Annotated in this window: 40 protein-coding genes and 2 pseudogenes (1 of these 42 cut by a window edge); 18 read left to right on the top strand and 24 right to left on the bottom strand. The window is 69.1% G+C overall.

What is annotated here, in order from left to right:
• Positions 1–124 precede the first annotated feature (124 nt).
• From OG963_RS06670 to OG963_RS06660, 3 genes are all read right to left on the bottom strand, one after another.
• Positions 125–994: a cytochrome D1 domain-containing protein gene (locus OG963_RS06670; protein ID WP_176902031.1), complete on the bottom strand. Its 870-nt coding sequence runs from the start codon at positions 992–994 to the stop codon at positions 125–127.
• Positions 995–1,254: 260 nt separating this feature from the next.
• Positions 1,255–2,556: a Dyp-type peroxidase gene (locus OG963_RS06665; RefSeq protein WP_037822643.1), complete on the bottom strand. Its 1,302-nt coding sequence runs from the start codon at positions 2,554–2,556 to the stop codon at positions 1,255–1,257.
• Between the two features lie 510 nt (positions 2,557–3,066).
• Positions 3,067–4,152: a helix-turn-helix domain-containing protein gene (locus OG963_RS06660; RefSeq protein WP_093770456.1), complete on the bottom strand. Its 1,086-nt coding sequence runs from the start codon at positions 4,150–4,152 to the stop codon at positions 3,067–3,069.
• Positions 4,153–4,251: 99 nt separating this feature from the next.
• Between OG963_RS06660 and OG963_RS06655 the strand changes: the two genes are divergently transcribed.
• The 3 genes from OG963_RS06655 to OG963_RS06645 all read left to right on the top strand — a co-directional run bounded on the left by OG963_RS06655 (position 4,252) and on the right by OG963_RS06645 (position 7,800).
• The gene (locus OG963_RS06655) at positions 4,252–5,493 is read left to right on the top strand and encodes an MFS transporter (protein WP_093772115.1); all 1,242 of its coding nucleotides are present in this window, start codon (positions 4,252–4,254) and stop codon (positions 5,491–5,493) included.
• Between the two features lie 447 nt (positions 5,494–5,940).
• Positions 5,941–6,708, top strand: a complete 768-nt coding sequence (locus OG963_RS06650; protein WP_319326149.1) for an SDR family oxidoreductase — start codon at positions 5,941–5,943, stop codon at positions 6,706–6,708.
• Between the two features lie 144 nt (positions 6,709–6,852).
• A complete protein-coding gene (locus OG963_RS06645) occupies positions 6,853–7,800 on the top strand; it encodes an NAD(P)-dependent oxidoreductase (protein ID WP_319326147.1) in 948 nt (315 codons plus the stop codon).
• 236 nt (positions 7,801–8,036) lie between these two features.
• Here OG963_RS06645 and OG963_RS06640 read toward each other — a convergent pair whose 3' ends face one another.
• Positions 8,037–10,331, bottom strand: coding sequence for an MFS transporter (locus tag OG963_RS06640; RefSeq protein ID WP_371798645.1), 2,295 nt, complete (start codon positions 10,329–10,331; stop codon positions 8,037–8,039).
• Between the two features lie 404 nt (positions 10,332–10,735).
• Here OG963_RS06640 and OG963_RS06635 point away from each other — a divergent pair, with 404 nt between their 5' ends.
• Entirely contained in the window at positions 10,736–11,845 is a 1,110-nt protein-coding gene (locus OG963_RS06635; RefSeq protein WP_371798644.1) for a PP2C family protein-serine/threonine phosphatase, read from the top strand.
• A 246-nt stretch (positions 11,846–12,091) separates the two neighbouring features.
• On the opposite strand, the gene OG963_RS06630 is transcribed toward OG963_RS06635, so the two are convergent.
• A complete protein-coding gene (locus OG963_RS06630) occupies positions 12,092–12,652 on the bottom strand; it encodes an isochorismatase family protein (RefSeq protein WP_362270981.1) in 561 nt (186 codons plus the stop codon).
• 366 nt (positions 12,653–13,018) lie between these two features.
• Between OG963_RS06630 and OG963_RS06625 the strand changes: the two genes are divergently transcribed.
• Positions 13,019–14,257 (top strand): DUF4032 domain-containing protein, encoded by a 1,239-nt coding sequence (locus tag OG963_RS06625; RefSeq protein WP_030924769.1) that lies wholly within the window; start codon positions 13,019–13,021, stop codon positions 14,255–14,257.
• Positions 14,258–14,353: 96 nt separating this feature from the next.
• Positions 14,354–14,971, top strand: coding sequence for a hypothetical protein (locus OG963_RS06620; RefSeq protein ID WP_093770466.1), 618 nt, complete (start codon positions 14,354–14,356; stop codon positions 14,969–14,971).
• Positions 14,972–15,214: 243 nt separating this feature from the next.
• On the opposite strand, the gene OG963_RS06615 is transcribed toward OG963_RS06620, so the two are convergent.
• Together OG963_RS06615 and OG963_RS06610 are read right to left on the bottom strand one after the other, a co-directional pair.
• Positions 15,215–15,655 carry a subtilase-type protease inhibitor gene (locus tag OG963_RS06615; protein ID WP_093770468.1) on the bottom strand — a complete coding sequence of 147 codons (441 nt, stop codon included), beginning with the start codon at positions 15,653–15,655 and terminating at the stop codon, positions 15,215–15,217.
• 351 nt (positions 15,656–16,006) lie between these two features.
• Positions 16,007–16,639 carry a class I SAM-dependent methyltransferase gene (locus tag OG963_RS06610; RefSeq protein ID WP_093770470.1) on the bottom strand — a complete coding sequence of 211 codons (633 nt, stop codon included), beginning with the start codon at positions 16,637–16,639 and terminating at the stop codon, positions 16,007–16,009.
• A gap of 483 nt (positions 16,640–17,122) precedes the next feature.
• Here OG963_RS06610 and OG963_RS06605 point away from each other — a divergent pair, with 483 nt between their 5' ends.
• Positions 17,123–17,419, top strand: coding sequence for a hypothetical protein (locus OG963_RS06605; protein WP_078878953.1), 297 nt, complete (start codon positions 17,123–17,125; stop codon positions 17,417–17,419).
• A 177-nt stretch (positions 17,420–17,596) separates the two neighbouring features.
• On the opposite strand, the gene OG963_RS06600 is transcribed toward OG963_RS06605, so the two are convergent.
• The gene (locus tag OG963_RS06600; protein WP_371126231.1) at positions 17,597–19,126 is read right to left on the bottom strand and encodes a SulP family inorganic anion transporter; all 1,530 of its coding nucleotides are present in this window, start codon (positions 19,124–19,126) and stop codon (positions 17,597–17,599) included.
• A 1,334-nt stretch (positions 19,127–20,460) separates the two neighbouring features.
• The gene (locus tag OG963_RS06595; RefSeq protein WP_093770472.1) at positions 20,461–20,799 is read right to left on the bottom strand and encodes a hypothetical protein; all 339 of its coding nucleotides are present in this window, start codon (positions 20,797–20,799) and stop codon (positions 20,461–20,463) included.
• 464 nt (positions 20,800–21,263) lie between these two features.
• Between OG963_RS06595 and OG963_RS06590 the strand changes: the two genes are divergently transcribed.
• The 3 genes from OG963_RS06590 (at position 21,264) to OG963_RS06580 (ending at position 27,189) form a co-directional block, all read left to right on the top strand.
• Positions 21,264–21,851 (top strand): hypothetical protein, encoded by a 588-nt coding sequence (locus OG963_RS06590; protein ID WP_319326135.1) that lies wholly within the window; start codon positions 21,264–21,266, stop codon positions 21,849–21,851.
• Positions 21,852–21,949: 98 nt separating this feature from the next.
• Complete coding sequence (locus OG963_RS06585; protein ID WP_371798643.1) at positions 21,950–26,539, top strand: HAD-IC family P-type ATPase; 4,590 nt, start codon at positions 21,950–21,952, stop codon at positions 26,537–26,539.
• A gap of 137 nt (positions 26,540–26,676) precedes the next feature.
• The gene (locus OG963_RS06580; RefSeq protein ID WP_362270976.1) at positions 26,677–27,189 is read left to right on the top strand and encodes a DinB family protein; all 513 of its coding nucleotides are present in this window, start codon (positions 26,677–26,679) and stop codon (positions 27,187–27,189) included.
• A gap of 134 nt (positions 27,190–27,323) precedes the next feature.
• Here the strand turns inward: OG963_RS06580 and OG963_RS06575 are convergent, their stop codons facing one another.
• The gene (locus tag OG963_RS06575) at positions 27,324–30,605 is read right to left on the bottom strand and encodes a GH92 family glycosyl hydrolase (RefSeq protein ID WP_371800273.1); all 3,282 of its coding nucleotides are present in this window, start codon (positions 30,603–30,605) and stop codon (positions 27,324–27,326) included.
• A gap of 620 nt (positions 30,606–31,225) precedes the next feature.
• Here OG963_RS06575 and OG963_RS06570 point away from each other — a divergent pair.
• The 3 genes from OG963_RS06570 to OG963_RS06560 all read left to right on the top strand — a co-directional run bounded on the left by OG963_RS06570 (position 31,226) and on the right by OG963_RS06560 (position 35,136).
• The gene (locus OG963_RS06570; protein WP_093770478.1) at positions 31,226–32,446 is read left to right on the top strand and encodes a carbohydrate-binding protein; all 1,221 of its coding nucleotides are present in this window, start codon (positions 31,226–31,228) and stop codon (positions 32,444–32,446) included.
• A gap of 321 nt (positions 32,447–32,767) precedes the next feature.
• Positions 32,768–33,256, top strand: a complete 489-nt coding sequence (locus OG963_RS06565; protein WP_256223284.1) for a hemerythrin domain-containing protein — start codon at positions 32,768–32,770, stop codon at positions 33,254–33,256.
• Positions 33,257–33,654: 398 nt separating this feature from the next.
• Positions 33,655–35,136: an MFS transporter gene (locus OG963_RS06560; RefSeq protein WP_176902039.1), complete on the top strand. Its 1,482-nt coding sequence runs from the start codon at positions 33,655–33,657 to the stop codon at positions 35,134–35,136.
• A 248-nt stretch (positions 35,137–35,384) separates the two neighbouring features.
• Here the strand turns inward: OG963_RS06560 and OG963_RS06555 are convergent, their stop codons facing one another.
• Entirely contained in the window at positions 35,385–35,516 is a 132-nt protein-coding gene (locus OG963_RS06555; RefSeq protein ID WP_256223283.1) for a hypothetical protein, read from the bottom strand.
• Between the two features lie 9 nt (positions 35,517–35,525).
• On the bottom strand, positions 35,526–35,750 hold the full coding sequence (locus OG963_RS06550; RefSeq protein ID WP_371798642.1) for a hypothetical protein: 225 nt from the start codon (positions 35,748–35,750) through the stop codon (positions 35,526–35,528).
• A 563-nt stretch (positions 35,751–36,313) separates the two neighbouring features.
• Between OG963_RS06550 and OG963_RS06545 the strand changes: the two genes are divergently transcribed.
• From OG963_RS06545 to OG963_RS06535, 3 genes are all read left to right on the top strand, one after another.
• Positions 36,314–37,300 (top strand): hypothetical protein, encoded by a 987-nt coding sequence (locus OG963_RS06545; protein ID WP_371798641.1) that lies wholly within the window; start codon positions 36,314–36,316, stop codon positions 37,298–37,300.
• A 63-nt stretch (positions 37,301–37,363) separates the two neighbouring features.
• Positions 37,364–39,211 carry an HSP90 family protein gene (locus tag OG963_RS06540; protein ID WP_093770484.1) on the top strand — a complete coding sequence of 616 codons (1,848 nt, stop codon included), beginning with the start codon at positions 37,364–37,366 and terminating at the stop codon, positions 39,209–39,211.
• Positions 39,212–39,213: 2 nt separating this feature from the next.
• Positions 39,214–42,147: a hypothetical protein gene (locus OG963_RS06535; RefSeq protein ID WP_371798640.1), complete on the top strand. Its 2,934-nt coding sequence runs from the start codon at positions 39,214–39,216 to the stop codon at positions 42,145–42,147.
• 245 nt (positions 42,148–42,392) lie between these two features.
• On the opposite strand, the pseudogene OG963_RS06530 reads toward OG963_RS06535, so the two are convergent.
• Positions 42,393–42,804: pseudogene (locus OG963_RS06530) on the bottom strand (DUF4395 domain-containing protein).
• Between the two features lie 814 nt (positions 42,805–43,618).
• Between OG963_RS06530 and OG963_RS06525 the strand changes: the two are divergent.
• Positions 43,619–44,968: a phosphatase PAP2 family protein gene (locus OG963_RS06525; RefSeq protein WP_371800272.1), complete on the top strand. Its 1,350-nt coding sequence runs from the start codon at positions 43,619–43,621 to the stop codon at positions 44,966–44,968.
• A gap of 81 nt (positions 44,969–45,049) precedes the next feature.
• Here the strand turns inward: OG963_RS06525 and OG963_RS06520 are convergent, their stop codons facing one another.
• From OG963_RS06520 to OG963_RS06485, 8 genes and pseudogenes are all read right to left on the bottom strand, one after another.
• Positions 45,050–45,319 carry a hypothetical protein gene (locus OG963_RS06520; protein ID WP_371798639.1) on the bottom strand — a complete coding sequence of 90 codons (270 nt, stop codon included), beginning with the start codon at positions 45,317–45,319 and terminating at the stop codon, positions 45,050–45,052.
• Between the two features lie 129 nt (positions 45,320–45,448).
• Positions 45,449–45,703: a hypothetical protein gene (locus OG963_RS06515; RefSeq protein ID WP_371798638.1), complete on the bottom strand. Its 255-nt coding sequence runs from the start codon at positions 45,701–45,703 to the stop codon at positions 45,449–45,451.
• A 694-nt stretch (positions 45,704–46,397) separates the two neighbouring features.
• Complete coding sequence (locus tag OG963_RS06510) at positions 46,398–47,282, bottom strand: fructosamine kinase family protein (protein ID WP_371798637.1); 885 nt, start codon at positions 47,280–47,282, stop codon at positions 46,398–46,400.
• A gap of 228 nt (positions 47,283–47,510) precedes the next feature.
• Positions 47,511–48,410, bottom strand: a complete 900-nt coding sequence (locus OG963_RS06505; RefSeq protein WP_093770500.1) for a carbohydrate ABC transporter permease — start codon at positions 48,408–48,410, stop codon at positions 47,511–47,513.
• On the bottom strand, positions 48,410–49,432 hold the full coding sequence (locus OG963_RS06500; RefSeq protein WP_093770502.1) for a carbohydrate ABC transporter permease: 1,023 nt from the start codon (positions 49,430–49,432) through the stop codon (positions 48,410–48,412). The genes OG963_RS06505 and OG963_RS06500 overlap by 1 nt, the downstream gene beginning before the upstream one ends.
• An 11-nt stretch (positions 49,433–49,443) precedes the next feature.
• Positions 49,444–50,745, bottom strand: coding sequence for an extracellular solute-binding protein (locus tag OG963_RS06495; RefSeq protein WP_093770504.1), 1,302 nt, complete (start codon positions 50,743–50,745; stop codon positions 49,444–49,446).
• A 735-nt stretch (positions 50,746–51,480) separates the two neighbouring features.
• Positions 51,481–51,849 carry a transposase family protein gene (locus OG963_RS06490; protein WP_319738358.1) on the bottom strand — a complete coding sequence of 123 codons (369 nt, stop codon included), beginning with the start codon at positions 51,847–51,849 and terminating at the stop codon, positions 51,481–51,483.
• A 166-nt stretch (positions 51,850–52,015) separates the two neighbouring features.
• Positions 52,016–52,196, bottom strand: a pseudogene (locus OG963_RS06485) (alpha-galactosidase); the annotation flags it as partial.
• A 735-nt stretch (positions 52,197–52,931) separates the two neighbouring features.
• On the opposite strand from OG963_RS06485, the gene OG963_RS06480 reads away from it, so the two are divergent.
• Positions 52,932–54,362 (top strand): non-reducing end alpha-L-arabinofuranosidase family hydrolase, encoded by a 1,431-nt coding sequence (locus OG963_RS06480; RefSeq protein ID WP_371798636.1) that lies wholly within the window; start codon positions 52,932–52,934, stop codon positions 54,360–54,362.
• A gap of 926 nt (positions 54,363–55,288) precedes the next feature.
• On the opposite strand, the gene yjfF is transcribed toward OG963_RS06480, so the two are convergent.
• The 3 genes in view from yjfF to OG963_RS06465 are tightly spaced (each overlapping or abutting the next) and all read right to left on the bottom strand, a layout consistent with a single transcriptional unit that may run on beyond the window.
• A complete protein-coding gene (gene yjfF / locus OG963_RS06475; RefSeq protein ID WP_362276432.1) occupies positions 55,289–56,314 on the bottom strand; it encodes a galactofuranose ABC transporter, permease protein YjfF in 1,026 nt (341 codons plus the stop codon).
• Complete coding sequence (locus tag OG963_RS06470; RefSeq protein WP_093929094.1) at positions 56,311–57,420, bottom strand: ABC transporter permease; 1,110 nt, start codon at positions 57,418–57,420, stop codon at positions 56,311–56,313. Before OG963_RS06470 ends, yjfF begins: the two co-directional genes overlap by 4 nt.
• Positions 57,417–57,671, bottom strand: the 3' end of a protein-coding gene (locus OG963_RS06465; RefSeq protein ID WP_319738367.1) for a sugar ABC transporter ATP-binding protein. It continues 1,284 nt past the right edge of the window; the window shows 255 of its 1,539 coding nt (coding positions 1,285–1,539); its start codon lies off the right edge, out of view; its stop codon occupies positions 57,417–57,419. The genes OG963_RS06470 and OG963_RS06465 overlap by 4 nt, the downstream gene beginning before the upstream one ends.

Raw genomic sequence — 57,671 nt, 5'->3', positions numbered from 1 at the left:
TGAGTGGCTGACAAGGAATTGCGTCCAACAAGCGGGGAGGCCCGGGACCGGACGGCCCCGCAGATGATCCGAATGGCTGCCTACTGTGCGGCGTGCCCGGTACCGAGATCGGTGTGCCGCGGGCTCAGCTCACCGCCACGCCGTAGGGACCGGCGCCGAGGGAGACGGTCGCGACGACCTTGTGGGCATGCGGGTCGATGACCGTGAGAGTGCCCGCTCCCTGGTTCGTGACGTAGATGGCGTCGTTGGTGACCTCCAGGTTGAACGGATCGGTGCCGGGTGGGCCCAGCGAAATGGTTCCCACGACGCTGTGGTTGCCGATGTCGATCACGGATACGTTGCCCGGGCCGAGAACGGCCGAGTAGGCGAAGCGGCCGGCGGGCCCGATGGCCGTGTCGAAAGGGCCCTCCCCGACGGGCACGGCGGTCGCCTTGCCGGAACGGGTTCCGACGACGAGGACGCGCGCCGCCAACTCGTCGGCGACGTACGCCGACTTGCCGTCCGGGGTGATGGCGACGCCCACCGGGGCGTGCCCAGCGGCAAGTTTCCGGGTGACCCGGCGCTTACCGGTGTCGATGACGGACAGGTTGCCGGACCCGGAATTCGCCACGTAGGCCGTACCGCCGTCAGGACTGAACGCCACGCTCACCGGAGACTTGCCGACCGGGATGGTCGCGGTCACCCGGTTGGTCCGGGTGTCGATCACCGAGACGGTGTTCGAACCGCCGTTGGTGACATACAGGGACTTGCCGTCGGGTCTGAGCCCGACACCGGTGGGGCTCTTCCCGACCTTCACGGTTTTGACGATCTTGTTGTTCGCGGTGTCCAGGACCGAGACCCGTGCCGAGCCGCTGTTGGCGATGTACACGCGTCTGCCGTCCTTGGTGACGGCCAGGCCTTCGGGCGCCACGCCGGCCGGCACGGTTGCGACGACCTTGTAGGTAGCGGCGTCGATCACCGAGAGCGTGTTGTCCTGTTGATTCGTGACGTACACGATGCCACTGGCACCGCCGCCGTGAGTGGGCGCTGCCAGCCGAGGGTAGGTCCTGTGCACGGGGGCGGTGGGCGTGCAGGAGATCAACAGGATCCCGAGGCCCGCCGCGAGTACCGGTCGGAGCATCCTGCCGGGTTGCCGGCGGACGCTGCCGACTCGGGTCCGCAGGGCAGAGAACATCTCGCCTCCTGTGCGCGTTGCGATGGTTCGGACCGGGGCCGGACGAGGCGGCTTCTCGCCGACTCCGCCCGGTGACAGGATCAGGCCAGGAGCCCACGGGCGTAGTAGTCCTTCTCGTCCCGGACACCGGGAAGCGCGAAGAAGTAACCCCCGCCCCTTGGGCTGATGAACGGCACCAGTGCTTCGCCTTCCAGCCGGGTCTGCATGGTGGTGTAGGTGTTCAGCTTTCGCTGGAAGCAGACGAATGCATGCCCCATGTCGAGTTCCGGCGGGTTGGGGCTCCGGTCGTAGTCGTAGCTCCGACGCAGAATCGTGCTGGTCGCCGCGGTCTGCGGAGTCTGGGGATTGGCGAGGCGGATGTGAGAGTTCAGCGGAGTGATCAGGCCCTGCGGGTCATTGGTGTAGATGGGGTCGAGGAGATCCGTGGCGTCCTCGTCCGCGGCGTACATGGGAGCGCCGCTCGCCTTTCGGCGGCCGAAGATCCGCTCCTGTTGGGCAACGGGCACCTTCTGCCACGCCTCGATGAAGAAGTGCACGATACGCACCACGTGGTACGTGCCGCCCGCGGCCCAGGCCGGTTCGGCGCTCTTCGGCTGGACCCAGACCACCTGATTCATCTGGGCCTCGTCGGAGAGCGTCGGGTTCGAGATTCCGTCCTTGAAACCGAACCAGTCGCGCCGCACACCGACGGGACGTTCCGGATTACGCTGGCCGTCGATGCGCCAGCGCAGCTTCATCGCTGACTTGGTGTGGGTCAGGATGTCGAGCAATGCGTGCACGGTCGTGTCACGGTGATCGGCGCAGATCTGGATCAGCAGGTCGCCCTGGCTCAGTGCGGGGTCCAGGCTGTCATGGCGGAAGGGCTTCATCGTAGTGAGCTGGACCGGCTTGCGTTTGCTCAATCCGTAGCGGCTGTCGAAGAGGGACGCGCCCACTCCGACCGTGAGGGTGAGACCGTCCGCCACGAACGTGGGTCCCATGATGCCGTTGTCCGAAGGTGCCGCGGTCCGCGCCACCTTCGGTGGCTTGCCGCCCGCCGTGAGGAAGCGGGCTCGCGAGGTCAGCGTGCGGAAAAGGTCGGTGAGCTTCGCACGGCTGGAGGCAGTCACGTCGAACGAGACGAAAATCGCGTCCTGTTGGGGCAGGGTGGCGATGCCTGCCTGGTGATAGCCATGAAAGGGAATCGTGCGGGATTTCGGTTCCGCCTTGATCTCGACCGTCGGGTCGGCGTTCGCCACACTGCTGCCCAGGACGGCCGCGCCCGCCGCTCCGGCCAGGCCCGCGGCGGCGCCGTGAAGAAACGACCGCCGGGCAAGCGCACTTGCCGGGCACCCTTCGCCGCTCCACCCTTCCTCCGGGGTCGCGGATGTCTCGTGAGCCATGGTTCCCCTCAGGCAAGGATCCAGGCGGCAAGTCGTACGGTGCCGCCGCGATCGGATTCCGTGAGCCGGCCCCGGCCCACAAGACGCGCGAGCGCGTGTGGCAGCCCAACCAGCGTCGGGATTACAGCCAGTCACATAAATGTTTCGTAAAAGGTAATTTATTGGACATGCGCGCTCGCGCCACTGGAGAGACGCCGTTCGGTCCACGCCTCCATCGCCGATGCGGAGCCGAGGTCGTGGCTCGTCGAGCGCGCGGCGGCGAGAGCAGTCCTGATGGTGCGTCGAGGGTGTCGGAGAGCAGCGTGGCCGTCCGCGCCGGTGGTGACGACGGTGTGCTCGGCCAGTGCGGTGAAGACTTCCTCGGCCAGGCCCTCGGACGCTGGGCGATCGGTGGGCTCGAGCTGTCGACGATGCCCTGGTGGGCGGGGCGACCGAGCGGGCGGCCGGGCGGTAGTGCGGTTCAGCGGCGTCCGCAGATCGCTCGTCCGCGTTTGGGCGGACCCACGCTGTTCAGCGCAGTACGGCCGCCAGCAGGTCGGCCCCCAGCGCCGTCAGATCGGGCAGGTTGAGGGTGTAACGGACGTAACGACCGTGCCGCCGGGCCGTGAGCAGGCCCGCGCGGCGCAGGACAGCGAGGTGGCGGGAAACCTCCGGGGGTGAAAGTGCCCAGGCGTGGGCCAGCTCACTGGTGGTGTGCGGTCCGCGGGCCAGGGTGCGCAGCAGCCGCAGCCGTACCGGATGGGCGAGTGCCTCCAGCCGCAGTGTGACCGTTTCCAGCGGTACCGGCTCCGAAGGACTCGGCTCGGCCACGGGGTACTGCACCACCGGCTGCCACCCGGGCGCGTGAACCGCCACCAGGTGCGGGCGGCCGAAGACACTGGGGATGAAGGTGACCCCGGTGCCATGGGCGGAGGTCGCCTTGTCCTGCAGCTTGTCCACGACGATGAAGTCGCCGTCCGGCGCCAGGGTGACCGCACCGGAGACCGATGCGAGTGCCGCCCCGATGCCGTCGCGCCTCAGCAAGTCGTTCTTCAGGCGCAGATCGGTGGCGAGCTGCACGGCGGCCCCCCTCCAGGCGGCATCGAAGAAGGCGTCGGCGCACTGTTCGAGCGTGTGGCGTACCTGTGCCCGCACAGCGGCCGGGTTGGCGAGCAGCCGTTCCGCGAAGGCCTCTTGGAGCGCGCCGCGGGCCTGAGCGAGGTCCAGGGCCCGCTCGCGCGCCGTCGCGTCGGCGAGCGGCGACGGCGCGGCGAAGTGGACCCGGTTGCTGCCGCACGTGGTGACGAGCGCGGCGGTCACATACGATTCGTCGTCGATCCGGTCCACATCGTCCAACTCCGCGGCGAGGGTCGGCCGAGGTCGGGCGGGGATCAGGAAGTCGGCTTGTGAGGAACGCCAGAGGAACTCCGCCTCCCTGAGCCGCTCGGCCAGCTCCGGGTGCAGCCCGGCCCAGACATCTTCGGCCCAGCCGGCGAGCTGCGGATGGTGTCCGGGTGCGGCCAGCACATGCAGCATCGCGGTCAGCTCGGCCAGCGGGGAGGCGGCGAACCGTAGTCGCTCGGACGGCAGTCCGCCGATGTCGATCCTCAACGTCACCCCCTCATCATCACTGCCCGGATGGCCGACGACCACGTCGATTGACGGTGTCGGTCAACCGACGTGCCCGGTCCGGCGGCCGAACGCACCGTTGCCGCCATGGCAACCACCACCAGGATTCAGCCGCGCGCCCTCGTCCGCGCATCCGGAGGCCCCCGCTATGCCGTCGCGTTGGCCGTGGACGCGCTCGGCACCGGCCTGCTGCGGCCCTTTCTGCTGCTCTACGGGGTGACGGTGCTGAGGCTGTCCGCGCCGACCACCGGCATCGCCATGACGGTCGGCGTCGTCGTGGGTCTCGTGTGCATGCCTGCGGTGGGCCGATGGCTGGACCGGGGCGCACGCAGCACGGTCGTGGCAGCGTCGATGCTGGTGCGAGTGCTGGGCGTGGTGGTGCTGCTGGCCACCCCGGCGGGGCACGTCTGGCCGTTCGCGACGGCGGCGCTCTTCCTCGGCATCGGCAACCAGGCATGGCCGGCCGCCCACGCAGCTCTCGTGGCCACGGTCGCCCACGGCCGGGAACGCGACGCCGCTCTCGCAGGGGGGCGCGCTCTGCGCAACGCCGGCCTGGGCGCGGGGGCGCTCCTCGCCACCGTATGCCTGGCGGGCGGCGCCACCGCATTACAGGCGCTGGCGGCCGTCACCGGGCTCGCCTACCTCACTGCGGCGGCCTTGGCGTGGTCGGTCCACGTGCACGCGCATCCGGCCGTTGCCGCGGCCAAGGACAGGGCCGACGGGCCCGCACCTCGGATGTACGCGCTGCTGGCGGCCAACGTGGTCTACGTCTTCTGCCTCAACGTCCCCGAAATCGCGCTCCCTCTGATCCTGCAGACGCAGATGCACGCACCCCCGGTATGGGCGGGGGCCATCTTCGTGACCAACACGGTGCTGGTGGTCACCCTGCAGGTGCCAGTCACCGTTCTGATGTCCCGCTTCTCCCGCCGGTCCGTGCTGGCACTCGCCGGCGTGGTACTAGCCGCGTCCTACCTCGGCTTCCTCGCGGCCACCTCACTGGGACACGGCTGGAGCGGCCCGGCCGTCGCCACGGTGTCCGTGGTCTGCACCATCGGCGAGATCATCTATGCCGGCAGCGCCACCGCCCTCGTCACCGCCCTCGCCCCCGCCCATGTCCTGGGACGCGCACTCGCCCGCTTCCAGCTCTCCACGGGCTTCGGCCTCGCCGTCTCCCCGGCGGTCATCACCACTCTCGCACCTCACGGCCCGGCCGCCCTCTGGGGCAGCCTCGCCGCTGCGACGCTCCTGTCCGCCTCCGCCGTTACCACCGAGAAGGATCAAGGAGCGCGGCACAGCGGTTGCCGCCGCCAGGCGCGAGCAGGCGCCTGACCTCGGCCGTCGCTTCCGGCGCCGACCTGAAGCAGGGACGGACGTTCAGCGGCTTCCCCGGATTCACCCGTCCGGACTGCCGTCGCACAGGTGAGGAGCGGAGGGCTCCCACGCGCGGTGGTCGGGGACCGAGCGTCTCGTCGGAGGGTCGCATCTCGCGTTGTCCGCGTGCGGATCGTCGGTGGTCGAAGGCATTGTGAACGGGTGCCGGACCGGCGGGTGCGACCCGGGGCCGGACTTTGCTCCGAGTGGCGCCGGTGCCCGGGCCGGGGCGATTGTGGTGCGGACAACCCCGTGAACGAGGACGCGCACCGTGACGAGGACGATCACCGCAGTCCTCGACCGCGCACGCGAGGTGAAGAAGCCTTCTGCTGCCGTGAGTTCCGGGACAGGCCGCGTAACCCGTATTCGGCATGACCGCCGGATCCCGTGGACGGGAGAAGACCGATGAGCGGAAGGCTGACAGGCAGGAAGGCCCTGGTCACCGGTGGCGCACGCGGGATCGGTGCGGCTGTGGCGCGCAGGCTCGCCGCTGACGGGGCGGACGTGGCGATCAACTACCGCAGCAGCGGCGATGCGGCCGAAGCGCTGGCCGCCGAGATCACCGCCGTCGGCCGTCGTGCGGTCGCGCTCAAGGCGGACGTCAGCGAACCGGACCAGATCCGGCGCCTGGTGGATGAGTCCGCCGAAGCGCTCGGCGGGCTCGACATCCTGGTCAGCAACGCCGGGATCGAGTACTTCGGCAAGCTGGACGACGTCACCCCCGCCGACTTCGACCGTGTTTTCGCCATCAACGCACGAGCCCAGTTCTTCGCCGTACAGAGCGCCGCACGGCATATGGGCGAAGGGGGGAGGATCGTACTGACATCATCGGAGAGCGCCCACAAGGCGGTCTTCTACCACGCCGTTTATGCGTCGAGTAAGGCCGCGGTCGAATGCATCGCGCTCAACCTCAGCCCCGAACTCGGTCGGCGCGGCATCACCATCAACGCCGTCGCGCCCGGGGGTACCGTCACCGACATGTCCGCTCACGCGGCCTCCCACTACGTCCATCCCGACGTCGACACCGATTTCCACACCCTTGTCCGCACCGCCAGCTCACTCGGTCGGATGGCCGACCCCGCCGAAATCGCCGCGGTCGTCTCGTTCCTGGTGTCGGACGATGCCTCGTTCATCACCGGACGGACCATCCAGGCCGACGGTGGCTGGTTCTGACCCAGGAAGGCAGGACCGTGCGATGCAGTGTCAGGCGGTCGGGGACCTCACCATGTCCTGCCGGGGGAGTTCGGGCGTCACAGCGTCAGGCAGGGCGGCGGTGCCCATGCAGCGGATGCCGACTCCCAGGATTGAGGTGGAGGAATGACGTATGTCGCCCAGGAGCGCCCTCGGATCGGCTGGGTCGGTGCCGGCCGCATGGGCTTCCAACTCGCCGCCCGGCTGCTGGACGCGGGGCACGACGTAGCCGTCTACAACAGAACCCGGTCCAAGGCCGAACCTCTTGCGGAGCGGGGAGGGACGCTCGTCGACCGGCCGGCCGACCTGTCCGACCGGGACGTCGTCTTCACCATGGTCTCCGCCTCACCCGACCTGGAGGCGGTCACCACGGGTCCCGGCGGGGTGCTGACCTCGCCGGATGCTGCTCCGGGGGTGCTGATCGACAGCTCGACGGTGTCCACCCGGATGTCCGCGCTGATCCGTAGCGCATGCGCCACACGTGGGACGGACTTCCTGGCCGCCCCGGTGAGTGGGAACCCGAAGGTGATCGCTGGAGGCAAGCTGACGGTCGCGGTCTCCGGCTCGCGCGAGGTGTTCGGCCGGGTCGAGCCGTTGCTGGCTCTGCTCGGGCGCGGGGTTACCTACGTCGGAGAGGGCGAAGCCGCCCGTCTCGTCAAGATTGCGCACAACGTCTTCCTCGGTGTCGTCACCCAGTCGCTCGCCGAGATCACGGTCCTCGCAGAAAAGGGCGGTGTCAGCCGCGCCGCGTTCCTGGAATTCCTCAACGACTCCGTGCTGGGCTCGGACTACACCCGCTACAAGTCGCCCGCACTGGTGAACCTGGACTTCACACCGACGTTCACCATGCCGCTGCTGCGTAAGGACCTCGACCTGGGATTGTCCGTGGCCCGCGAGCTGGAGGTCCCGATGCCACTCGCCGCCGCCACCGCGCAGCTCGTCGCGGGTGCCGTCGGCGCGGGGCACGTCGAGGAGGACTTCGCCACCTTGATCCTCGAACAGGCCCGGAACTCCGGCATCACGCTGACCCCGCAGAACGTGCCCGTGGACGACGGTCTCCCACCGCAGGCATGACCTGCCGACCGGTATCGCCGGTGGGATCCAGGCGCCGGGAATCCGGGGGCGACGCCGGTGAGTTCGGGTGTGCACGGCTGGGAAGGCTTCGCGGTCACCGGAGTCGACGGAAGCCCACGGACGACTTGGTGGGTGAGTTCGGCGGCGATCACGTGCGCGCCCCGATCGATCTCGTCGAGTCCCATCGGTGACGCCAAGGATTTCGGTGATCCGATCGAGGGCTTGCTTCGGCTCGGTCACGACCGCATGCCGTCCAGGGTGAGGTGCAAGGTGTCGCCGTCCGGCGGTGCCGTGGGGCCCGGGGCCCTGGTCAGCGCGTACAGGCGGTGGGGCAGGCCGGTCAGCCGGAACCTGCCGTCGCGGTCGGTGGTGGTGTGTGCCACCACCTCGCCCGTGGCGTCGACGGCGCTTATGTCCGCCCCGGGCAGTGGGCGGTCCGGGCTCGCCGCGCGGACCACGCCCGCGATCTGTCCGTTCGTCCGAGGGGCGGTATCCGCGGTGGCGGGGTGGCCGTTGTCGCCCGCAGTCATCGAGTAGGTGGCCGGGCGGTAGCCATGTGCCGTGACGATCAGCGCGTATGCCTTGAGGGTGGAGTCCCTGGTGGGGTCCTGCCGGTCTTCCCGCAGCCCGGGCGGACCGGCGCGAGCGGCGTCCGGGCCGGCCGACGGCGGTGCGGAGTGCGCAGCGTCCGAGGCGAGTCCGCGGGTTCCGACGCGGACGGTTGCCGGGCCCGGTGTCGTGGAGCCGCGATGTGCCGCCTCCGGGCCCCGGAGTGCCGGGCAGGAGTAGTCCGTGGTGCCGACGGTGGTCGGCTTGTCGGTGTGCACGTATTTGCCACCGCGCAGCCAGGAGGCGACAGCGGCGACGAGGCAGGCCGCGATTGCGAAAATGAACGCGGCGTCCAGACCGTTGGCGAACGGCCCGGAGATCAGGGCGGGGAAGAAGCCACGGCCGGTCAGGTAGGCCGCGTTGCTCGCCGGAAGCTGATCCAGCACATTCGGGCCGAGCAGCGTCTGGACCGGGTTGTAGCCCAGCAACGAGGCGAACACGACCGAGACCGGGGGCAGGGCGGACAGCCGGTCCGCGTCGTCGGCGGGGACTCCCTGGGCGACGAGGCCGCTGGACAGGGCGTGCGGCAGGGTGCCGGCCAGACCGAGGACGATCAGGCTGAAGAACACCCCGATGGACAGCACCAGCGCAGAGTTCTGGAAGGTGGTGCTCATGCCGCCGCCCACCCCACGCTGGTCCGCGGGCAGGCTGTTCATGATCCCGGCCCGGTTCGGGGAAGCGAACAGTCCCATGCCGATTCCGTTGAGCAGGAGGATCGCGGCGAACGTCGCGTAATGGAAGTCGACCGGGAGCAGCGCCAGCAGCACGAAGCTACCCGCCGCGACAAGCATGCCGCCGGTGGCGAACGGCCGCGCCCCGAAGCGGTCGGACAGCCAGCCGGAGATGGGCCCGGCCACCAGGAACCCGACGGTGAGCGGCAGCATGTAGATGCCCGCCCACAGCGGGGTCTCGGTGAAGCTGTAGCCGTGCCGAGGCAGCCAGATCCCCTGCAGCCAGATGATCAGGACGAACATCAGCCCGCCACGGCCCATCCCGGACAGCAGGCTCGCAAGGTTCCCGGCGGTGAACGCGCGAATGCGGAACAAGCTCATCCGGAACATCGGCTCGGTGACCCGGGTCTCCACGATGCCGAAGATCACCAGCATGACCACGCCGCCGATCAGGGCGGACAGCACCCACGGGTTGGTCCAGCCCATGGTGTGCCCGCGGTAGGGCTGGATGCCGTAGGTGATGCCGGCCAGCACCGCGATCAGCCCGACAGCGAAGGTCAGATTGCCCCACCAGTCCAGCCGGGCAGGCCGCCGGATGCCCGTGTCGTGCAGTTTCCGGTACGACCAGAACGTGCCGAACACCCCGATCGGCACCGACAGCAGGAACACCATGCGCCACTCCACCGGGGCGAGGAGCCCTCCGAGCACCAGCCCCATGAACGAGCCGGCGATGCCCGCCACCTGGTTCAGTCCCAACGCCAGGCCGCGTCTGTCGGCAGGGAACGCGTCGGTGATGATCGCATTGGAGTTGGCCATCAGCATGGCGCCCCCGACACCCTGGCCCACGCGCATCAGGATCAGCCACAGTGCGCCCGCCGTGCCATGCATCCAGGTCACCGACAAGAGCACCGAGAACACGGTGAAGACGGCGAATCCCGCGTTGTACATGCGAACCCGGCCGTACATGTCGCCCATCCGGCCGAAGGTGACCACGAGCACCGCTGTGACCACCAAGTACCCCGTGATCAACCACAGCAGCAGACTCGTGTTCCCTGGCTTCAGCGGATCGATCCCGATTCCACGGAAGATGTCCGGGAGCGCGATGAGCATGATCGACGCGTTGATCGTGGCTATCAGAACACCCAGCGTGGTGTTGGACAGCACGATCCACTGATAGTGCGGGCCGGCGGTATCAGCGGCGCCTCCGGCCCGCCCCCGCGCCGCACGTGATCCGGCGGACCTCGCAGTCATGGGCACGTCCTCGGACGAGGAGATATGGATCAGTTCCCTCTTCCCAAACTAACTCTCCTCCGACTTCGCAGATCTTGCTGCAGGCCATGAGCACTCGGGACAGCGGTGTGCAACCGATCGTGTTCAGGCGGCCGCGGTCCACGCTCGCGGTGGCGCGGTGTCTCCTGTGGCCGACGTCGTCGACCTCGACGGGCGGCCCCGGCCCGCCGCAGCCGGAGCGGTCGCCGCGGTGTCAGCACCGGCGGGTGCGATCTGCGCGCGGTCGGGGGCGCTTCCCCCGGCCGCCGACCGCCGCGGCCGCCCGGGTGACCTGCTCAGCTCATCGGTGGGAGGAACACCGGTGTCTCGGGTTCCGCTCCTATCGTGAAAAGTCACACCAGCGAAGGCGTCGAGGCGGGCAGGACGTGACGGAACCAGAGATCGACTACGCCGCGGTGTTCCGGGCCCTTCCAGGGGCGGTGGCCCTGCTGACCCCGCAGATGCTGTACGTGGACGCCAACGAGGGGTTCTTGGGCATGCGGGACCGCACCCGCGAGCAGTTGATCGGCCACTACCTTTCCGACGACGTTCCCGACCCGAACGACCCCGCCGGGCCCTTCGTGACGAACCTCCAGGCGTCTTTGCGCCGGGTGGCGGAATCCGGTGAGCGCGAAACCGGACTGCAGCGCGTCGACATGGAGGACCCCGACAGGTCCGGGGTGAGCGACGAGCGGTACTTCAACCTGACCAACGCGCCCGTCTTCGGTCCGGACGGCCGGGTGGTCCTGCTGTTGCACCGGGTGGAGGAGGTCACCGAACTCATCCGCGCCCGCGAAGTCGCCCTGAGCCTGCAGGAGGCGATGCTGCCGCCTCCGCGGCCGGTCGGGCGCCACGAGGCGGCGGTACGCTACCGACCCGCTGTCGGCGCGCTGAATGTGTGTGGCGACTGGTACGACATGGTCGACCTGTCCGGCGACCGTGTCGCGGTCGCCGTCGGCGACGTGGTCGGCAAAGGCCTGTCCGCGGCCGGTGTCATGGGACAACTGCGCAGCGCGCTCAGCGCCGCCTTTCGCGTCGTCGACGGCCCTGCCCGAGCTTTGGAAGTCCTCGGGCTGTACGCCCGCTCCATCGACGGCGCCGAGAACACCACAGTGGCCAACACGTTCGTCGACTGGGACGCCCGCACCATCACCTACAGCAGCGCCGGCCATCCGCCACCGGCCCTCGTGCACATCGACGGAACCGTCGAGTTCCTCGACCGGGCCACCGACCCCCCACTCGGTGCCCGCCCCGAACACGTCCCTCGGCCCCAGGCGATCGAGCCCTTCACCGAGGGCGCCGTCCTCGTGCTGTACACCGACGGCCTGATCGAACGCCGCCGCGAAGACATCGACAACGGCCTCGCGCGGCTCGCCGACTCCCTGGCCCGCCACCATGGAGCCGACCTCGAAAACCTCGCCGACGCCCTGCTGGCGGACCTTCTCCCGCCCGGCGGCGCCACCGACGACACCGCTCTGGTCATCGTGGGCCTATGACCCGGCCCGCGATGTCCGCGGCAGTGCGCCCGGTCGGCCGACATCGACGCCCGAGCGCGGGAGCGGCGGATCGGAGCACCGACCCCCCGTCGGTCCGACAACCGAACCGACCGACGCGGATGCGCTTCTGCCGGCTGTCCCGCTCTGCCAACTTCGCGCGTCGGCGCGGCGATTCGCCGAGCTCTCGGACCAGGATCGGAGGGAGTGGCAGCCGGCCGAGGCGTTCCGACCTCCGACGCGCATGCTTCAGGACATGCCGCCGAAGTCGACATCCTTGGTCTCGACCGTCCCGGCGGTCCGCCCCGGTGCCGCCTGGTAGGACCAGTACAGGTTCGTGTGCGCGATGACCTGGTCCGGCGGCGGTGCTCCCCATGCCGTCTGGTTCTCCGTCGTGTGGGCGTCGCTGACGAGGGTGACGTCGTAGCCCCTGACGAGTGCGCCGTGGAGCGTCGAGCGAATGCACGCATCGGTCTGCGCGCCGGCGACGACGAGGCGTCCGGCCCCGAGGCCCGACAGGACGGTCTCGAGTGTGGTGTCCTCGAAGGAGTCGCCGTAGTTCTTCTCGACGAGCGGCTCGGCGTCGCCCGGAGTCAGCTCGGGGACGATCCGCCAGTCGTCGCTCTCCCGTACAAGATGCTCGTCGGAGTGCTGGACCCAGACGACGGACGTCCCCGCCCGCCGTGCCTTCTCGATGAGGTGACCGACGTTCGCGACGACCGCGTCGCGCTCGTGAGCCCCCTCGACGACGCCGTTCTGCACGTCGACGACGAGGAGTGCGGTGTTCGGTCGATTCTCGAGTGTGGTCATGATCTCCCCTTACTCACGCTGGGTTCCTCTGTCCTCGCACGGTAGACCCACCCACTGACAGCGGGCCGGAAAGAACCTCGCATCCGGGCCCGGCCGTCCTTCCGCACCATGGGGCGATCGGTGCCCGCACCTGCACCGGCGCCGACTCACGCCGCTCGTTCCGGCAAGCCCGTCCACATCGCGACCGCAACAACGCACAACCACCGGACCCCGCGTGGGCCGGCGCCGTACCGGCCGCAGCGATGGCCGTCCCGGCAGGCACCTGCCGGCCAGGAAGCTCAGGCTTCCCTCCCCGGGGCCAGGGGGCGCGCCACCCGTTACGTCACACTGGTGGTCCCGTCACCGAAAGAACGAGCGAGGCGACCGATGGCTCTGCAGTTCAGTGCCACCAACCCCGAACACCCCGCGTTCCTCCTCGAGCTGCCCTGGCACCAGCCGCTCGAAGAGTGGCCGGAGAAACACCTCGTGACGCTGCCGCGCGGCATCTCCCGCCACGTCGTGCGCTATGCCCGAGCGGGGTCCGACGTGGTGGCCGTCAAGGAGCTCGCGGAACGGCCGGCGGTACGCGAGTACGAGCTGTTGCGCACCCTGGCCCGGCTCGGGATACCTGCGGTGGACCCACTCGCGGTGGTCACGGGGCGCACCGGCACCGACGGGGAGCCGCTGGAGCCGGTGTTGATCACTCGTCATCTCAACGGATCCCTGCCCTACCGCTCGATGTTCGAGACGACGATGCGCCCGACGACGGTGCACCGGCTCATGGACGCACTCGCCGTACTGCTGGTCCGGCTGCACCTGGCGGGGTTCGCCTGGGGCGACTGCTCTCTGTCCAACACGCTCTTCCGCCGGGACGCCGGTGCCTATGCCGCCTACCTCGTGGACGCGGAGACCGGCGAGGTGCACGACCGGCTCAGCACAGGGCAGCGTGAATACGACATCGATCTGGCCCGGGTGAACATCAGCGGGGAGATGCTGGACCTGGAGGCCTCGGGGGCGCTCCATCCCTCGGTGGATCCGATCGCCTTCGGCGCCGAGATCTGCCAGCGGTACGAGGAGCTGTGGAGTGAGCTGACTCGCACTTCGGTCTATCCGGCCGGTAAATATCACTACATCGAACGTCGCATGCGTAGGCTCAACGACCTGGGCTTCGACGTTGCCGAGATGCAGATCGCCAACTCCCCGAACGGCGACACGATCACGTTCGTCCCCAAGGTGGTCGACGCAGGCCATCATCAGCGCCAGCTGCTTCGCCTCACCGGGCTCGACGCCGAGGAGAACCAGGCCCGACGACTCCTCAACGACCTTGAGAGCTGGATGGCCACACAAGAGGACTATGCGCCGGGCGACCCGCTCGGCGCCCGTGCGGAGGTGCTTGCCCACCGCTGGGTCCGCGAGGTGTTCAGGCCCACGGTACGTGCCGTTCCGCAGGAACTCCGGAGCACCATGGACCCGGCCGAGCTCTATCACGAGCTGCTGGAACACCGGTGGTACATGTCCGAGCGCGCACAGCTGGACATCGGTCTGGAAGCGGCCGTGGCGGACTACACCACCAGCGTTCTTCGTCGTCCCGGGACCGAAGTGCCGTCGGCGAGCGACTCCTCGTGATCCGCGCGGCCCCGTCGACCGTGCGGAAGGTACACGTCTGCTCCCTCGCCGCCGACATCGGCCGTATTCCCTCGATGGTGGGAGAAGCTGTCCGGTGTGAAAGGTGAGCGGTTGCGATTCGACGGCTGGATCGCCGGCGTGGGGACCACCTCCGGAACTCGGCTGGTGGTGGGGCACTGGACCCGTTCCCCCTTCGGGCCGTTCAGTGATGTGATGATCCAGCACCCGGACGGCGAGCGGTTGCTGCTGGCGCCGTCCGCTGCCGTCGCTGACTTCGTCGCCGCCACCTACCGCTTCGAGCGCGTCGAGGTCGTTCCCGTCGCGGTCCGGCGGGGCGGATCCGAGTGGAGCATTCAGGCCGGCCCGCTGAGTCTGCACTTGAGCACCGGCTCCCGGTCCCCGCTGGGGTGGCTGCTGCGCACCGTGCCCGCCCCGCTGGTCAGGAGCCGGAGCTGGGCGGCACTGTGCGACATCCCCGCGCGGCTGATGCCTGGCGTGCGCACCCTGGGCAGTGCCGTCGCGGGGCGTCGGGAGTGGTACGGAGCCCATGACCTGTGGCCCATTCTCGCGGCGGACGCCGTGCTCGGCGGAGCCCGACTCGGGGCGCTGGCTCCGCTCGATCCACCCGTGGAATTCGGGTTCGGTTCCGCGCCCCGCCGGCCGGCCCTCGTACGCGTCACGACAACGGTGGAGCTGGCGGCGGCACCGCCGTGACCGGTCGTCGCACGTGGGGCGGCTCACGCGGGTGAGGTTCGGCGACTGCCGGCGCATGCCCCGCCCGCAGTTGCCGTCGTGACGACGCACTCGTCGTCACGACGGAACGGACAGGGACGCTTCCCGGCCGGCAGGGGTCCCGCATCGCTCAACTACGGATGCGCTCGCCCCGATCACGCGTGCCGGTCGGCGCACGTCCGTCGAGACGGGGCATCGGGTGCGATGGCATGCGCCGAGGGTCGATCAGAAGCCGAAGACCGATCCCTCGGTCAGGCTCGCCTGCATCTCGCAGGCGTTGCCGAAGGTGGCCGACCAGGAGACGTTCCGGCCCTGCCACACACCGTTCGCGTTGATGACGACGGGATCCCACTCGCGCGTGCAGCTTCGCTGAGGCGGCGTGGTCAGCTGGGTGAACTCCCCGTCGACGGCGAGCAGATCCGCACACGCCGCAGTGGGCGAGGGGTGAGTGCCGCTCGGGCGCGGGGCGCAGCTGAGGGTGACGGCCCGCTGGACGGTGACGGCGGCGCCGTTGCTCTTGCCGACCGACAGCACGAGGGCTGACGGGGCGTAGAGGCTGGTCGACTGCACGGGCTGGGCCTGCGCGACACCCACGGCGCCCATGCCCGACATGATCAGTGCGGATGTCGTGGCGATTATGCTGAATTTGCCGATGTTGTAGCGCATTTGTGAATCTCCTTCGCTTGGGGGTGCGATTGCGTTCGGGAGTCTCGTGCATGCGGACGGTGAGTGCACATCGATCAGCCCTTTCCGGCCCGGCTCGCCGACGGCGCATCGACCGAATGGTCGTTCGGCCAGCTCGGGGGCGGTGCGCGGGGCCCGTGCGAGGTGTCCAGCATGTGGACGAAATCCGGTGGTACAACCGCGAACTACCGTCTGACCTGCTGCTTTTCTTCGGTGGTTCTTACGCGAAACTTCACGCTTCGGCCGGAAAGCAGCGCATGAGACAGCTCCCCGGCGCTCCGCACGGGGGCGAGAGAGGGGGTGTAGCGGTGAGTCGCCCCCTGGGACGGGTTGTCAGGTCCGTCGCCCGAGCAGGAACAGTTGAGGCTCGGGCACCCCGCCGGGGTACGACGGGGTGAACAGGGTGTTCTCCTCCCACAGGAGTGAGAATCCCGCTTCGATCACCAACTCGGTGAACGCTGCAGCGGCGAAGCTGGTCACCTGTACGTCCTGGCCCATGAACTCGACGTCGACGCCCTCGACGTCCAGCGGTACGGTCGCCATCATCAGCAGGCCGCCGCGGGTCACCACCCGCCCGAGCCGCCGGACGAGATCGGACTGGTCGTTGCGTGACATCTGCAAGAGGGAGAAGTAGGCACACGCGGCGTCGAAACTGCTGTTCGCCAAGGTGACATGACGGATGTCGGCACACTCGAACGAGGCGTCGGGCACCTGTCGTCGCGCGAGCTCCACCATGACGGGCGAAACGTCGACGCCCAGCACCTCGTGGCCGGCCTCGGCCAGGATCTGCGCGGTCGGCCGTCCGGTCCCGCTGCCGACGTCCAATACCCGGCTGTGCGGCGCGAGCAGTTGCAACAGGCGCTGCAGCGAGGCATGGTGGGCTGCCGACTCGGCGAAAGCCCGCTCGTACTCTGCTCCCAGCGCGTCGAAAGCCGCTGCGGCCGGGAGACGCTTACGATCATGCATCGCGACTGAATCCTTCCGTGCCGACCGGCTCTGCGGAATCGTTGCATTGTTCACAGTGGCCTTCAACGCCTTCCCGCGAAAGTCTTCCTGCGCTACGCGTGCCTCGACGGGACCGGCCGTATCCGCGTCGTGGTCAGCGACCTCATGAGCTCACACGGGCCCGGCCGCGGTGATGAAGACGTCCATCGCGGGGCAGCGCCTCCGTCCGGCCCGGTGACACCACCTTTCGGATCATGGCTGACAAAGGGGGGAAGCCATGCCGGGCCCGGAGGCGGGGAGCCCCGTGGCGGAGCCGACGAAGAGGGGTGCGGGTGAAGCCCTGACGTGCTCTGCGAGGCCCGGTCACCCCATCGGACGTGTTTCGCACCCGACCGGACGCGCCCCGGTGACAACCTGCACCGGTGCTCGTTGGAGGGAAAGTTCGAGCCAGTGGCGCAAGCCGAATGCGCGCAGGTGACTGCCGAGGAACGACCGGAGAACGTCATGACCACTGCACATGCCCCCCATCCCGACCACATGCATCAGCACGGTAAGGGCTGCGGCCACGTCGCCATCCCGCACGAGGACCACGTGGACTACGTGCACGACGGTCACCTCCATCGTGTTCACGACGGCCATGTGGACGAGTGCGAACCGGGCGGGCACACCGCTCACGGCGACCACGCGCACCAGCATGGCGACGGGTGCGGGCATGTCGCGGTGCCGCACGGGGACCATGTGGACTACGTGCACGACGGTCACCGGCACGTCGGTCATGACGGGCACTGGGACGACCACTGACACGTTGTTTCAAGACGGGTGTCCCCTGACGTCTCGGGGGACACCCGTCGCTTGCGTGTGTACCGTCCGGTGGCGGCGCCCGGACGTCCGTACGGTGGGGCAGGGTCCGGCTGCGGCGCCGGCCGGTGGAGGCCTGCACCTGCGCACGGCCCGAGCCGCCGTCATCGGTCGTGTCGGTCAGGGTTCCGCGGGGACCAACCTGACCGGGGCGGTGCCCGGGGTGTTGTGTCTGTCCGCCCAGGTGGTCAGGGCGGTGAGGCAGGCGTGGTCCAGATGCCGCAGGCCCGACAGGTCGAGCTCGATCGGGCGGTCCTTCGGCAGCGCCTCCAGGGCGTCGAGTATCACCGGCAGCCGGAGGAACGTCGCATTGCCCGTCAGTCGCGCGCGGATCACGCCGACTCCTCCGTCGGCGACATCGACCTGAAGGTGAGAGGTGTCCCACGCCGACTTCGCCACGGAGAGCGCGACACCGATCAGCACGCCTTCGAACATGTTCGCCACGACGATCATCCCAGCAGTGACGACCACGATCACTGCCTCACCCCTGTGCGCACGCCACAGCACCATCAGCTCCTTGACCGGGACGAGCTTCGCGCCCGAGTAGACGAGGACGCCCGCGAGGCAGGACAGCGGAATCACGCCGAGTGCCGACGGCAGCAGCGCGGCGAACAACAACAGCCATACTCCGTGCAGCACTCTGGACGCCTTGCTCCGTGCGCCCGCCTGGACATTGGCCGCGCTGCGGACGATCACCGCGGTCAGGGGCAGTGAGCCGAGCGCACCGCATACCGCGTTGCCGGCGCCCTGGGCGATGAGTTCCTTGTCGTAGTCCGTGCGTGGTCCCGTATGTAGGCGGTCCACCGCCGCCGCGCTGAACAGGCTTTCGGCCGATGCGATCAGGGCGAACGCGAGCACCGTTCCGAGGACGCCGAGCTGGGTCAACAGCCCGAAAGCGTCCGCGCTCGGTGGCTGGATGGCGTCCAGCAGCCCCTGTACCTCGACCTTCGCGACAGGCGTGTCGCAGATCGCGGCGATACCGGAGGTGACAGCGACAGCGACGAGCGGAGCGGGCACGAGCCGCATCGATGGAGGGAGGTGCTTCCACCCGACCAGGACGGCGATCGTCCCGAGGCCCAGCCCGAGAGCCACCATCGACTGGGCGGAACCGAACACATCGGCCAGCAGACCTGGCATACCGGCGATCTTGGAAGGCCCGGAATCCGGCGCCTCTCGGTCGGCCATGACGTACAACTGGCCGGCGACAAGCAGGAGTCCGATGCCGGCGAGCATGCCCTGGACGACGGCCACGGAGATGGCCCGGAACCAGCGGCCCAGCCGGAGTACGCCCATGAGGAGCTGAAGCAGGCCGGCGGCGAGGACGAGAACGCCGAGGCCGGAGAGGCCGTGAGTCGTCACGGCTTCGTAGACCAGTACCGTCAGGCCGGCCGCCGGGCCGCTGACCTGGAGACTGCTCCCCGGGAGCAGTCCGGTCACCAGCCCTCCGACGATTCCCGTGACCAGGCCCAGCTCAGCGGGAACGCCGGAGGCGACAGCCACCCCCACGCACAGTGGGAGCGCCACCAGGAACACCACCAGAGATGCGGCGAAGTCGTCTCTCCCTCTGGCCCCGAAAGCACCCTCCTTGCCGCGCCATAGGGCCTTCCCCTGCCGTCGGCCACCGCGAGGGCCGTGGACGATGCCCCTCACAGTGCGCGGACGGTGCCAGCGGCCCGCCGGTGGGCGGGCACGGAGCCGACGTGATTCCCCCCGTATCTGTGAGGGAAGGGGCCGGGGTCGGCGACACTACGGTGGTGGATGCGGGCACGACTGATGAATGACTGCATGTCAGCTTGTCTCTCCTGCACGGGCATGCGAGGTATGGATGACGGTCCGGTGTACGGGGTTGCGCTCGGGCTGACCGACCTGGCGTCAGTGGAGCAATGCCAGGAGCCGACGCTGCAGGTCGGACAGCAGACCCGCCCGAGGCGGAGCGGACGCGGGATTCGGCTGCGGCGCGGTCGGGCTCGGGGTGCCGGAACTCTGTTGACGTTCCGAGGCCGTGAGCGAATGTGAACTGTCCGGCGACAACGGCGCCGCGGAGGGCGGGGCGGGCTGGCGAGCCGCTTCGGCACGCACCAGTGCGCTCACGGCCGCGAAGACATCTGCGGGCATGACGGGTTCTCCTGCGGGGTCACGTGACGTAGGTGTTGGCGACGGCAGGCCGCACCTCGCGTGCCGCTCGTGACGGAGCGCGACGTGTACGGGAGATGTGCGGCCGGGGCCGGTCAGCAGCGCAGTACGAGACCTTCGGGAGAAGCAGCCGAGCCGGCTCTGCCTACGGGCGCCGGCGCGCATGGACCGCGCCCGGTCGCTGTGGGCTCTGTGCCGAAGGTGGGATCGGTCGCCACGGCGGTAGCCGCGGACGGAGTGTGGCGCGGCTTACCGATCGAGGTCGTACCGGAACGCCACCTGTGGTCGTCGCTGCGACCGGTGGGAGCCGATGGGCAGGAGAGGTCTGATGACGCCGAGTCGACGACGGCGGCGCCGACCGTCGGACCTGCGAGAAGGGCGTGGCGGCTCTGATCGGGGCCGACCTTGGAGAAGGACACCGGGGCGGGGGTGAACACCGCGTGCACCAACGTCATCAACGCGATCAGCAGGGCCGTACACGCGGCACGGCGTACCGTCCGCTGTCGTGCACCGCCGCCGATGGGCGTCATGTCGAGTCCTCCCGTGATGCCTGGTACCAGGGAACATCGACGAGGAGGCTGTGGCAGTCCGACCCCTCCGCACGAGTGACAGGTTCACCCGCGTCACCCATTCATCGAACTTCAGTTCGGTGTGATTCGGTCGTGGGTGTCAGTCCGGTGCGCACGGCGGGGTTCCCGGTACGGAGCCTGTGCTGACCACGGATACCGGCGACCGCGTCGCTCCGACGGTCTCGCCACGGCCGTCACCTGCAGCCGAGCGAAGGGGCCCCACGCGGGGCCAGGGTGCGCCGAAGATCGCGTCCCGGCGCAGGGGGATCCCTGGTGCGTCACTCAGAGCGCAGGCGGTGGGGGAGTGGGTGAGTGGGACTCGGAGGGGAGCGCTCGCGTTGCCTGGCTCGGGATGGCTGCGGGTGTGTCGCTGTGGAGTGCTTGCCGGGTGAACCGGATGGCGTACGGCAGGGCGGCCCGGGTGAGTGCGTCCGCGCCGGCGGCGTGGGCCGCGGCTTCGATGAGGGGCTCCGCGCAGGCGACGGCCCGCCGGAGGCCGACGGGAGTGCACAGCCGGCTCGTGTACCGCAGGGCTGGGCGCAGCAGGCCGGTGGCGGGAAGAGCGATGGCCAGGGTCCGGTCTTCGGCGCCGGAGCGCGGCCAGGTCAGTTCGATGCGCATGAACGGCCTCCACTGGAGGTAGGGGGCTGACGCCCGCAGCACGCATCGGGGAGCCGCTGCACATGTCGAACGGCCCGGTGGACGGACTGCGATGTGAGGTGGGCCGGCCGACGAACGCGGGGGTGGTGGTCCGGCGGTGACGGCGCCGGTGGGCGAACCCTCGAAAGGTCGGCTCCGGGCCGGGGTGGGTGTTCATGCCCTCAACTGCTCGCGGCCAGGACACCCGTGGGTGTGGGTCGGTGATCCGCGGGTCCCGCCGGCTGGACCCGGCGACCGGTCTTCTCGGACTTGTCGCGGCCGGGAGGGTCCTTGGCGTTGAGTCGCCCCCCTGTTACCTCACTTGGCGGTAAGTGGATATGTCCAGGCTTGCCGGAGTTGTGTGATCTTGTCAAGGTTGCTGAAAGGTGAGAGGCATCACGGCCGCGGGCCGTCCGTCTCACCTGCCCGACGGAGAGAGAGCGACCATGACTGACAGTTCCCATGTGTCTGGCTCACGGGACACGAAGGTGCAGCATCCGGTCCAGGAGGCACTGACGCACCCCGTGCGGAGGGTGATGACGGCAGTGGACAGGGTCCCCGGCGCGGATCGGGTCAAGGGGATCGTCGACGGTGTTCTGGACTCCGTCGGGATCGTTTCGCCTCATGCTCGGCGTGTCGCGGCGTACACCGGTGCCGGGCTGCTCGGTGTGGCCGGTGTGGTCGAGTGGCCGGTGGCTGTGACGGGTGCCGCGGTGGTGTGGCTCACGCAGTCGCGTCCGACGGACGGCGAGGCCCGGGCAGAAGGTCTGCAGGTGAAGCAGGCCGCCCGGTCGGCCAAGGCGCAGACCACCACGAGAGCGGCTAAGACCCGGCCGGCCAAGAAGGCATCGGCCGCTTCGGGAAAGGCCAAGACGCGTCCGGCCAAGGCGTCGACCGCCTCCGGAACGGCGAAGACCCGTCCGGCCAAGGCGTCGACCGCCTCCGGAACGGCGAAGGCCCGCTCGTCCAAGCGCGCCGCCACGAGCGCCTCGGGCACCTCGCGCGCCAAGGCCGGTGCGCGGAAGAAGTCCTGAGGCCGCCACCCGTCCGCTGTTACGACCGTTCCGCGCCCGGCGCCAGTCACGGACCGTTCTGCTCCCGGCCTCGTGCGGCAAGCCCGCGAAGGTGAGACATGCTGCTCCGCTTGCTGACCGGGCCCGCCGTGGCCCTCAAGAGCGCCTTGGCTGTGCCGGTCGAGGCCACACGCCGGATCGCCACGCCGACCGCAGATGCGGCGCGGATGGCCGCTGAGCTCGTGAACGCCGGTGCGCGCGGCGCGGCGGACGGGGCGGCGGCGGTGTCGGCGACCGCGCTACGGGTCGGCAGGGTCGCCCGCAACGCGATCACTCCTCAGGTCGGGTACTGGCGCGCCGGATCACGGATGCACCTGGCGCTGGAGCACCATCCGGACGCGCCCGTTGGGACCGTGGAACGACTCGAGGCCGCCGCCGGAAAAGTGGCCGTGGAGCTGGCCGAGCACCCGGACGTGCTGATCGCCTACTGGGACGGCGGCCTGGGGCGGCTGGTCGTGCAGACCACCGAGGACGCGGTCGGCGAGCAGGTGGCCGACAAGGTGTCCGAACTGGCCGCCGAACACGGGCTCGTGCACGTGGGCGATCAGACGCTGGAACACGTGCACCCGGGCGCCGCCGGCGGCGTGCGCGCCAACGCTGTCGCCCTGGCCTGCGACGCGGCGGGTATCGGCGTAGCACTCGTGGGGCGGGCAGCCTTTCTGAAGCGAGCGCCGGAGGCCATGGTGGCCGCGGTCGTCGTCATGCGTGAGGACTCGCGGGTACGCGCGGTGCTGAGCCGTGCGCTGGGCCCGGACGCATCCGATCTGGTGCTGGCCGTGGCCCATGCGGCCGTCTGCGGGATCGGTCAGTCGCCGAGTCCTCTGCTGCTCGACGCGGCCCTGCGGAGTGCCCAGTTGGTGGAATCCATGGCTCAGCTCGCGACGTTCGACGCCGTGCACGACACGCTGTGCGCCCCGGACAGGCTGACTCCGGCCGACACCGACGTCCTGCGTCCGCCGCTGCGCCCGAGTCCGGGCGAGCAATATGCCGCCGCGGCGGTCAACGGGATGCTGGGCGGTGCCGTCACCAAGCTTCTCTTCACCCGCAGCATGGACGAGGCCGCCGAGACCGTACTGGCCGGTTCGCCCAAGGCCGCACGCTACGGCCCGGCGGCCTTCACCGCGGCTCTCGGCATTGCCCTGGCACGCGAGGACGTACTGGTCCGCGACCCCGAGCGGCTGGGCCAGCTGGAGCTCGTGGACACCGTGGTCCTGCACCCCGCGGCACTGCGCAGCACTCGGCGCACCGTGCTCGAGGTCCACCCCAGCACGTCCGGCTGGGATCACCACCGGTTGTGGCAGGAAGCCACCGCGGCGCTCAGCGCGCCCGAGGACGCGACAACGCCGTCCGAGGAACCGGGCATCGGCCTTCGCCCGGTGCCCGATGGGACGGCACCGGACGCGGGGTTGATGATCGCGTCGGTACGTGGCAAGGACGTCGGAACCGTTCTGGTCGGCTGGGAGGTCGACCCCATGGCCGAAGCCGCGCTGGACGCAGCGCGCCGAGCCGGTCTGCATGTCGTGGTGGTGGAGGACTGCTGGCTCGGCGAGTTCGGTACCCTGGCCGACCAACTCGCCTCCGCCGAGATCCCGTTGGCGGAGGTGGTGGCTGCCCTGCAGAGCGAGGGCCGAACGGTTCTCACGGTGGCGCGCGTCCCGCACGACCGGGCGTCGGCCGAACGGGAGTTGACTGCCGCCGCCCACGACGTACTCGACGGACTGCTCCGCAGTGACATCGCCGTCGCCGTCACCGACGAGCGCAGCGCTGTCGTCTGGGGAGCCGACCTTCTGCCTCTGCGTGGACTGGAGGGCGTATGGCGGTTGCTGTCAGCCGTACCCGCGGCGCGGGCGGTCAGCCGGCGTGCGAAGTTCTGTGCGGAGGCGGGCGCCACGCTCTCCGAGCTCCTGGTACTCACCAAGGGAGCTCGGTCGCAGCGGGTTCCCTTCCCCCTCGAAGTGCGGCTCAGCCCCGTCAATATCGCCACCGGCGCGGCCCTGCTCATGGGCTGGTGTGCCGCGCTCGGTGTAGCCGCCGGTGCGACCCCCCACCCCACTCCGCGGGTGCCCTGGCACGCCCTACGGCCCGAGCAGGTCATGGCCCGGCTGGCGAAGGCGCCGTGCGACGCGCCCACCGCCCTGACGGTGGTACGGACCCGGGTCGGCCACGTCGCGGGCGTTGCTGCCACCCACCCGGCCCTTGCGCCCGCACGGGTGAGCGTACGTCTGGCCGGCGCCGTGTGGGCCGAACTGGACGACCCGTTCACCCCGGTTCTGGTGGTCGGTGCCACCGCGCAGGCACTGCTGGGCTCCGCGGTGGACGCGTTCCTGGTCATCACCGCCGTGGCGGTGAACGCCTTGGTGGGCGGGGTGCAACGACTGCGCGCGGAGCGTGCGCTGTCCGCCCTGGTGACCGGGCAACGGCAGAACGCCCGGCGACTCGCCCACCCGTCGGCAGAAGAGGCATCCGTCGTCGAGGCCGCGCAACTGGCGCCCGGCGAGGTGATCGAGCTGCGCACCAACGATGTGGTGCCGGCCGACGCGCGGCTGCTGGAGGTCAGTGGCTTCGAGGTGGACGAGTCCTCCCTGACGGGCGAGTCACTGCCCACGCGTAAACAAGTGGCCGCCGTACCACAGGCGCCCGTCGCCGACCGCAGATGCATGGTGTTCGAAGGCACCACGGTGGTCGCCGGCCACGCCCGGGCAGTGGTGGTGGCAACGGGCGATCGGACCGAGGCCGGCCGCGCGGCGTCCCTCGCCGCCCGGGTCCCCACCTCGGCGGGGGTCCAGGCCCGACTGCACCGGCTGACCCGCCGGGTACTGCCCCTCACTCTCGCCGGTGGCGCCGCGGTGGCCGGCCTGTCCCTGCTCCGCGGCCGTCCGGTGCGTACAGCTCTCCAGGGCGGACTGGCAGTCGCAGTGGCCGCCGTGCCCGAGGGCATGCCTCTGGTGGCGACCGTCGCGCAGATGGCCGCGGCGCGGCGGCTGAGCAAGCTCGGCGTCCTGGTACGTACACCACGCAGCCTGGAGGCGCTCGGACGCGTGGACACCATGTGCTTCGACAAGACCGGGACCCTCACCGAGAACCGGCTGCGGGTCGTCCGCCTGATCAGTGGCACGGGCGTCGAGCAGCCGGCCGACACCCTCGGGACGAAACATATTCTCCGCATCGCCGCCCGGGCCTGCCCTCGCCTGGCCGAGCAGCCGGGCGCCCACGCCCATGCCACCGACGAGGCGGTCCTGGCAGCAGCCCCGCCCGAGACAGGGTGGACCACCGTACGGGCCCAGCCCTTCGAGGCGAGCCGCGGTTACGCCGCCGCCACGGGCAGAGACGCGGACGGCGCGAACATGCTGGTCGTCAAGGGGGCGCCGGAAGTTGTGCTGCCCTGCTGCCCCGATACGGATCCGGTAGCCGTCGAAGAGGCGCACTCCCTCGCCGGCCAGGGCCTGCGGCTCCTGGCAGTCGCGCAGCGCCGTCTCGCGACGGAGGACGAGGCGAGGGACGCGCTCGACAAGCCTCTCGAACTGCTCGAGCTCATCGGATTCGTGGCACTGGCCGACAGCCCCCGCCCCAGCTCAGCTCCGCTCGTGGCCGGTCTGGGAGAGGTCGGTGTACGCCCCGTCATGCTCACCGGCGACCACCCGCAGACCGCCCGCTCCGTGGCCATCTCCCTGGGCTGGCCCGAGGATGTCACGGTCGTCACCGGTAACGAGCTGGCTTCACTGGACCGGGCGGGACGGGCCCGCCTGCTCCGGGACTGCGGCGTCGTGGCCCGCGTCGCACCCGAGCAGAAGCTCCAGGTCGTGGAGGCACTCCGGGAGGCGGGCTGCGTCGTGGGCATGGTCGGGGACGGCGCCAACGACGCCGCCGCGATCCGCGCCGCCGATGTCGGGGTCGGTATCGCCGCGCGCGGATCGGCTGCCGCACGCAACGCCGCAGACCTCGTGATCACCAACGACGAACTGTCGGTTCTCATCGACGCCATCGGCGAGGGCCGAGCCCTCTGGCGCAGCGTGGCCGACGCGATCAGCATCCTTCTCGGCGGCAACGCCGGCGAGGTCGGCTTCTCCGTACTGGGCACATTGCTGTCCGGCACGTCGCCGCTGTCGACACGTCAGCTGCTGCTGGTCAACCTGCTCACCGACATGTTCCCGGCGATGGCGGTCGCGGTCACCCCTCACGACCCGGAGCCCGCCGGGGAGCCCGCCGCAGCCGACACCGTACCCGTGGGCCTCGCCGTCCTCGGGCAACCGCTGACACGTCAGATCCGCCATCGTGGCGTGATCACCGGTATCGGCGCGGCCACCGCATGGCTCATCGGCACCCTCACCCCCGGCTCGGCACGGCGCACCAGCACCATGGCTCTGTGCGGTGTGGTCGGCGCCCAGCTCACGCAGACCGTCGCCGGACGCCGCCACAGTCCGCTGGTCCTTGCCACGGTCGTCGGCACCGCAGTCGTGCTCGTCGCTCTCGTCCAGACACCCGTCGTCAGCCACTTCTTCGGGTGCACGCCGCTGGGCCCGCTGGCCTGGGCCGGAGTGGGCGTCGCCATCGGCACCGCCTCCCTCGGTCCCCGCGTCCTGCCACAGGCCGAACAGATGCTGGCCGACCTCACCTCACGGCTGCGTCCCGTCGTCCGGCTCGTCCACTGACGCCCTGGGCGCAGCGAAGCTGCTCCGGCAGGCCGCTCCGTGATGTCCGCGTACCGGTGCCGCTCCGTGTGTGTTCGTGAGTTCCCACTGCGCGGCCAGGGAGGCGATGTCGGAGCGCACTGACATGATCTGCGACCATGACGACCACCGTACGGCCGATGCCGCCGCTGAACGCCGACGAGCGTACGAATCTGGAGAGTTGGCTCGACTTCTACCGGACCACCTTGGCCATGAAGTGCGACGGCCTCACCGAGGAGCAGCTTCGGACCGCCTCCGTGCCTCCTTCGCCGCTGACGCTGCTGGGGCTCGTCCAGCACATGGCCGAAGTCGAACGGAACTGGTTCCGCCGTGTGCTGACGGGCGAGGACGTACCGGCCATCCACGATCCGCAGGCCGATCCGGCCGGGCGCGACGGGGGATTCGGTCTCTCCGACAGCATCTCTTTCGAGACGGCCCAGGCCACCTGGCAGGACGAGATCGCCCGCGCCCGCGCCAACTGCGCCACTCGGGGGCTGGAGGACACCAGCCCGTTCATGGGCGGCGAGGTGAGCCTGCGGTGGATCTACACGCACATGACCGCCGAATACGCCCGGCACAACGGGCACGCCGACTTCATCCGCGAGCGAATCGACGGCGCCACCGGTGTCTGATCCCCGGAGCGGGACGATCGTGTGGCCCCTTCCCCGATTGCGGCCTCACAGACAGACCGGGTACCGGAACGGCGAACGGGCCGTCGTGGCAAGGACGGTGTCCTTGCCACGACGGCCCGTCCCGATCAGGTGTGTCAGGCGGTGGCCACCGCGAAGATGTGGATCACGCCGCCGTCCGTGGCGGACGGCAGGGTCACGCTCGCCAGCTGCTTACCCGCCTGGAGCGTGATCGGGGCGGTGGCGAAGATCTCGGTACCCACCGGGTCCTTACCGCCGCCCTGGACATCGCGGTACGTGGTGTGGACCGCGACCGTGTTGCCGAACGACGGCTTCTGCGTGCCGCCGCCCAGCGTCCAGTCGCTGAAGCCGATCTCGGCCTGCTGCGTGGTGCCGTCGGTGTACGTCAGCGTCACCTTGCCGCTGGCCGATCCCTCGGCGGCACTGCCCAGCAGGCTGAGCTTCGTGTCCGCCGCCGCCGACGGCACGTTCAGCACCTGCGGGCGGTCTCCCGCGACCTCGATGTTGTCCGGGTCGCCCGCGCCCACCTCGGGCCAGCCGAAGTCGAAGTCGCCGGACGAGACCGTCACGCCCGGCGTCACGCCCGCCGCAGCGAGTGCCTTCGCCGAGTAACTCCAGCCCTCACCGTCGAAGTTGGCGCGAGGATCGTCGTCGTCGGTGGAGATGCCGGTGCTGTTGCGGTTCCACAGCATGCTGTTCTTCTCGGCGACGGTCACCGCGGCCGACGTCTTCGGGAGCTCATCGCCGGCGGACGACCGTAGCGTCACCGGGACCGTGTAGTGCCCCTCGGCCGTGTCCGCCGCGGCCGATACGGTGAGTTTCGCGCTCGCCGAGCCGCCTGCCGGCACTGTGAAGTCGCCCTCCGTGGGTGTGACGGTGACACCGGCCGGCGGCTTCGCCGTCCAATGGACGTCGGTGGCCTTCGCCTCCAGGGTCTGTACCTTGACGGTCGTCTCCGCGCTGCCCGACCCGGGTTCGACCTTCAGCTGATCCGGCGTGGCGCCGGTGAAGTACTTCACGCCGCCGCCGGGGAAGGACGGCGGGGCGTCTGCCGCCGCGCTTCCCCAGGAGGTGTCCGCGGTCGCCCCGAGGACGTAGTCGAGCGTGCCGCCACGGGTGACGAGCGAGGCGGGAACCCACGGCTTGCCGGACGCCCTGCCATCGACCTTCAGGCCGTGGATGTACATGTTCTTCGCCGACGCGGCAGGCGCGTTGATCGTGATCGTCTTACCGTGCCCGGTGTGCACCACCGCGTGCGGGAACAGCGGAGCGGAGAGGATCAGGTCCGCGCGGCTCGGGTTCTGCGGGTACATGCCCAGCGCCGAGAAGACGTACCAGGACGACATGGTCCCCGCGTCGTCGTTACCGGGGATGCCGCCCGGGGTGTCGGTCCACAGCTGGTCCATCTCGGCGCGGACCGTCTCCTGTGTCTTGTACGGAGCCCCCAAGTAGTTGTACAGATACGGGGCGTTGATGTCCGGCTCGTTGGTCGCGTCGTAACGCGTGGCGTCCTGGGCCGAGAAGTCGAACTTCCCGTCCGGTGTGCGGAAGAAGGCATCCAGTCGCTTCATGGCCTGGTCGTGTCCGCCCATGGCACTGGCGAGGCCCGCCACGTCCGAGTACACCATCCAGGTGTACCGCGCGCTGGACCCCTCGACGAATCCGCTGCCGGTGCCCGGTGTGAAGGTGCCCGCCCAGGTGCCGTCGGCCTTGCGGTCGCGGATGTAACCGCCTTGCGGCGTGGCATTGGCGTCGAAGACATTCGTCCAGTTCCCCGAGCGGTCCAGGAACTTCTTCGCGTCGGCGGTCCTGCCGGTCTGCCGGGACAGCTCGGACAGGCCGTAGTCGGCCGCCGCGTCCTCCAGCGTCTCGGCCGCGCCTCCCCAGCAGTGGCAGTTGTCCGCCGGTACGTACCCGAGCTCCAGGTACTTGTCGAGCGCGGGCCGCTGGCCCACGCACTCGACGTTGCAGCCCGAACTGTCCGAGTCGTTCGCCGTCGGCACGGTCGCTGCTTCGACCAGCGACTTCAGCGCGCCCTTGACGTCGAAGTCATGGCCGCCGAAGGCGTATATGCCGGCGAGGGCCGCGTCGGAGGGGTCCCCCGACATGACGCTCGTCTTGCCGTTCTCCAGCAGCCAGCGGTCCCACTCGCCGCCGCGCTGACTCGCGTAGTTGTAGAGGGACTGCGCGTAGTCGCTGCCCGCCCTCGGGTTGAGCAGCGTCATCAGCTGCACCTGCGCGCGGTACTGGTCCCATCCGGAGAAGGTGCCGTACTGCGCCTTCTGCCCCTTGGCGAGCCGGTGCGGCTTGCGGTCGGCGCCGAGATAGCGGCCGTCCACGTCGCTGGTCAGGGTGGGTTCCAGCATGGAGTGGTAGAGCGCGGTGTAGAAGGTCGAGCGCTGGGCGTCGGTGCCGCCGCCCACCTCGACCGACTTCAGCGTGCTGTTCCAGACCTTGGAGGCCTGGGTTTTGACGGAGTCGAAGCTCTTTCGGGGCCCGTTCTCCGCGCGGAGGTTGGCCTCGGCGTTCTGCGGACTGACATAGGAGACGGCAACCTTGGCCTCGACCTTGGTGGTTCCGTCGGCGAAGGTGATGTACGCGCCGGAGCCCTTGCCCTCCACGGCGTTGCCGGACGAGCTGTACCCCGTACCGCCGGAGGCCGACGTGGAGCCGGGGTCGACCGTGCCGTCGGTCCAGGTGCCGACCTTCGCGAACGCCTTGTCGAAGTGGGCGGTGAAGTACAGCGTGTAGAGGTCCTTGCGGTTGTTCGAGCTCTGCGGACCACAGAAGTTGCCCGCGCTGACGGAGCCTGTCACCGTCCGGTCGGCCGTGTTGATCTTCACGGTGGCGCCCGTGCTGCCACTCTCCGAGTTGGAGGTGCGGAAGAGCATGCTGGCGGGCTTGTCCGCCGGGAAGCCGAACTGCCCCGATCCGGTCCGGGCGGTCGTGGTGAGCGCCGCGGAGGCGCCACTGGCCAGACCGACCTTGTAGTAGCCGGCCGAGGCGGTCTCGTCGGCGTGCGAGAAGGTGCTGGCGTACTTCGCATCGGTGACGTCGGCGCTGGGCGAGGAGTCGACGTCACCCACGTACGGCATGATCGGGATGTCACCGTTCGCACCGGAGCATCCGACGCCGTTGAGATGGGTGAGGCTGAAGCCGCGTACCTTCGTTGCGTCGTACTGGTAGCCACCGGGAGCAGGCGTCGAGACCTGCTTGCCCTTAGAGTTCTGCGGGCTCCAGGCCAGCATGCCGAAGGGCTGCACGGCGCCCGGATATGTGTTGCCCGCATTGGACGTGCCGATCAGCGGGTTGACGTACGACACCGGATCCTTGACGGTGCCGTGCGGGGAAGCCGCCGAGGCGGGGCCGACTGTGGCAGCCATACCCAGCGTGGCCATGGCGGTGACCGCGACGGAGCTGATAGCTCGGAGCCCGGCGTGCGTCCGACGGTTGTGCGTGTCTGACACCGTTCCTGCCCTTCATGTGTGACGGACGGTCAACGCGGTGGGAGCGGGGCGCCGTGACCACTCCGGAACGGCGCCGCTCCGACAACGTTGTCAGCGACGTGAGGATGTTCCTCCTGCCGATCCGGGGTGTCAAGGATTCCCGAACTCCGGCCGTCCGGACGGGGTCGGTCATGAGCCGTGGTCGCCGGAGCGGGTCCGTCCCCGCACGTCATCGAGGAAGGCTGCGGGTGTCGGTGGGGCCGGTCGACCGACGTCATGGGTCAAACGGTGCAGGCCATGCGGTGTTTGACGAGGCGTCCGCGTTCGAGGCGGGCTGTGCCCCGCGGGCGCGGTGGCACTTCGGGGTCCGCTCACCGCTCGTCGGCGAGTCCGAGCGAGCTCGGCCGACTTGAACTCCGTGGTCGGGCCGGCCGTTCTGCCGGCCGCGTCCTCGGCGGTCCGCCCTCCCGGTGTGTCAATCTTCAAGAAACCGCAATGGTCTAGGCCAACTCATTGACGTGCCTGCGTCAACCCTCGATTCTGGCGGCACCTTCTCCCGACAGGAGTCCCCCATGAAGCGTCTTCGCGCTTTGCTCTGTGGTGCCGCCACCGCCGCGCTGGCCACCGCAGGACTCGGTGCCTTCGCAGCGCAGCAGGCTTCGGGTGCGTCCGCCGACGCCAACGCGCTCAGCAACCGGTGGTACGCCGCCGCGCCCTATCTGATGCCGCACGACAACAACCCGCCGAACGCGGGCGCCATCATGGACGCCACCGGCCTCAAGGCGTTCCAGCTCGCGTTCGTCCTGGCTCCGAACGGGGGCGGTTGCAGCCCGACCTGGGACGGTACGTCGCCGGTCTCGTCCGACACCGCCGTGGCATCCGTCATCAGCGCGATCCGCGCCAAGGGCGGTGACGTGTCGGTCTCCATCGGCGGGTACGGGGGTACGAAACTCGGCCAGGCCTGCTCCGACGCGGCGTCCACCGCGGCGGCCTACCAACAGGTCATCACCAAGTACCAGTTGAAGGCCATCGACTTCGACCTGGAGGAGCCGGAGTACGAGAACGCGGCCGCCGTCGCCCACGAGATCGGCGCCGCCAAGATTCTCCAGCAGAACAACCCGGGCCTCTACGTCTCGGTCACCACCGCGGGAACGGCCGACGGCACCGGCTGGTTCGGCAAGCAGATGCTCAACGAGGCCAAGTCGCAGGGCTTCACGCCGAACAACTTCTCCATCATGCCCTTCGACGGCGGGTTCAACGGGTCGGCCGCGCAGACGAGTGCCCTGACCAACTTCAACTCCGTCCTGCAGTCCACCTTCGGCTGGGACGCGGCCACCGCGTACGCGCACGAGGGCTTCTCGGGCATGAACGGTCGCAGTGACACCGGGGAGTACTTCAGGCAGGCCGACTTCCAGACCGTGCTGGACTATGCCACCAGCCATCACATGGACCGCTTCACCTTCTGGTCCCTCAACCGCGACCGCCAGTGCACCCCGCCCGACAACAACGGCCAGACCTCCGGCACGTGCAGCAGCGTGGCCCAGTCGGACTGGGACTTCGCGAAGTATGCGGTGAAGTTCGCCGGAGTCACCCCGCCCACGACCACCCCTCCGACCACACCCCCTCCGGGCGGCAGTTGCACCGCGGCCGCGTGGAGCAGCAGCGCCGTCTACACGGCCGACAACACCGTCTCGTACGGGGGCCACACGTGGAAGGCCAAGTGGTGGACGCAGAACGAGACGCCCGGCACCACGGGTGAATGGGGAGTCTGGCAGGACCTCGGCGCCTGCTGATCCGACGTCCGTCCGGCCCGGACCGGCGCACGCGCGCGGGCCCGGGCCGACTCCTGGGCCGTGAGTACGACGGCGCCGGCCCCGGACCGTCGCCGACGACATGGCGCCCACCGTCCTGCGCTGCAAGGCGCTCGGCGAGTGCGCCGAGTCGATCCGCCCCGACGTGCTCACCCCCACGGAGGGGCGCCGACGAGTGTGGCCACCCGTCCGGACGCTCGCCTCGCGCGGGCGGGAACGTGCCCGCCTATGGTCGTCGCATGAGGCCTCCCGGGTGGCCGTCACGCTGCGCCGCCTTGCCGTGGTCGGCGGCGGGGGTGCGCGATGTCCGATCCTGGAGGCTCCGAGGTGTGCCATTACTGCGGTTGCCGCGAGATTTCCCTCATCGAGGACTTCATCGCCGAGCACGAGAGCGCGACCGATCTGGCGGGTGGCGCCGTACGGGCCCTGAAGCGGGGTGACATCGGCGCCGCCCAGGGGCTGCTGCGAGACCTGACCACGGTGCTGCGGGCGCACTGGCGGGGCGAGGAGAACGGCCTCTTCGCGGTGATGCGCCAGGACGACGAGTACACGGGGTACATCGAGGACCTGGAGCGCGAGCACCGCGACCTGGACCGGTTTCTGGACACGGCGGATCTCGTCGACAGGGACGACCGTCGGAGGTTCCTCGACGCCGTGGACGAACTGCACCGTCACATCGCCAAGGAGGAGGACGGCCTGTTCCCCGCCTCGCTCACCGCGCTGGCCGGTGACGACTGGGATCGCGCGATGGCCGCTTGGCGCGAGGCGCACCCGGACGTCCGGACGCCATGACCGGCCCCGCCGCATCGCGGAGGATGCGGTGGAGGGAGAGGTGCGCCTGCCGGTCACCGGCCCCGACGGAACCGGTAAGACCTCCCTCATGCGGATCCTGAAGGAGAGCTCGACTCCGAACGGGGGACGGCTCACCCCCACGGGTGGATCGGGCACCTGCGCCAGGAGCGGACACCCCGGCCCGCCGGCCCGCCGGGCCGGAAGGAGCCGAGCTCGGCCGCAGTTGGCCGTGGACCCCTTCGCGCAGCCCGGCATCCGACCCGACGCAGGGTCGTCGGCCGTGCACCGCTCGTGATCATGTCCATATCGGTGACCACTATGCGGACAGGCGGACGATCGAATTCCGGCTGGTGCATACGATCCGTCGGTACGTCCCCGCACCACACCGGAAGGCGCTCGTGAGCTCCACCTCCTCCCTGTCCGCCAGCACACCCCCGGTGACGACGTCGGGCACAGTACTGATCCGCTCCGCGGCCGACGTCTCGGATCTGGTCAACTCCGGCACGGCAAGCGGCCGTCACGCCAAGATGATCGTGATCATCGCGCTCGGCGGCATCTTCCTCGACGCCTACGACCTGAGTTCCCTCGCCTACGGGCTGCCCGACATCACGGAACAGTTCGGCCTCAGCTCCACCATGGCGGGCACGGTCACCGCCTCGATCAGCGTCGGTTCGCTCCTCGGCGCGCTCGTCGGCGGCTGGCTGGTGGACCGGATCGGCCGCTACCGGGTCTTCATGGCCAACATGCTCTTCTTCGTCGCCACCGCGCTGGTGTGCGCGGTGGCGCAGGACGTCTGGACGCTGATCGCCGCGCGCTTCGTGATGGGCATCGGCGTCGGCATGGACATCCCGGTCGCGATCGCGTTCCTCGCCGAGTTCTCCCGGCTGCGCGGCAAGGGCAGCAAGGGCTCACGCACGGCTGCCTGGTCACCCGCCTGGTACACCGCGACCAGCGGCTGCTACCTGGTGATCATGCTGCTGTACTTCTTCCTGCCGGACGCCCAGTTGGGCTGGCTGTGGCGGTTCACCGTCGGCTTCGGCGCGATACCCGCGCTGCTGGTGCTGCTGCTGCGTCGGCGCTATATGAACGAGTCCCCGACCTGGGCCGCAGACCAAGGCGACCTGGAAGGCGCGGCGAGGATCCTGCGGCAGTCGTACGGCGTGGACGCGCGCGTCGCCGACGACGCGCCCGCGACGACGCCCCGCCAGGCCCGGCCCGGACTCGCCGCATACGCACGGCTCTTCACCCCTCCGTACCGCACGCGCACGATCCAGTCGGTGTCGGTCGGTCTGGCGGAGACCTTCGGCTACAACGCGGTCGCGTTCGGGCTGCCGATCATCATCGCCACGCTGATGACCCAGGGCCCGCTGACCACGATCGCATCCTCCTTCGCGCTGAACCTCGTCTTCGCGCTGACCGGTGGGCTGCTCGGCATCCGTTGGGCGTCGACCCGCGGCGCCTGGCCGATGATGACCCTGGGCTTCGCGATCCAGTTCGTCGCCATCACGGCGCTCGGTCTCATCGGAGACCCGTCCGGAACGGCTGTCGTCACGGCGGGCATCCTGATGCTCGGCGCGTTCATGTTCGCCCAGGGATTCGGGCCCGGCGCGCACATCATGAGCTACGCCTCGCTGGGTTTCCCGACGTCGATGCGCGGCGTCAGCATCGGCTTCAACCAGGCCGTGCTGCGCCTCGGTTCGACGCTGACGCTGTTCTTCTTCCCCATCCTCAGCAGCGGCCTCGGTACACACGTCTACTGGGTCATCCTCGCCGCCCCCGTCCTCGGCCTGATCGCATTGCTGGCGAAGCGCTGGGAGCCGGTCGGCTTCGACGCGGACGCGGAGGAACGGACGCGGATCGAGACGAAGTCCAGGGGCTGAACATCCGGGCCGTCGGCCCGAAGGCCATTCGTCGCCGACGTAGCCCAGCGGTCGAATGGCCTGTGCAAGTGCCTCCTGCTCACGGGCCCGTCCGGTTCAGGTGCGGGCGAGGCCGGAAAGACGTGTACGAAGTGACCGGCCGCGACGCCGAGGGGATCTGTCGCAGTCCTCAGGATCCCGTGCACTCCCTGTCGGGTCGCGTGACCACGCGTGCTGAACCGGCTCCGGAGCCGCTGCGTGCGGACCGTCTACGACCCCACGTCCGCGGCTCCGCGTGCCGCGAAATCGGCGAACCAGCGAAGCATCTCGAAGTGGGTGACGGCCCCCTCGCTGCTGACGTCGGCGACGCGCGCACCCTGCAGGATGCGCTTGACGGGCACCTCGAGCTTCTAACCGGTCAGCGTACGTGGCACGGCGTGGACCGGAAGGATCACATCGGGCACGTGGCGCGGGGACAGCCGACGCCTGATGGCTGCAGCTATCTGTTCCCGCAGCCCGTCGTCGAGTGCCGTTCCCTCAGCGGTCACGACGAACAGCGGCATGAAGTACCCGCCGTCCGCCTGCTCGACGCCGACGACGAGCCCCAACGGCAACGCGGTCACGCAGACCGTCATCCGCGCATACGACGTTCGATAAACACAGTCCCACCAACCGGTCTCCGGCGACGGACGGCTCCGAAGTGCCCCGGAACTGCTGGTCGGAAGTGGGGGCAGCGGTAGGAGATATCGGGAGCAGGGGAGTGTTTCGACTCTCCGCTTAGGTGCGCGCCGAGAAGGGGCGCCTGACGGACATCTGCCCCGGCCAGGCGCCCTTGTCCCTCGTCCGGAAGAAGCCCAGCTCCTTCGGCGAGTACGACACCAGTAGATTCTTCGTCTGCTGGCGGTACAGGAGAAACGCCCTTCCGACCAGCAAGAATGACGATCCGACGCGTCGATCCTGGGGTGTTGCGCCGCAACTGGTCCGGATCTTGGCGGCCCGTCCACGTGCTCGGCCGCCACGCCCACAACAGCTCGCTCACGAGCCGGAGTCGCAGAGGCGCCGGCGGGGACCGGGAGGGGCGAGGGGGCGTGATGGGGCCCGGCACCGTGAAGCGTTGGTGAAAACCCTGTGGAAGTGGTGTCAGTGGGGCCGCTTATGCTGCACCGGACGATCACGCGGGACCAGGGGAGGGCGCGGCATGTTGGGCAAGCTGTTCAGGAGGAGTGCGGAGGTACCGACGTCGGATCCGCACGCCCTTCCCGTCCCACGCAGGCAGAAGAACGGGATGTACACGCTGCGCGCGCTCGGGGACACGAGGGTGCTCGCACTGATGGAGGCGGCCGACGCGGGTGACTGGACGGCGGTCAAGGAGGCGCTGGCCCCCTTCGATCTCGGCCGCGACCATCAGGTCCTGGGCGAGCTCGCCGACTTGGACGGTGTACAGGACTGGATCGGCCGGGCCGTCGAGGAGGACAAGGAACACCGGGCGACCGCCCTGCTGATATCCGGGACGCGCCACATCAGCTGGGGCTGGGAGGCCCGCACCGCCGAGCGCGCGGTGAACGTCACGCAGGAGCAGTGGCGGGTCTTCCACGATCGGCTCCGCATCGCCGAGGAGCAGCTGCTCGAGGCCGCCGCGTTGCGGCCGGAATGGGTGACGCCGTGGCGCCGCCTCCTCACCTCCGGTCGCGGCATGTCGCTGGGCCCGGTCATCAACGAGACCAGGCGCGACGCCGCCCTGCGCCGCGACCCACTGGACCTGGAGACCCATGTCGAGTGGCTGTCGCAGTTGCAGCCGCGTTGGGGCGGTGAGCCGGGGCAGTCCCTGCAGTTCGCCCAGGACGCGTTGGCCCGCGCCCCGCAGGGGCACCGTCTCGGCTGCGTCATCGCCATGGCGTACATCGAGGAGTGGGTCGAGTCGGAGCGCGGGGACCGCCTCGAAACCCCGGGGATCCAGGCGGAGTTGCGGGAGGCGGCGGACCACAGCATCCTTCATCCCGCCTATCTGCGGCGCCCGGGCTGGCAGCACGACTTCAACATGTTCGCCATGGCCCTGTCGCTGGCCGGTGAGCGCCACACAGTCCGGCGCGTCTTCCACACGCTGGACGGTGCCTACACCAAGTGGCCTTGGACCTACTTCGCGGAGCCCGAGAAGCAGTTCGCCCGCCACCACCGCCGTGCCTGAGCACTCGCCGGCCCCGGCGCCGCCCGTCCGCCACCCGTCGCCTCTCCCACTCCGGACTGCCCGATGACACTGCCCGACACCGCCGTCGACCCGGCCGACGCCGACCGCACCTTCCAGGTGGATCTGCGCGGACTCGTCGACCTCCTCTCCCACCACCTCTACTCCAGCCCTCGTGTCTACCTGCGTGAATTGATGCAGAACGCGGTGGACGCGCTGACCGCCCGGCACGCCCTCGAACCTGCCGCACCCGGCGACGCCTTCGGCATTCGCCTGTACGCCGACGGTTCGGTGGTACGCGTCGAGGACGACGGCGTCGGTCTCACCGAGGCCGACGTGCACACCTTCCTCGCCACGATCGGCCGCAGCAGTAAGCGCGCCGAGCGGATCGCCGAACAACGCGCCGACTTCATCGGCCAGTTCGGCATCGGCCTGCTCTCCTGCTTCCTCGTCGCCGACGAGATCCACGTCCTGAGCCGGTCCGCCCGGACGCCCGACGTCCCCGCCGTGGAGTGGCGGGGACACGGCGACGGCAGCTACACCGTCCGCACCCTGCCCGCCTCCGCCCGCCCCCGGCCCGGCACCACCGTCACGCTGACGCCGCGCGCCGACGTGGGCGAATGGACCCGTCCGGCGCAGGTGCACGCGCTGGCCCGGCACTTCGGCTCCCTGCTGCGCCACCCGGTGACCTTCGACGACGGCACGGGCGGCCCGGGCGCGTCCATCAACCCTGAGCCGGCACCCTGGTCGCGTACGTACCCCACGCCGGGAGCCCGATCCCGTGCGCTGGCCGCCTACGGCGAGGAGGTCCTCGGGTTCACGCCGCTGGACACCATCGAGCTGGACCTGCCGGCCGTGGGTCTGAAGGGCATCGCGTGCGTGCTGCCCGAGACGGTGCCTCCCGGGCGCCGTCATGGCCACCGCGTGCACGTCAAAGGCATGTTGCTGTCCGAGCAGGCCGAGGAGATTCTGCCCGAGTGGGCCTTCTTCGTCCGCTGCGTCGTCGACGCCGAGAGCCTGCGCCCGACGGCGTCGCGTGAGTCGCTGTACGAGGACGACACTCTCGCCGCCGTCCGCGAAGCCCTTGCCGAGCGGTTGCGCGAGTGGATCGCCCGGGCCGCCGCCAGCGACCCGGACCTGCTCGCGCGCTTCCTCCAGGCCCACCACCTGGCCGTGAAGTCGCTCGCGGTGCACGACGACGAGATCCTGCGGATGCTGCTGCCCTGGCTCCCGTTCGAGACCACCGACGGGCACACCACGCTCGACGAGTTCGCGCGCACCCACCGCACCGTGCTCGTGACGTCCAGCGTGGAGGAGTTCCGCCAGGTCGCGGCGATCGCCTCGGCCGCCGGGCTCGGCGTCGTCAACGGCGGCTACACCTACGACCGCGAACTGGTCCACCGGCTGCCCGAGATCAGGCCCGAGGCCAGTGTCGCCGACCTCGACCCGGCGACCCTCACCGCCCACCTCGACCCCGTGGACCGGGAGACGGAACTGGCCGCCGCGGGATACCTCGCCCTGGCCCGTGACGTCCTCGCCGTCTTCGACTGCGACGTCGCGCTGCGCACCTTCCAGCCCGCCTCCGCTCCTGCCCTCCTGGTGGACAGCCGGGAGGCCCGGCACGAGCGCACCCGTTCCCAGCTCGCCCGTGAGCAGGAGGGCGGCCTGTGGGGCGACATCCTCGGCGCCCTGCGCCAGGAGGCACCGCGGGCCCAGCTGATTCTCAACCAGCTCAACCCGTTGGTCCGCACCGCCGTCGCCATCGACGAGCCCGAGCTGGCCCGCACCAGTGCCGAAGCACTCTACGGGCAGGCCGCGATGCTGTCCCGGCGACCGCTCAGGCCCGCCGAGTCGAGCCTCATCAACCGCTCCTTCCTCGACCTTCTCGCCCACGCCCTCCGCAAGGACAGCTGACGATGCCGACCGCACCCCAGACCACCGACGAGCTGTACCAGGCGCTCCAGGAGAACGACCGACGTCCCTACGGCCGGACCCGCACCGTCACCGCCGAGGAACTCGTCGACGCCGCGGAGCAGTTCGAGGAACCCGTCCCGCTCGTCCACGCACTCCTCGAACTCCAGGAGGCGTACACCTACGGCTCCGAACCCCGAAAGTCGCCCGTCGTCTTCGCCCGTCTGCTCACCCTCTTCGACGAGCAGCCCGACGTCTTCGACGAGCGCCTGCGCCACATGCTGTTCTGGCGGTTCAAGTGGGTGGCCAACGCCCTGCGCGCGCTGCCCGAGATGCCGCTGGCCAGCCTGCGCCAGTGGTTGACGGAGATGCGCGACCGGTACGAGAAGGCCGACCTCGGGCTCCAGCCGTACTACGGACAGGCGTACCAGCTCGCCGCCCACGTGGGCGAGGACACCACCCTCGCGTACGAGCTGTGGGCGGGCCGCACCCGTACCAGGTTCAGCGACTGCGAGGCCTGCGAGATCTGCGAGCGCGCCCTGTACCACCTCACGGCGGGCGACGACGAGCGGGCGCTGGGAGCCTGGGAGCCGGTCCTGGCCGGGAAGGAATCCTGCCAGGAGGAGCCGGCCCGCTCCGTCTCGCACGCGCTGATGCCCCTGCTGCGTACCGGCCGACCCGACCGGGCCCGCGAACTGCACCTTGTCGGCTACCGCAGCTGCCGCCGCAACCCCTCGATGTCCCAGGAGGTCGGCCGGCACCTGGAGTTCTGCGCGCTGACCGGCAACGAGGCACGTGGCCTGGAACTGCTCGCCGAGAACCGCAACCTGTTCGACGAGGTCGACTCCCCGCTGGACCTGCTGGGCTTCCTCACCGGCGTGGAGGTCCTCCTCCGACGCGTCGAGCTCCTCGGCCACGGCGAACTGCCCGCCGCGGGGTACGCGGGGCGCACCTGGACGGTGGCCGGCCTGCGCGCCGAGGTGTGCGGCCGCGCCGACGACCTCGCCGCTCGCTTCGACGCCCGCAACGGAACCACGGCCCACGCCGACCGCCGCAGGGCCCGCCTCGACCGTGCCCCGCTCCTGGACACGCTGGAACTGACCCTGCGCCCCCGCCGCCTCGACGACGTGGCCCCGGCCGCCCCGGTCGTCGCGCCCACCGCCCGCACGCTCGCAGCCGTCCCCGACTCGCTGACCGAACTCATCCTCGAGGCCAGAACGTTGGAGGAGCAGGGGCACCCGGACGCACACGCCTGCTGGGCGCGGCTGCGCACTCTCGTGGCCGCCCGCGACTACACCCACCCCGACGATGCGGCCGTGGGCCCGCTCGTACAGCTGCGTGCGGACCTGCTGGCCGACGACGCGAACCGGGCGGGCGAGAAGGACGAGTTCGCCGACGCCGCCAACCTCTACGAGGAGGCCGCGGCCCTGTACGACGATGCCGGACTGCCGGGTCACGCGGCGCTCGTCCGTACCTGCGCCCTGCTCGCCACAGCAGAGATCCCCGAGGAGGGCGCCGACGCTGCCGAGGCGAAGGACGCCGCGCTCACCGCCGCCCATGCGTCCATGGTCCGCCTCCAAGAGGAGACGCCCGGACTCGCTCCGTACCAGGAGGCCCGCATGCTGCGGATGCGGGCGACCGCGCTCGCCCTGCGCCTGCAGACGTCGGGCAGCGAGGAGCATGTCGCACCGGTCTTCGCCGAGCTCGACCAGTTGCACGCGTTCGCCACCCGGCACGACATCGCCGGGCAGATCTCCGGCGCCGTCCTGCTCCGGGCCAGCACCTACGGCATCTCCGGCGACCTGCCCGCCGCGGTCACCGAGATCGACGCACTGCTCGACCGGCTGAGGGCGGACGGCCCCGCCTGGCACCTGCCCCGCACACTCGGACTGCGGGGCCGGCTCCGACTCGGCCTCCGGGACGCCCAGGCCGCGTACGCCGACCTCGCCGAGGCCCTGCGGCTGGCAGCCGACTGGCCGGTCGATGCCGTCGACACCACCCGCCTCCACGGTGATCTGGCTGAGGCCTGCATGCACCTGGGGCGCCCCGAGGAGGCGCTGCGACACCTGACACGCTCCGCGGAGGTGGACTTTCGCCGCGGCCGCCGGACGGACGCGTTCTGCGCCTACAGCAACGCGGCCCGGCTCAGCCTCGACCTGGGCCGGGTGGAGGACTGCATCGCTCTGCTCGACTCCCTGCTGGCCGAATCGGACGTCGCCGCCGGAGAGCTGGACGACCGCATCGTTGCTCAGCTGCGCCTCACCCGCGCCCGCGCGCTGCACGCGGGGGAGGACCTCAAGGCCGCCACGACGGAATTCGTCACCCTGGCGGCCGAGTCGGCCGGCTGGGAAGACGACCCGGGGAGCCACGCCATGATCGCCGCGGAGACCGCCGTACTCCTCGGCGAGTCCGGCGAGTTCGGTCGGGCCCGCGAAGTCGCCGATCAGGCACTCGCCGCCCACGCCCGGGCCCCGCGCTACGAGCAGCTCAGCAACTGTCTGCGCGAACTCGCCCGTCTCCAAGGCCAGCAGCGGGGCCCCGACGGCTTGGCCGACGCGCTCGCCTTCCTGGCCGACGCGGGCCGGATCGCAGACGAGGCGCGCGCCGCCGCGTACGAGGCCGAAGGCCGGTCCCTGGACAGCGCCCTGGCCTACGAACATGGGCGGGTCAACGCCTACGCCGGCGAGTACGAGGACGCCCTGGCCGCCCTGGAGAAGGCCCTCGCCCTGCTCGCCGAGCCAGGACGGGAGGACGAACACGCCGGCGAGTGGGCCGAGTGCGTCCGGCTCGCCGGCGCCGTGGAGGGCATCTACATGGAACGCCCCGCCCCCGCCCTCACCCGCATCGACGCGGCGATCTCCCGGCTGACCGCCCTGGGTCACACCGAGGAGACCAAGCCACTGATCTCCTTGGCGGCCCGGCTGCGCGACGAGGAGTGATGCGCAGGTGCCGGGGCGAGAGCCCGCCCCGGCACCGTCGAGGCGCTCTTACGGCCTGCGCCACGCCGGAATCCGGACCGCCATGAGGTCAATCGGGAGTTCGTCCATCGGATCGAGCCTGCGCAGCGAGGCGGTGGGCACCGGGACATCGTCTGCGCAGCCGACCCAGGTGACGACGATCTCCCTGGCCGCAGGCTGCGGTGCGCGGACGAGACGGTGCTCAACAGATCGCCGGACTGCGGTGCTCAGGTGCTTCGGAAACGGCGAACGGACAGGTACATCTCGCAGCCGAGGCAGTAGCCGAAGGCTGCGTTGAGAAAGGCCGCAGCAAGGGCGAACGCGGTTGCGGCCAGGCCGAGCCAGTCGGCGCCGGCGAGGTAGCCGACGGTGCCTACCAGGCCGAAGCCGAAGCCGACGCTCTGGGCGAAGCGGGGCGGACGGGCGTCCTCCAGCTCGGCGCGGCGGCGCGAGTCTGGGCTGAATTGCGATCCGGTACAGCCAACCGTACGGCGAGTACTGCAGGCTGGTGAACGCGCCGAGCGCGAAGATCGCGGTCTGTACGGCCAGCAGGGCGCTGCTGCCAGTGATCAGTACCGCGCAGAGGATGAGTGTGGTGAGTGCGGCGGCAAAGCGGGTGCCTCGCGGGTCGATCTGCATGAGGGGGACTCCGGGACGAGTGGAGGGCGGCGATCGGGTCGACGCAGGTGTCAGCGACAGCGGCAGGCCGTGACCCGGCAGAGGTCGACCACACGACGAGTGGTCAGCTCGGCAGCGGCTCGACGCCGGAACAGCGTGTGACGGGGCATCCCTCGACCAGCGCCCTGGCGAACGAGCAGCCCGTCCGGCTCGTGCGCGACGCGACGCATGTCGCCGAGCGGGGGGTCACCGCGCGGGCGAGAAAAGGCGTTACGCGCGCATGCAGGCGCTGGCGCGTCAGGCAAGCGCGCTGGTGCGCAGCGGCCAGTTCAGCGAGGTTGGGTGCTCCCGTACATGACCGGCTGCTCCTCGACTGTCACCGCGAGGTAGTCAGCCGGCGGCAGGGGAAGGCATTGGCGCTCGACGTCTCGCTTCGTCAGGTTCACGGTGGTCCGGATGATCGGCGTATGGCAGCAGTGCCAGGTCCAGGAGGTCGGGACATCCAGGTCGACGCGCTCGCTGAGGCTGTAGGGATACACCGACGGCGGGACGTCGACGTCGACGACTCACGATCCGAGTTCCCCTCGCCGAGCCGGAGCGAACGATCGGGCGACGCGTCCCTTGCCGCATCATGAACGGGGCGCAACCCGGACTGGGATCCTTCGGTCTTCCCTCGTCGGGCGGGCTGCTTTTGGTGAGGAAGAAAGCAGGCCTGACCGGAAGGTGGCGAGCGAACCCACCCTGAATTTCAACAAAAACATAGAAAATCGGCTGAAAATTGAGATATATACCATCGCAGGCTTTTTCGCGAATAAACAGCAGAACCGTGTTCTCCGTGTGGCGTCAACCACGGTTGAGACTCTGGGCCGTGGCGGGTGTCGCGGCGCTCGGATTCCTCATCGCGCTGGAGATCGCCGCACGTCGCTACGGCCTGCCGGGGCCGATCACCAACCAGGCGCGAGAGGTGATATTCGCCCCCAAATCAGGCTTCCTGTTGTACGCCGGTATGGCATTGATGATGGTGGTGCTCACCTGGCGGCAACGGATCATCGCGGCTGCTGTCGCGATCGGTATCGACGTCGCCTTCTTGGCGGTCCGGTGGGCGGTCGACGCCAAGACGACCGGCGGCCACCCCTTCGGCAACGGTGCGTTGTGGGTGCTTCTGGGCTATGCGGTCATCGCTGTCACTCGCCGTACCGGCCGGGAACGTGTCCTGCTGCTGAAGGGCGTCGGGCTTGGCCTGCTGCTGGTCGCCGGCCGCAAGACCGGCGACACCTGGCTGCTCATCACCTCAAAGACCCGTCCAGCGGTGCTCGACCAGTACGTGGCAACCGCCGATCACGCGCTGGGCAACCCGTCGTGGCTGGTGGGCCGGATCGTCACGGCCACCGGTCCGATCGGCTTCAATTTTCTCGACATCGTCTACGGTCAGCTCGCGGTGGCCGCGGTCATCGTCGCGCTGTATCAACTGCGTGACGTGGCGGTCGAGCGCCGCTTCCCGGGCCGTCATCTGGTGCGCACCTTTCTGGTGATCGGCCTCCTCGGGCCCACCATCTACATGGTCTTCCCCGTGGTCGGACCGATCTTCGCGTACGGCACCGGCGCCGAGCACTGGGCGACAGTCAGCCTGTGGTCGGAAACGCCGCCCAGCGAGCAATGGGCGGCGGCCAACCTGTGGCCGCAAACGCCGCCGCCGATCAATACCCCGCACCACATGCCATTCGACGAGATCACCCCACGGAACTGCATGCCCAGCCTGCACACAGCGTGGGCTACCGCGATCTTCATTCATTCCCGGACGGGCCCACGGCTTCTGCGATTCGCAGGCACGTTCTGGCTGATAGCTACGCTCTGCGCAACGCTGGGATTTGGCTACCACTACGGCGCGGATCTCATTGCCGGCGTGGTGTTTACGCTCACGATCGAGGCAGCTCTGCGCTCACTCGACCGCGGCTGGGATCGATCAGGGATCCAGCTGGTCGCTTGGAGTGCAACCGTCTTCGGCGCGCTCTTGGTGTCCTATCGCTATCTGCCGTTGGAGATGGCGAAGCATCCGTGGGTGTCCGGACCACTTCTCATGCTGGCGACGGCCTCAGTGGTCTACGGCTACGTAAGGACCGACGCACTGTGGAAACCGAGGACCACACCAACGCGGCAACCGGAACCGCAACCCGGAGTGGTTTGATCCGAGTTGTGTCAGGTTGTGGGCTGAGCGCTACCCGAGCGAGGCCGGGGTGCTGGGGTGTAGCGGAGATGGCGCGTCAGCTCATGACTGACAACCGTCCCCTCGATAGCCGCAGCGGGGTTTCCCTCTTTCGCCAGCCGAGATCAGGGCTACGACCGTGGCGTCGAAGATCTGGTCGTCCGTCACCTCGGCGAGTTCGCCGCTGAGGCGGGTGATGTTCGGGAAGTGCTGGGGGTCGACCAGCCAGTACTCGCAGTTCCACGCGGAGTCGTCGGCTGCGCGGGCGTCCGCGTCGAACATTTCGAACGCGGCCTGCTGACCGACGTACGCGAGGCGGGTGTCCCCGATCATGCGGTAATGGACGGCGGCCTCGGCGCCCCCGAGGCCGGCCTCCCGGACGGCGCCGAGGATGGGTTCGACGACCCGGAACTCGTTGGTCCGGCGCGTGGTCCAGCTTGCATGGGAGGCCCGCGCCGACGACTACGTCTCCCACGGCCATGGCCTTGGATCGGCGAACAGCGGGTCCAGCACCCTGCGCCGGACGTTGGTGCGTACACGATCCGTCACAGGTTCGGGTATGCGGCCCTCCAGCAGGGTGACCACTTCGGCCAGTGTGTGTGCGGTCTCGCAGGCAAAGAGGTCGACACACTGGTCCAGATCCCGGGCTGCGCTCTGCGCCTGGTGGTCGTGTGCGGGCAGGGCCCAGGAGTATTCGTCGCACACCGACCACAGCATGTCGGCGAGCGCATCGACGACAGGCTTCTCGTCGTCGGCCAGTACGGCCAGTGCGAGCGCGGCCAGACGGCCCCGGCGGGCGAAGTACGGCTGTCGTACGCGAGCCGATCGCCGCTCTCCTCGCTAAGGCGGCGCAGAGCCCAGGTGGGCTGCGGCTGCGGGCCCTCGGCTACAAGTCCAGGACCCGCTGGGCCGTAGCCCGGAGTTCGGGGCGCGGATGAAGAACCAGGACCGGTACTGCCAGGGCTTGATCGCGTCGGGCCCGGCTACGACATCTGCCTGCGTCCCCGGAACGTCGCCAGGGCGCCGGTGAATCTGGCCGAGCTGGCGCCACCGACCTGTGGCGTGCCGCCGCTTGAGCCCACTGCTCGGCGGTGACCGGCTCGTCCGCCCGTTCACGTCCCACGTCAAGAATGGGCGAGGCGGGATCGGGTACGTCTACCTGACGATCCGGTTCGGGTCCTTGCTGCACCCTCGTCACGTGTCAGGGGAGTTCTGGGCGGCGACGTCGCGATGAGCCGCATGTTCGCGCGGTCGGCCCGCTTCAGGGAGGTGTTCACCGGCCTGGCCGCCGCCAGCGGCGAGTGTACTGCCTGTTCGCCACCGGCTACGGCGACCCAGCGCGAGCATCAAGTATGTGACGGTCATGGCTCCCTCCACAGCGGTCCGAAGGCAGTGATCTTCTGAGCTGAGCTCAGGACCGTTGCCGGAACGGCGCGAGCGTGGCGCGCACGAGGTCGGCGGCGCCCCAGTCGGGGTCGAACTGGGCGATCACGGCCAGGTGCTGGCGTAGCTGGAGGATCGGCATCCGTTCGCGCCAGTCGCGGTCGAGCCCGGTCAGCTCGGCGTACACCTCGAAGAACACATGCGCCTCGGGAGGCGGCGCCGTCGTCCACAGATGGGCCAGGTCGACCTCGGCCCACGTGTACGACACAGCCGGGTCGATCAGCGCGGGCCGCCCGCCGGGGGTGGCCATGACGTTCAGCGCCCACAGGTCGCCGTGCGTCATGCACGCGGACCTGACCGGCAGCAGCTCGGGCAGCCGGTCGCACAGCCGCTCCAGCGCCGCCCGGTCCGCGGCGTCGAGCGCCTCCTGGACGCGACGCTCGCCGAGCCAGCGCAGCAGGCGGTGCTGGGCGAAGAACTCGAACCCGTCGTCATCCCAGGTGTTGACCTGGCGACGACGGCCCAGCCAGTTGTCCCGGTGCCACCCGAATCGGGGGTACCGCGTGGTGGTGTGCAGGTGGGCGAGCGTATGCGCGAGCTGCTCCCAGAAGGCCTCGGTGCCCGGTCGGGGCTGCAGCACGGACAGCACGAGCAAGTCGCGGTCCGCGAGGATGATCTCGGGTACGGCGACGCCGCCTGCGTCTCGCAGCACGGTGAGCCCTTCGGCCTCCGCGGCGAAGGCGTCGTCCGTCGGCGGCTCGCCGAACGCCTTGGCGAACACCGACGTGCCGTCACCGCGGCGCGCGAGCCCCGCGATCGCGGCGAGGCCTCCAGTGGCTGGTTCGACCGCGACGACGTCGGTCAGCCCGGCCACGTGCAGGCGTTCGAGCAGGAAGGACGTCGCGTCTGTCACCGGTGTACTCCTCTCTGTTGGTCACGCGTCAAGGCAATCAGGGCCGAGCCGAGTTGCCGAGCGAGTCGCGGCCGGGTTGGGGCGTGACTGGTCTCTCCTGCAAGGGAGAAGCAATGGCGGAGCCGGTACGAGTACGCAGACCGATCGATGTTCGGCAGCGGCCTGCCCCTGCCGGAGGCACGGCAGGGGCAGGCGTGAGACGGTCCGGTGCAGATACCGGTGCCGGTTTCAGCCCTTCACGGCGCCGGTGAGACCGCCGACGATCTTCTTCTCGAAGATCGCGAAGAAGATCAGTGCGGGCAGCATGGCGAGTGAGGTGAACGCGAGGACCCTCGCGGTGTCCACGGAGTATTGCGAGGAGAAGGCCTGGACGCCGAGTGGCAGGGTGAAGTTCGCCTGCGAGTTGATGACGTACAGGGGCAGGACGTAGTTGTTCCAGCTGCCGATGAACCCGAGGATGCCGACCGTCACCACACCGGGCAGTGACAGCGGGATCACCATGCGGAAGAAGAATCCGAGTCGGCTTGCACCGTCGATCGCGGCGGCCTCCTCGATCTCGTTCGGAATGGCTCTGAGGAACGGCACCAGGATGATGACGGTCGTCGGCAGGCCGAAGGCGATCTGCGGGATGATCACGCCGAACAGGTTGTCGACGAGGCCGAGGTCCTTGACGACGATGTACAGCGGGGTGATCGCGATGACCAACGGGAACATCAGGCCGGCGGCGAACAGGGAATACATCGCGCCCTTGAGCTTGAAGTCGTAGCGGGCGAGCACGAAGCTCACCATCAGGCCGAGGACGACGGTGCCGACGGTGCTCACGAGCCCGACGATGATGGAGTTCGCGAATTCACCCCAGAACGTCACCGACTTCAGGACGCTGACGTAGTTGCTGGCGACCCAGGGGTGCGGTAGGGCGGCCGGACTCGTGCTGATCTGCGAGTTGGTGCGGAATCCGCCGAGCACGATATAGAGCACCGGTGCGATGCAGACCCCGATGAAGAGCAGCGCGATGAAGTAGGTGAAGGGATTCCCCCACTTCTGAGGCTTGTCACGATTGCCGCGGTCGATGGGGGCATCCGGCTCCACGGCGGAGGAAAGCCGGGAGTTGACGGTCGACGCGCCCATCAGGCGGCTCCTTCGGTGACGGCGCCCCGGAGGTCACGGCGCAGGACGAAGCGCTGGTAGATCAGCGCGACGATGAGCGAGATCAGGAACATCACGACCGCGATGGCGCTGCCGTAGCCGTAGTTGCCCGCGTTGCGGCCCTGGGCGACCATGTAGATCGCCATGGTCGAGGTGCCCGCGGTGCCCGCGACGTATGGGCCCCAGATGATGTAGACGAGATCGAACAGCTGCAGCGAGCCGATGATCGACAGGAACGCCCAGATGCGGATCGTCGGCCCCAGCAGCGGCAGCGTGATGCGGCGCTGGATCTGCCAGTAGGAGGCGCCGTCGATCTGTGCGGCCTCGAAGAGCTCCTCGGGGATCGACTGCAGGCCGGCAAGCATCAGAATCACCGCGAAGCCGATGTACTTCCACGAGATGATGCCCATCAGCGTCCAGATGGCCAGCTTCGGGTTGGATAGCCACTCAGCCTGCAGGAAGCCCAGGCCCATGTGCTGCAGCAGGTCGTTGACGGCGCCGCTGCTCTGGAGCATCAGGCTCCAGCCGGTGCCGACGATGACCTCGGAGATGACGTAGGGCACGAAGATCAGGACGCGGATGATCGAGCGACCGCGGATCTTCTGGTTGAGCAGGAGCGCGAGGGTGATCGCCAGCGGGCCCTGGATGACCAGTGAGAGCACCAGGATCAGGCCGTTGTGCCACAGAACTTGCTGGAACGCGGGGTCGGTGAGGATCAGCTTGTAGTTGTTCAGGCCGACCCAGTCGGTGGGCGCTCCGTAACCGTGCCACCGGTAGAAGCCGTAGAACGCAGCGAGCGCCACCGGGAAGATCACGAAGGCCAGGAACACAATGATCGCCGGTCCGGACAGGAGCACGATCTCGAGTCGCATCTTGGCACGGCCACGTCGGCGCGCAGCCGCTCGCAGCGAAGCCGGGGGCGCGGACTTGGCCGCGCCCCCGACTCCAGGCGTGCCCTGCGACTGGCGGCCGGTGGCCGTGTCAGTACCCAGGGTGTTGCTCATGGTGTGCTTACTCAGCCCTTCGCGGCGGCAGCGTTGGTGTCCTTGACGATGTCGGCGGCGGTGCCCTTGCCGGCCAGCAGGTTCACGACGGCGGTGTTCATGGCGTTGCCGACGTTCTGGCCGTACTCGGTGTCAAGGAACATCATGGAGTAGGCCGCCTTGTTGAAGGCCTGCAGTGCCGAGACGTTGAAAGGGTCGGTGACGACACCCTGGGCGTCCTTGTTCACCGGGATCGTGAAGAAGGCCTTGGAGTAGGCCTCCTGCTGGTCCTTGGTCACAAGCCACTGCAGGAAGGCAAGGGCCTCCTTCGGTGCGTTCTTTGACAGCGAGTATCCGTCGAGGCCGCCCATGATGGCGGTCGGGTCTCCCTGGCCACCTGCGACGGCAGGGAAGGGGAACCAGCCCAGGTCGGGGAGCGGCTTCTGGTCCTTGGTCAAGCCGGCGATCACACCGGGGTTCCAGTTGCCCATGAGCTCCATGGCCGCCTTGTGGTTCGCGAGCATGCCCGCCGACGACCCGGCGCCCTGCTGCGACGAGGTCGTCAGGAAGCCCTTCTGGAAGGGGTCGACCTTCAGGAACGAAGCCAGGTCGTCGCCGGCCTTGGTCCAGCACGGATCGGTGAACTTGAGCGACTTCGCAGTCGCCGCCATGGTTTCCTGGCTGCACGCGCGCAGGGCGAAGTTGTAGTACCAGTGCGCAGCCGGCCAGGCGTCCTTGGCTCCGACCGCGATCGGCGCGACCTTGATCGCCTTCAGCTTCGCGACATCGGCCTCGAGCTCGTCCATCGTCGTCGGCGTCGAGGTGATGCCGGCCCGCTTGAACAGGTCCTTGCTGTAGTAGATGCCCTCGGGCTGGGTGTCGAGCGGCATCGCGTAGACCTTGCCGTCGATCGAATAGCCTGCGACACCTGCCGCGCCTGCATTTGTCTTGTCGGTTTCGGTGAGGTTCAGCGCCTGGAGCTGGCCGGCGTTGACCATGGCCTGCATCTTGCCGCCACCGCGCTGCAGGAAGATGTCCGGGGCGGAGTTCGAGTTGAGCGCGGTCTGCAGCTTGCCGTCGAGGTCCTCGTTCTGGACCGCCTGGATCTTGACCGTGACGTTCGGGTGCAGCGAGTGGTATGCCTTCGCGGCGGTCTTCCAGTACTCCGCACCGGGCCCGGGCTGCGCGTTCTCCCAGACGGTCAACGTGACCTTGCCATCGGACGAACCGCTGCTGCCGTCGCTGCCGTCGCTGCCGCCGGCACAGCCGGTGGCAGCGAGTGCGATGCCCAAGCCGATCGCGACAACCGTCGCACTGCGTGCTTTCCTCGTCATCGTGGAAACTTCCTGATCCGTCGTCATTGTCACCATGGGTGGGGATAGTTCGCGCAAGGTCATGGCCTGTTGGGTGTGCTGAAATTTCGCATATGCGCTGATCCGGAGTTCAAGCCGCAGGCCGACCGTGGCGACAGCGAGGGTCGGGCACAGTGCGCGAAGTCGTGTCGATCACTGCAACCCTGCTTTCCGGCTCCGGGCATGCGCGTGTGGACGTGCCAGGTGGACGGGTGTGACCGTATGGAGTCGCGTCCGTTACGGAGAGGTGTCGATCGCTGGAGTATGCGCTCGGCCCAGAGCGGTAGTCAATGACTCATTTCCGAAAGTTCGCCGAAACCTGCGATGCCGGGCGCAACTGGGGTTGCGGCGTGTGAGCTTGGCGGGTTGGGCCAGTGGGTGATTACTGCTCTGCGGTGCAGCCGGAGACGAGGCCGGCGATGGTCGGATGGGCCTCGGAGTGGTATTCGCGGGGGCCGAGGTGCCGCTGGAGGGGCCTCCACTGCTTGTGCTCGGCGTTGGCGTGCTCGACGCATATCCGCTCCGAGGATTGCTTCTTGTGGGCCCTCTCCCAGACAGTGCCTTCTCGGCCGACGCGTACCTGGTGAGCTTCTTCGGCGGCGCCTGGTCTGGTCGGGAAACCGTTTGGCCCCCTCGGTATCCGGAATCCATCTTGGTCTTGATCTGTGGGTATTGCTCGAAGAGGGCTCGATCCCCTCGGTCTTGACCGCCGTCTGATCATGCATGCGGCCCGGCCGGAGCGCACCGGTCCACAGAGTGCGGCCCTGGCCGTCGGTGATGACGGTGGCCCTCTTGGTGTTCTGCCGCATCTCGCCGGACACGAACGCACGCCAGGTCAGGGGCGGCCCGCCCTCGGATGCCGGACCCGTACCCCGGTGCTGTCCAAGCGCAGCTCAACACCTTTCGCGGGGCGTGGGCGAAGGCATCGGCCAGTGTGTAGATACGCAGTCCTGCCTCGCCGGGGACCGCGAAGCCCCGCGCCGCCAGAAGTGGACGGGTCTCATGGACGGCGCGTGTGACGGTGGAGCGGTCCACGCTGTAGAAGACGGCGAGGGCGGCGTGCGGAAGCTGGAACCGCAGGATCACCAGGATCGCGGTCGCCCGGTCGGTGAAGGCCAGTTGCCGGCCGGGGCCGCCGCCTTCGGCGTTCGCCCGGTCGGGACTCTTCCCGCGCTGTCCACGGCCTGGCCAACTCGGCGATGAGCGCCCCGAGTCGACGCCTCGTCAATGCCGGTACGGATACGACGTGAGCGACCACGACGTACGGGCAGCCGGCGTTCCGCTTGCCCGAGGACACCATCGTGTCGGTGGCCTGGCGCACCTGGACCTCGGTGATCCCGCACCCGAAGCTGTTCCAGCTGTTCCACCCCCGGCGGCGGGATGGGCGCCGGGCTGCCCGGCGCGACCGTGGCGGTGGAGTGGGAGGAGGACAGGGGAGAGGCGACCGTAGGTCGACGCCGTCCGCGAAACCGGCCCACTCCGGCACCGCAGGGTTGTCCATCCGCTCAGCCCGGCCATTCGATGGCTTGACCTGCGGCGCTTCGTCCGTAAAGCCCTGCGAATGTTTCGGCGTTACTCGCGAATCATGCGAGAAGTATTGACACCGTTCACCGGTTCCCTATCATCCAGGTTGCTCGATACTTCGACCCTTGTTCGATATCACGAACAAGCTGGAACCGCTCCACCCGCACAGCAGGGCACCTCCGGGTCACGCCCAACCGCAACGGCCGAGCCGCAAGGAGCACGCCGCACATGCGTATGTCATGGGCTCGTCATCCATTCGTCGTCGCGCGCAGGCGGCCGCCACCGGCCTCGCCGCCGGCGCGGTTCTCCCGCTGAGAGGAACCCTCCGCCCCGCAGCTGCTGAATGCCATGAACAATCCAATCCGCACCGTCCCGCGCGGGCCCCGGTCTCGCTCAGAGCTTGAACGGCTGGCGGACTACGTGGGGTTCATCTCGTGGCGGGCTTGCACCACGACGGCCAACGTCCGACACGGGGCCGGCGCGTTTCGCGGCGGCCCGTAGGCGTCTGGCGCCACCGGTCTTTCAGAAGGTCTCCCAGGCCCGCAAGGTGTCAGCCCGGTGCGCACGAACCGCACCGCATCGACAGTCCGGACAGCCTCTGACGGGCCAACCGGAACCGCTTACGCAAGGATGAGGAAGTCCCCATGCGCAGAGGAAGTTTCAGCCGCAGGTATCTGTCTGTGGTGCTCGCCACCGCGGTTGCGGCCCTGGTTGCGTTGGCGGCAATGCTCGTCGCCAACCCGGCTCAGGCTGCCACCAGCAGCGCCTTGCGCGGTGTTGGTTCCGGCCGGTGTCTCGATTCGCCGAACGCCGGCCAGACCGACGGCACGTATCTGCAGATCTGGGACTGCTCGGGCCGGGCCAACCAGCAGTGGACGTTGACGGACAGCAACCAGCTGACCGTGTACGGCAACAAGTGCCTGGATGTTTCGGGCCACGCCACCGCGGCTGGTACCCGGGTGCAGATCTGGACCTGTTCCGGCGGTGCGAACCAGCAGTGGCGGGTGAACGCCGACGGCACGATTGTCGGCGTGGAGTCCGGGCTGTGCCTGGAGGTTACGGGCGCCGGTACGGCCAACGGCTCGGCGGTGCAGATCTGGACGTGCAACGGCGGAAGCAACCAGAAGTGGACCGGCCTGTCCGGGACGTCGACGCCGCCGGCGGGCGGCACGTGTTCTCTTCCGTCGACGTACCGGTGGACGTCGACGGGCGCCTCGGCGCAGCCGGCGAACGGGTGGGTCTCGCTGAAGGACTTCACCAATGTGGTGTACAACGGCAAGCACCTGGTCTACGCATCGAACGTGTCGGGATCGTCGTACGGCTCGATGATGTTTGGTCCCTTCACGAACTGGTCGGACATGGCGTCGGCCGGCCAGACCGCGATGAGTCAGGCCGCAGTGGCGCCCACGCTGTTCTACTTCGCGCCCAAGAACATCTGGGTGCTGGCGTACCAATGGGGTGCGTCGGCCTTCGTCTACCGCACGTCGAGCGACCCCACCAACGCCAACGGCTGGTCCTCGCCGCAGCCGCTGTTCACCGGTAGCGTCTCCGGCTCCAGCACCGGCCCGATCGACCAGACCTTGATCGCTGACGGCCAGAACATGTACCTGTTCTTCGCCGGTGACAACGGCAAGGTCTACCGGGCGAGCATGCCGATCGGAAACTTCCCGGGCAGCTTCGGCTCGTCGTACACGACGGTCATGAGCGACTCGACGAACAACCTGTTCGAGGCGCCGCAGGTCTACAAGGTTCAGGGCCAGAACCAGTACCTCATGATCGTTGAAGCGATAGGTTCGAATGGGCGCTACTTCCGCTCGTTCACGGCCTCCAGCCTGAGCGGTTCGTGGAGCCCGCAGGCCAGCAGCGAAAGCAACCCCTTCGCGGGCAAGGCCAACAGCGGTGCCACCTGGACAAACGACATCAGCCACGGTGACCTGGTCCGCAACAACCCCGACCAGACCATGACTATCGACCCCTGCAACCTGCAGTTCCTCTACCAGGGCAAGTCCCCCACCGCGGGCGGCAGCTACGACCAACTACCGTGGCGACCGGGCGTCCTTACCCTGCAGCGCTAATCTGCCCTGATCCACGGCGATCGCGATAGGGTGCGGTCTGCCGGCGCGTGGACGAGCGGTTTACGACGGGGGCAACTCCACCTGCTGACCGATACGCACCGTCTCGAGAGGCCCCAGCCGTGCGTCGGCTGGGGTTCCTCTCTTTCGTGGACTTTCATCGTGGGTACGGACCGAAGCACCATGACGCCACCGGGGATACCACCCTCGTCGTGCAGCGGCCACTTGGAGGCGACGTAGCGGTGCGGGATGCGGGTCGGCGCGCAGCGATGGCCCTGCGCATCAATTCCACGTCGGCGGAGGCGAGCGAGCCGAGGCGAAGTAGGTTCGCGCGCTCCGTCCGCACGTCCCACGAGACTGTCCGGCGGGTCGGCCAGTTCGACCGGCAGGGCGAACTTCCCTCGTCGGTCTCCCGGACGGGGAGTCCAGCCGGTGCCAACGCCGGCCAAGTGGGCGGGCCTTGGAGTGGTCGGGCGATCTCTGGACAGAGGTACAGGCCTCGTTGGTCGTGAGCTTCGCGACGGTCACGGGACGCCGGTGGCGGCCTTGAAGCGGGCGGGTAGGTCCTCGGGCACATAGCCGTCCCGGTTCGAGACGGTGAGCCGCTGCCTGCTCACGTCCGCCCTGGCGTCGAGTGAGGCGGGGCTGCCAAGGCGCCTCCTCCCGGCCCGGTGTCGCCGCCGCACGCGGTGAACGTGAGGGCGAGGACGGCCGCTGCCGCGGCCATGGGAACATGACGGTCGGTACGCGTAACACGCCACTCCCTTGTGGTGAAGACCAGCGGCCGGATCGGAGTCTCACACTGTTGGCGTGTACCGAGTAAGACAACAGGACAGGAATAACTCCTGTCCGGCGCACGGGAGTTCCTGCCAACGGCCCACCCGGATACACAGGAGCGGGCAGCGGCGGCCGTGGGACGACCTGACCGGTCAGGTTTTCTTGCGTGCCGTCATCGCGCGTTGGATCAGTATGAACGCGCACAGCAGCACACCGGTGGCGATCTTCGTCCACCATGAGCTGAGCGTGCCCTCGAACTGGATGATGGTCTTGATCAGGCCCAGGACGAGCACACCGAAGACGGTACCCAGCACATAGCCGGAGCCGCCCGTCAGCAGGGTGCCGCCGATCACGACGGCGGCGATCGCGTCGAGTTCCATGCCGGTGGCATGCAACGGGTCACCGGACTGGATGTACAGGGTGAACAGCAGACCGGCCAGCGCCGAGCAGAAGCCACTCGCGGTGTACACGGCGATCTTCGTGCCGCCCTGCGGGAGACCCATCAGCATGGCCGACTGCTCGTTGCCTCCGATGGCGTACACCCGGCGCCCGAAGCGTGTGTAGTGCAGGACGTAGAACGCCACGGCGAGGACGACCAGCGCGACGATCGCGCCGATCGACAGGAAGCCCATCCCCAGCGGCACCTGTGCCTGGGCCATGCTGGTCACCGAGGAGTCGCCGATGGAGATCGACTCCTTGCTGATGACCAGGCACAGGCCGCGGAAGAGGAAGAGGCCGGCGAGGGTCACGATGAAGGGCTGGATCTCGAAGTTGTGGATCACATAGCCCATCAGGAAACCGGCGAGGGCGCCCACGGCCAGCGCCATGGGGATCACGGCCAGGAGCGGCAGCCCCTGGCGCTCCACCAACCACGCCGTGAACATTGTCGTAAACCCGATCATCGAACCAACGGACAGGTCGATGCCGCCGGACAGGATGACGAAGGTGACACCGACGGCGGCGACCAGCAGATAGCCGTTGTCGATGAACAGGTTCATGAAGACTTGCGGTTCGGCGAACCCGTAGTTCTGGTACCGGCTCAGGCTCGCGATGTACATCACGAGGAAGAGCAGGGCCGTCGCCAGTACGGGCATGCGCCTGTCGCCGAGCAGACGCACGGCCTTGGACGTGGTACGGCTGTTCGGGGCTGAGGGGCTTTGGGTGGTCGTGCTCGTCATGACACCTCCATCTTGGGAGCGGCCTCGGCCGCCGCGGCGGTGTCCGCCGGGGCCGCGGCCGGCTTGGCGCTTCCCTTCGCACCTGACCTGGCGCCGAATTTGGCACCGAAGGCCTTGGCGCGGAATTTCGGGGACTGCAACAGACAGACGACGATGACGACGGCGGCCTTGAAGACCAGGTTGGTCTGGGGCGGCACGCCAATGGTGTAGATCGTGGTGGTCAGGGTCTGGATGACGAGGGCGCCGACGACCGTGCCACCGATGGAGAACCGGCCGCCAAGGAGTGACGTGCCGCCGATCACCACGGCGAGGATCGCGTCGAGTTCGATCCATAGGCCGGCGTTGTTGCCGTCCGCGGCCGAGGTGTTGGAGCTGATCATCAGGCCGGCGCTGCCCGCGCACAGCGCGCAGAACGCGTACACCATGATCTTGATGCGCCGGGACCTGATGCCCACCAGGCGGCTGGCCTCGGCGTTGCCGCCGACCGACTCGACCAGCAGCCCGAGCGCCGTGCGGCGGGTCAGCGCCACGGTGACGGCCACTACCACGGCCACCACGAAGATGGAGAAGGGCAGTGCCAGCCAGTAGCCGCCACCGATCAGCTTGTACGGCGCGCTGTTGATGGTGATGATCTGGCCGTTGGTGATCAGCTGGGCCACGCCGCGTCCGGCGACCATGATCATCAGCGTGGCGATGATCGGCTGGATGCCCATCCTGGCGACCAGGAAGCCGTTCCACAGGCCGCAGACGGCCGCGGCCAGCAGGCCCAGGCCCATGGCGAGCAGCACCCCGGAAAGGGCGCTTTGGTCGGCCTGGTCGCTGATGTACGAGCAGGCCAGTGCTCCGGTGATGGCGACCACGGCGCCGACGGAGAGGTCGATGCCGCCGGTGGCGATGACCAGGGTCATGCCGACCGCCACCAGGATGAGGGGTGAGCCGAACAGCACGATCGAGACGAGGCTGCCGTAGAGGTGGCCGTCCGTCATCCGCACGGAGAAGAAGTCGGGGGTGAAGGGAACGTTGACGAGCAGCAGGAAGACCAGGACCGCTACCGGCCAGAGCAGGTGGTGTTGGGTCAGCGCTTGCCATCGGGAAGAGGTGGTCACTGGTTCTCTCCGCTCGCGATGGTCTCCAGGATTTGGCTTGTGGTGATCTCGGGCCCGTTGGCGATCTGCGCCACCAGCCGACGGTCGCGCAGCACTCCGATGGTGTGACTGAGCCGGAGTACTTCCTCCAGCTCGGCCGCGATGTACAGCACCGACATGCCGTCCTCGGAGAGTGAGACGACGAGCTTCTGGATCTCCGCCTTCGCTCCGATGTCGATGCCGCGCGTCGGCTCGTCCAGGATCAGCAGCTT

The organism is Streptomyces sp. NBC_01707 (assembly GCF_041438805.1).
GTDB lineage: Bacteria > Actinomycetota > Actinomycetes > Streptomycetales > Streptomycetaceae > Streptomyces.
The sequence above is the reverse complement of the archived record's forward strand: the minus strand, read 5'-3'. Positions and strand labels throughout refer to the sequence as shown.

Coding starts and splice junctions, on each gene's coding strand:
- OG963_RS06665 (WP_037822643.1), bottom strand. CDS start 2,556: ATGGCTCACGAGACATCCGCGACCCCGGAGGAAGGGTGGAGCGGCGAA.
- OG963_RS06655 (WP_093772115.1), top strand. CDS start 4,252: ATGGCAACCACCACCAGGATTCAGCCGCGCGCCCTCGTCCGCGCATCC.
- OG963_RS06650 (WP_319326149.1), top strand. CDS start 5,941: ATGAGCGGAAGGCTGACAGGCAGGAAGGCCCTGGTCACCGGTGGCGCA.
- OG963_RS06645 (WP_319326147.1), top strand. CDS start 6,853: ATGACGTATGTCGCCCAGGAGCGCCCTCGGATCGGCTGGGTCGGTGCC.
- OG963_RS06640 (WP_371798645.1), bottom strand. CDS start 10,331: ATGACTGCGAGGTCCGCCGGATCACGTGCGGCGCGGGGGCGGGCCGGA.
- OG963_RS06630 (WP_362270981.1), bottom strand. CDS start 12,652: ATGACCACACTCGAGAATCGACCGAACACCGCACTCCTCGTCGTCGAC.
- OG963_RS06625 (WP_030924769.1), top strand. CDS start 13,019: ATGGCTCTGCAGTTCAGTGCCACCAACCCCGAACACCCCGCGTTCCTC.
- OG963_RS06615 (WP_093770468.1), bottom strand. CDS start 15,655: ATGCGCTACAACATCGGCAAATTCAGCATAATCGCCACGACATCCGCA.
- OG963_RS06610 (WP_093770470.1), bottom strand. CDS start 16,639: ATGCATGATCGTAAGCGTCTCCCGGCCGCAGCGGCTTTCGACGCGCTG.
- OG963_RS06605 (WP_078878953.1), top strand. CDS start 17,123: ATGACCACTGCACATGCCCCCCATCCCGACCACATGCATCAGCACGGT.
- OG963_RS06595 (WP_093770472.1), bottom strand. CDS start 20,799: ATGCGCATCGAACTGACCTGGCCGCGCTCCGGCGCCGAAGACCGGACC.
- OG963_RS06590 (WP_319326135.1), top strand. CDS start 21,264: ATGACTGACAGTTCCCATGTGTCTGGCTCACGGGACACGAAGGTGCAG.
- OG963_RS06585 (WP_371798643.1), top strand. CDS start 21,950: ATGCTGCTCCGCTTGCTGACCGGGCCCGCCGTGGCCCTCAAGAGCGCC.
- OG963_RS06580 (WP_362270976.1), top strand. CDS start 26,677: ATGACGACCACCGTACGGCCGATGCCGCCGCTGAACGCCGACGAGCGT.
- OG963_RS06575 (WP_371800273.1), bottom strand. CDS start 30,605: ATGGCCACGCTGGGTATGGCTGCCACAGTCGGCCCCGCCTCGGCGGCT.
- OG963_RS06570 (WP_093770478.1), top strand. CDS start 31,226: ATGAAGCGTCTTCGCGCTTTGCTCTGTGGTGCCGCCACCGCCGCGCTG.
- OG963_RS06565 (WP_256223284.1), top strand. CDS start 32,768: ATGTCCGATCCTGGAGGCTCCGAGGTGTGCCATTACTGCGGTTGCCGC.
- OG963_RS06550 (WP_371798642.1), bottom strand. CDS start 35,750: ATGACGGTCTGCGTGACCGCGTTGCCGTTGGGGCTCGTCGTCGGCGTC.
- OG963_RS06545 (WP_371798641.1), top strand. CDS start 36,314: ATGTTGGGCAAGCTGTTCAGGAGGAGTGCGGAGGTACCGACGTCGGAT.
- OG963_RS06540 (WP_093770484.1), top strand. CDS start 37,364: ATGACACTGCCCGACACCGCCGTCGACCCGGCCGACGCCGACCGCACC.
- OG963_RS06535 (WP_371798640.1), top strand. CDS start 39,214: ATGCCGACCGCACCCCAGACCACCGACGAGCTGTACCAGGCGCTCCAG.
- OG963_RS06520 (WP_371798639.1), bottom strand. CDS start 45,319: ATGATCGGGGACACCCGCCTCGCGTACGTCGGTCAGCAGGCCGCGTTC.
- OG963_RS06515 (WP_371798638.1), bottom strand. CDS start 45,703: ATGCTGTGGTCGGTGTGCGACGAATACTCCTGGGCCCTGCCCGCACAC.
- OG963_RS06505 (WP_093770500.1), bottom strand. CDS start 48,410: ATGGGCGCGTCGACCGTCAACTCCCGGCTTTCCTCCGCCGTGGAGCCG.
- OG963_RS06500 (WP_093770502.1), bottom strand. CDS start 49,432: ATGAGCAACACCCTGGGTACTGACACGGCCACCGGCCGCCAGTCGCAG.
- OG963_RS06495 (WP_093770504.1), bottom strand. CDS start 50,745: ATGACGAGGAAAGCACGCAGTGCGACGGTTGTCGCGATCGGCTTGGGC.
- OG963_RS06480 (WP_371798636.1), top strand. CDS start 52,932: ATGCGCAGAGGAAGTTTCAGCCGCAGGTATCTGTCTGTGGTGCTCGCC.
- yjfF (WP_362276432.1), bottom strand. CDS start 56,314: ATGACGAGCACGACCACCCAAAGCCCCTCAGCCCCGAACAGCCGTACC.